This is a genomic window from Flavivirga aquimarina (assembly GCF_030540835.1).
GTDB classification, from domain to species: Bacteria; Bacteroidota; Bacteroidia; order Flavobacteriales; family Flavobacteriaceae; genus Flavivirga; species Flavivirga aquimarina.
This window is the reverse complement of record NZ_JAUOEK010000173.1, coordinates 1-41867: the sequence shown is the minus strand read 5'-3', so window position 1 is coordinate 41867 and position 41867 is coordinate 1. Positions and strand designations below refer to the sequence as shown.

General features: G+C 32.3%; 43 protein-coding genes and 1 other RNA gene. 27 read left to right on the top strand and 17 right to left on the bottom strand.

Translation table 11 applies throughout. From position 1 onward, the window contains the following. Window positions 1–176 precede the first annotated feature (176 nt). Entirely contained in the window at window positions 177–674 is a 498-nt protein-coding gene (locus Q4Q35_RS18770) for an outer membrane beta-barrel protein (protein ID WP_303279563.1), read from the bottom strand. 273 nt (window positions 675–947) lie between these two features. Here Q4Q35_RS18770 and xerD point away from each other — a divergent pair, with 273 nt between their 5' ends. Next, a complete protein-coding gene (gene xerD / locus Q4Q35_RS18765; RefSeq protein ID WP_303279562.1) occupies window positions 948–1844 on the top strand; it encodes a site-specific tyrosine recombinase XerD in 897 nt (298 codons plus the stop codon). A 233-nt stretch (window positions 1845–2077) separates the two neighbouring features. On the opposite strand, the gene rny is transcribed toward xerD, so the two are convergent. The 4 genes from rny to Q4Q35_RS18745 all read right to left on the bottom strand — a co-directional run bounded on the left by rny (window position 2078) and on the right by Q4Q35_RS18745 (window position 4490). Continuing rightward, window positions 2078–3652, bottom strand: coding sequence for a ribonuclease Y (rny, locus tag Q4Q35_RS18760; RefSeq protein ID WP_303279561.1), 1575 nt, complete (start codon window positions 3650–3652; stop codon window positions 2078–2080). Between the two features lie 56 nt (window positions 3653–3708). Beyond that, window positions 3709–3836, bottom strand: a non-coding RNA gene (gene ssrS / locus Q4Q35_RS18755) — 6S RNA. A 55-nt stretch (window positions 3837–3891) separates the two neighbouring features. After that, window positions 3892–4185, bottom strand: coding sequence for a cell division protein ZapA (locus tag Q4Q35_RS18750; protein ID WP_303279560.1), 294 nt, complete (start codon window positions 4183–4185; stop codon window positions 3892–3894). Window positions 4186–4199: 14 nt separating this feature from the next. Further along, window positions 4200–4490: a coiled-coil domain-containing protein gene (locus tag Q4Q35_RS18745; RefSeq protein WP_303279559.1), complete on the bottom strand. Its 291-nt coding sequence runs from the start codon at window positions 4488–4490 to the stop codon at window positions 4200–4202. A 185-nt stretch (window positions 4491–4675) separates the two neighbouring features. On the opposite strand from Q4Q35_RS18745, the gene Q4Q35_RS18740 reads away from it, so the two are divergent. Together Q4Q35_RS18740 and Q4Q35_RS18735 are read left to right on the top strand one after the other, a co-directional pair. After that, on the top strand, window positions 4676–6361 hold the full coding sequence (locus Q4Q35_RS18740) for a M23 family metallopeptidase (protein ID WP_303279558.1): 1686 nt from the start codon (window positions 4676–4678) through the stop codon (window positions 6359–6361). A gap of 13 nt (window positions 6362–6374) precedes the next feature. Then, window positions 6375–8837, top strand: a complete 2463-nt coding sequence (locus Q4Q35_RS18735; protein ID WP_303279557.1) for a TonB-dependent receptor — start codon at window positions 6375–6377, stop codon at window positions 8835–8837. A gap of 13 nt (window positions 8838–8850) precedes the next feature. Here the strand turns inward: Q4Q35_RS18735 and Q4Q35_RS18730 are convergent, their stop codons facing one another. After that, window positions 8851–9993, bottom strand: coding sequence for a cysteine desulfurase family protein (locus Q4Q35_RS18730; protein ID WP_303279556.1), 1143 nt, complete (start codon window positions 9991–9993; stop codon window positions 8851–8853). 139 nt (window positions 9994–10132) lie between these two features. Here Q4Q35_RS18730 and Q4Q35_RS18725 point away from each other — a divergent pair, with 139 nt between their 5' ends. Further along, window positions 10133–11062, top strand: a complete 930-nt coding sequence (locus Q4Q35_RS18725) for a hypothetical protein (RefSeq protein WP_303279555.1) — start codon at window positions 10133–10135, stop codon at window positions 11060–11062. Between the two features lie 59 nt (window positions 11063–11121). Here the strand turns inward: Q4Q35_RS18725 and Q4Q35_RS18720 are convergent, their stop codons facing one another. Together Q4Q35_RS18720 and Q4Q35_RS18715 are read right to left on the bottom strand one after the other, a co-directional pair. After that, window positions 11122–11685: a DUF8465 domain-containing protein gene (locus tag Q4Q35_RS18720; protein ID WP_303279554.1), complete on the bottom strand. Its 564-nt coding sequence runs from the start codon at window positions 11683–11685 to the stop codon at window positions 11122–11124. A 3-nt stretch (window positions 11686–11688) separates the two neighbouring features. Beyond that, window positions 11689–11883 carry a hypothetical protein gene (locus tag Q4Q35_RS18715; protein WP_303279553.1) on the bottom strand — a complete coding sequence of 65 codons (195 nt, stop codon included), beginning with the start codon at window positions 11881–11883 and terminating at the stop codon, window positions 11689–11691. 180 nt (window positions 11884–12063) lie between these two features. On the opposite strand from Q4Q35_RS18715, the gene Q4Q35_RS18710 reads away from it, so the two are divergent. Further along, window positions 12064–13833 (top strand): T9SS type A sorting domain-containing protein, encoded by a 1770-nt coding sequence (locus Q4Q35_RS18710; protein ID WP_303279552.1) that lies wholly within the window; start codon window positions 12064–12066, stop codon window positions 13831–13833. 273 nt (window positions 13834–14106) lie between these two features. Here the strand turns inward: Q4Q35_RS18710 and tnpA are convergent, their stop codons facing one another. After that, on the bottom strand, window positions 14107–14511 hold the full coding sequence (gene tnpA / locus Q4Q35_RS18705; protein WP_303279551.1) for an IS200/IS605 family transposase: 405 nt from the start codon (window positions 14509–14511) through the stop codon (window positions 14107–14109). Between the two features lie 378 nt (window positions 14512–14889). On the opposite strand from tnpA, the gene Q4Q35_RS18700 reads away from it, so the two are divergent. The 4 genes from Q4Q35_RS18700 to Q4Q35_RS18690 are packed head-to-tail and all read left to right on the top strand — an operon-like array spanning window position 14890 to window position 16201. Then, window positions 14890–15162 carry a CD225/dispanin family protein gene (locus Q4Q35_RS18700; protein WP_303279550.1) on the top strand — a complete coding sequence of 91 codons (273 nt, stop codon included), beginning with the start codon at window positions 14890–14892 and terminating at the stop codon, window positions 15160–15162. Next, entirely contained in the window at window positions 15140–15559 is a 420-nt protein-coding gene (locus Q4Q35_RS22435; protein WP_367892758.1) for a DUF2752 domain-containing protein, read from the top strand. Before Q4Q35_RS18700 ends, Q4Q35_RS22435 begins: the two co-directional genes overlap by 23 nt. 15 nt (window positions 15560–15574) lie before the next feature. Further along, entirely contained in the window at window positions 15575–15859 is a 285-nt protein-coding gene (locus Q4Q35_RS18695; protein WP_303279549.1) for a DUF2752 domain-containing protein, read from the top strand. Between the two features lie 12 nt (window positions 15860–15871). Next, window positions 15872–16201 (top strand): CCC motif membrane protein, encoded by a 330-nt coding sequence (locus tag Q4Q35_RS18690; protein ID WP_303279548.1) that lies wholly within the window; start codon window positions 15872–15874, stop codon window positions 16199–16201. An 82-nt stretch (window positions 16202–16283) separates the two neighbouring features. Here Q4Q35_RS18690 and rocD read toward each other — a convergent pair whose 3' ends face one another. From rocD to Q4Q35_RS18675, 3 genes are all read right to left on the bottom strand, one after another. Continuing rightward, complete coding sequence (gene rocD / locus Q4Q35_RS18685; RefSeq protein WP_303279547.1) at window positions 16284–17528, bottom strand: ornithine--oxo-acid transaminase; 1245 nt, start codon at window positions 17526–17528, stop codon at window positions 16284–16286. Window positions 17529–17667: 139 nt separating this feature from the next. Continuing rightward, window positions 17668–18054, bottom strand: a complete 387-nt coding sequence (locus tag Q4Q35_RS18680) for a DUF6768 family protein (RefSeq protein ID WP_303279546.1) — start codon at window positions 18052–18054, stop codon at window positions 17668–17670. After that, a complete protein-coding gene (locus Q4Q35_RS18675) occupies window positions 18044–18598 on the bottom strand; it encodes an RNA polymerase sigma factor (protein WP_303279545.1) in 555 nt (184 codons plus the stop codon). The genes Q4Q35_RS18680 and Q4Q35_RS18675 overlap by 11 nt, the downstream gene beginning before the upstream one ends. A gap of 158 nt (window positions 18599–18756) precedes the next feature. On the opposite strand from Q4Q35_RS18675, the gene rlmD reads away from it, so the two are divergent. The 3 genes from rlmD (at window position 18757) to Q4Q35_RS18660 (ending at window position 21619) form a co-directional block, all read left to right on the top strand. Beyond that, window positions 18757–20169 carry a 23S rRNA (uracil(1939)-C(5))-methyltransferase RlmD gene (gene rlmD / locus Q4Q35_RS18670; protein WP_303279544.1) on the top strand — a complete coding sequence of 471 codons (1413 nt, stop codon included), beginning with the start codon at window positions 18757–18759 and terminating at the stop codon, window positions 20167–20169. Between the two features lie 165 nt (window positions 20170–20334). After that, window positions 20335–20907, top strand: coding sequence for a DUF6452 family protein (locus Q4Q35_RS18665; protein ID WP_303279543.1), 573 nt, complete (start codon window positions 20335–20337; stop codon window positions 20905–20907). Continuing rightward, complete coding sequence (locus tag Q4Q35_RS18660) at window positions 20873–21619, top strand: DUF6048 family protein (protein WP_303279542.1); 747 nt, start codon at window positions 20873–20875, stop codon at window positions 21617–21619. The genes Q4Q35_RS18665 and Q4Q35_RS18660 overlap by 35 nt, the downstream gene beginning before the upstream one ends. Before the next feature lie 29 nt (window positions 21620–21648). On the opposite strand, the gene Q4Q35_RS18655 is transcribed toward Q4Q35_RS18660, so the two are convergent. Next, on the bottom strand, window positions 21649–22656 hold the full coding sequence (locus Q4Q35_RS18655) for a ThuA domain-containing protein (RefSeq protein WP_303279541.1): 1008 nt from the start codon (window positions 22654–22656) through the stop codon (window positions 21649–21651). 169 nt (window positions 22657–22825) lie between these two features. On the opposite strand from Q4Q35_RS18655, the gene Q4Q35_RS18650 reads away from it, so the two are divergent. Continuing rightward, on the top strand, window positions 22826–22969 hold the full coding sequence (locus Q4Q35_RS18650) for a hypothetical protein (RefSeq protein ID WP_303279540.1): 144 nt from the start codon (window positions 22826–22828) through the stop codon (window positions 22967–22969). A gap of 48 nt (window positions 22970–23017) precedes the next feature. Beyond that, window positions 23018–24421, top strand: a complete 1404-nt coding sequence (locus Q4Q35_RS18645; protein WP_303279539.1) for an AraC family transcriptional regulator — start codon at window positions 23018–23020, stop codon at window positions 24419–24421. A gap of 11 nt (window positions 24422–24432) precedes the next feature. On the opposite strand, the gene Q4Q35_RS18640 is transcribed toward Q4Q35_RS18645, so the two are convergent. Then, a complete protein-coding gene (locus Q4Q35_RS18640; RefSeq protein ID WP_303279538.1) occupies window positions 24433–25590 on the bottom strand; it encodes a THUMP domain-containing class I SAM-dependent RNA methyltransferase in 1158 nt (385 codons plus the stop codon). A gap of 217 nt (window positions 25591–25807) precedes the next feature. Here Q4Q35_RS18640 and Q4Q35_RS18635 point away from each other — a divergent pair, with 217 nt between their 5' ends. Genes Q4Q35_RS18635 through Q4Q35_RS18625 form a run of 3 tightly spaced genes read left to right on the top strand, consistent with a single transcriptional unit; the run spans window position 25808 to window position 27686 of the window. Then, on the top strand, window positions 25808–26539 hold the full coding sequence (locus Q4Q35_RS18635) for a class I SAM-dependent methyltransferase (RefSeq protein ID WP_303279537.1): 732 nt from the start codon (window positions 25808–25810) through the stop codon (window positions 26537–26539). A gap of 44 nt (window positions 26540–26583) precedes the next feature. Then, window positions 26584–27258: a ZIP family metal transporter gene (locus Q4Q35_RS18630; RefSeq protein WP_303279536.1), complete on the top strand. Its 675-nt coding sequence runs from the start codon at window positions 26584–26586 to the stop codon at window positions 27256–27258. Continuing rightward, the gene (locus Q4Q35_RS18625) at window positions 27258–27686 is read left to right on the top strand and encodes a DUF4268 domain-containing protein (RefSeq protein ID WP_303279535.1); all 429 of its coding nucleotides are present in this window, start codon (window positions 27258–27260) and stop codon (window positions 27684–27686) included. The genes Q4Q35_RS18630 and Q4Q35_RS18625 overlap by 1 nt, the downstream gene beginning before the upstream one ends. Here Q4Q35_RS18625 and Q4Q35_RS18620 read toward each other — a convergent pair whose 3' ends face one another. After that, the gene (locus Q4Q35_RS18620; protein ID WP_303279534.1) at window positions 27687–28178 is read right to left on the bottom strand and encodes a GNAT family N-acetyltransferase; all 492 of its coding nucleotides are present in this window, start codon (window positions 28176–28178) and stop codon (window positions 27687–27689) included. Window positions 28179–28353: 175 nt separating this feature from the next. Here Q4Q35_RS18620 and Q4Q35_RS18615 point away from each other — a divergent pair, with 175 nt between their 5' ends. Genes Q4Q35_RS18615 through Q4Q35_RS18605 form a run of 3 tightly spaced genes read left to right on the top strand, consistent with a single transcriptional unit; the run spans window position 28354 to window position 32332 of the window. After that, on the top strand, window positions 28354–30159 hold the full coding sequence (locus Q4Q35_RS18615; protein WP_303279533.1) for a DUF1800 domain-containing protein: 1806 nt from the start codon (window positions 28354–28356) through the stop codon (window positions 30157–30159). A 5-nt stretch (window positions 30160–30164) separates the two neighbouring features. Next, entirely contained in the window at window positions 30165–31580 is a 1416-nt protein-coding gene (locus tag Q4Q35_RS18610; protein WP_303279532.1) for a DUF1501 domain-containing protein, read from the top strand. Beyond that, on the top strand, window positions 31577–32332 hold the full coding sequence (locus Q4Q35_RS18605) for a T9SS type A sorting domain-containing protein (protein ID WP_303279531.1): 756 nt from the start codon (window positions 31577–31579) through the stop codon (window positions 32330–32332). The genes Q4Q35_RS18610 and Q4Q35_RS18605 overlap by 4 nt, the downstream gene beginning before the upstream one ends. Window positions 32333–32718: 386 nt before the next feature. On the opposite strand, the gene trhA is transcribed toward Q4Q35_RS18605, so the two are convergent. Then, complete coding sequence (trhA, locus tag Q4Q35_RS18600; protein WP_303279530.1) at window positions 32719–33345, bottom strand: PAQR family membrane homeostasis protein TrhA; 627 nt, start codon at window positions 33343–33345, stop codon at window positions 32719–32721. Continuing rightward, window positions 33346–34026, bottom strand: a complete 681-nt coding sequence (locus tag Q4Q35_RS18595) for a DUF4294 domain-containing protein (protein ID WP_303279529.1) — start codon at window positions 34024–34026, stop codon at window positions 33346–33348. Between the two features lie 106 nt (window positions 34027–34132). Between Q4Q35_RS18595 and Q4Q35_RS18590 the strand changes: the two genes are divergently transcribed. The 7 genes from Q4Q35_RS18590 to Q4Q35_RS18560 all read left to right on the top strand — a co-directional run bounded on the left by Q4Q35_RS18590 (window position 34133) and on the right by Q4Q35_RS18560 (window position 41654). Then, window positions 34133–35221 carry a M42 family metallopeptidase gene (locus tag Q4Q35_RS18590; protein WP_303279528.1) on the top strand — a complete coding sequence of 363 codons (1089 nt, stop codon included), beginning with the start codon at window positions 34133–34135 and terminating at the stop codon, window positions 35219–35221. 171 nt (window positions 35222–35392) lie between these two features. Beyond that, the gene (locus tag Q4Q35_RS18585) at window positions 35393–36550 is read left to right on the top strand and encodes an aminotransferase class V-fold PLP-dependent enzyme (RefSeq protein WP_303279527.1); all 1158 of its coding nucleotides are present in this window, start codon (window positions 35393–35395) and stop codon (window positions 36548–36550) included. An 11-nt stretch (window positions 36551–36561) separates the two neighbouring features. Next, entirely contained in the window at window positions 36562–37116 is a 555-nt protein-coding gene (locus Q4Q35_RS18580) for an NUDIX hydrolase (RefSeq protein WP_303279526.1), read from the top strand. 27 nt (window positions 37117–37143) lie between these two features. Beyond that, window positions 37144–37818, top strand: a complete 675-nt coding sequence (locus tag Q4Q35_RS18575; protein WP_303279525.1) for a PrsW family intramembrane metalloprotease — start codon at window positions 37144–37146, stop codon at window positions 37816–37818. Window positions 37819–37965: 147 nt separating this feature from the next. Then, window positions 37966–38457 carry an acyl-CoA carboxylase biotin carboxyl carrier protein subunit gene (locus Q4Q35_RS18570; RefSeq protein WP_367892757.1) on the top strand — a complete coding sequence of 164 codons (492 nt, stop codon included), beginning with the start codon at window positions 37966–37968 and terminating at the stop codon, window positions 38455–38457. Between the two features lie 101 nt (window positions 38458–38558). After that, a complete protein-coding gene (accC, locus tag Q4Q35_RS18565; protein ID WP_303279524.1) occupies window positions 38559–39995 on the top strand; it encodes an acetyl-CoA carboxylase biotin carboxylase subunit in 1437 nt (478 codons plus the stop codon). 108 nt (window positions 39996–40103) lie between these two features. After that, on the top strand, window positions 40104–41654 hold the full coding sequence (locus tag Q4Q35_RS18560) for an acyl-CoA carboxylase subunit beta (RefSeq protein ID WP_303279523.1): 1551 nt from the start codon (window positions 40104–40106) through the stop codon (window positions 41652–41654). The last annotated feature ends 213 nt before the right edge of the window (window positions 41655–41867 follow it).

Below are 41867 nucleotides of genomic sequence, written 5' to 3'. Positions count from 1 at the left end.
TGAAGCATTTTTTAACTTCATATATAAGCCCATATCAAAAAATTACACAAAACATAAAAGCGATTAAGAAATATTACCTTTTTCTTAATCGCTTTTAAAATTACATTTGAAAAAGAACTACCTTTTTCAGTGGCCTCTTTTTCAAGCAGTCTCTCTTTTTTAATTTATTCAATTTCTTAAAAACCAAATTCAACGCCTAAGGTTAATGCATCAAAACTACCGCCTTCTACACTTATACTTCTATAAGCTAATACAATATCTATCAGCTCAGAAACACCATATTGAGCTTTTGGTGCATAATAAAAGCCGCCATCATTATCATCATTAATACCAACTGCATAGCCTATATCTGCTCCAAGCTTAAACTTATCTGAAAGGTTAAATCTTCCAGCAGCAGCTATAGGTAAAAATTGTTGATCATCGTAATCAATAGATGTTGTAACTATATTAATAGAATCTCCAAAATAATGTGAATAACCAGTAGCTACACCAATACCAACACTATCTGAAAGACCCCAAAGATAATTTGCATCTAAAGTAATATTAAATGTTGTAAAATCTCCCGCATCTCCAATAGGTAAACCAAGGCTGGCTCCTGCATTAAAACCTCCTTGAGCATTAACATTTGTAAGTCCGAATACTGCAATAGCAGCACATAGTAATAATTTTTTCATAAATAGATTTGTTTGTTTTTATTAATAGGCACAAATAAAAATTATTCATTTACAAGTACAAAACAAAAACTGACAAAAAGTATATTTTAACAAATAAATATGCTTTTAATCGGGCTTTTAAAGACCAGATTATATACAAAAAACACAAAGAAAAAACTCACAATTTAAACAAAACATATTCATGTTATTGATTTTCAATTACATAAATTCACAATAACCTAAAAAGGGGGCTGTCTGCCAAAAATCCAAAGATTTGCTTTATTTTTACATAACATGAAATGGCAAAATGCACTTAAAGATTATCAATTATATTTAAAGATAGAACGTGGTTTATCCGAAAATTCTATTGACAATTATTCGAGAGATGTTAAAAAACTTATTTCTTATTTAGAGAATCACAACATCAGTGCCTCTCCAGACACAATTACTACAGAAATAATTCAAGGATTTATATACGATGTTGCTAAAAGCGTAAACGCCCGTTCACAATCACGTTTAATTTCTGGTTTGCGTAGTTTTTTTAGTTATTTAGTATTTGAAGATTATAGAAGTTCAAATCCTTTAGAACTCATTGAATCACCAAAAATTGGCAGAAAGTTACCAGATACACTAAGCGAAGAAGAAATTGACACCATTATAAACGCCATAGATTTAAGTAAACCAGAAGGCGAACGTAATCGCGCTATGTTAGAAACGCTTTATGGTTGTGGATTGCGAGTTAGCGAGCTCACTAACCTTAAAATTTCTGATCTGTTTTTTGATGAAGGCTTTATAAAGGTTACAGGAAAAGGTGATAAACAACGGTTTGTACCTATTATTGATATTACTCAAAAATATATTAACATTTATAGAAAAGAAATTCGAAATCATTTAAACATTCAAGCCGGTTTCGAGGACACTCTTTTTTTAAATAGACGAGGAAAACAATTAACCAGAGCTATGGTTTTCACTATCATTAAGCAATTAGCAGAAAAAATCGGACTCAAGAAAAACATCTCTCCACATACTTTTAGACACTCGTTCGCTACTCACTTACTACAAAATGAAGCCGATTTGAGGTCTATACAACTAATGCTTGGTCACGAAAGCATTACTACAACCGAAATTTATGTACACTTAGATAAGAGTCATTTAACCAAAGTTGTAGAAAAATACCATCCCAGGAAATAGTTGACAATTAAATCCAACTGGCATCTTCAACACATATAATGGATAATAAAAGTTAGACACGAATTACACGAATTTTCACCAATTGACCTTTATACAGATTGATTTCAATACTATATAGGCTTCTTGATTCGTTTATTTAGCTCATACTACGTGACCTAAATAACATATAGATTCGTGTAATTCGTGTCTTTTTTTAATTCAATTCAGAAGATTCCTGCCTTCGCAGGAATTCATTACTTAGCAATATTAACAGCTCTCGTTTCTCTAATTACTGTTACTTTAACTTGACCCGGATATGTCATATCGGTTTGTACTTTTTGAGATATGCTAAATGATAAATCTGCTGCTTTTTGATCATCCACTTTTTCGCTTTCAACTATCACCCTTAGTTCTCTACCTGCTTGAATAGCATAAGCTTTCTTAACACCTGTAAAACCAAAAGCAATATCTTCCAAGTCCTTTAAACGCTGTATATAGCTATCAAGAACTTGACGACGAGCTCCTGGACGTGCTCCAGAAATTGCATCACAAACTTGTACAATTGGAGCTAGTAACGATTTCATTTCAACTTCATCGTGATGCGCACCAATAGCATTGCATACATCTGCTTTTTCGTCATATTTTTCAGCCCATTGCATTCCAAGAATAGCGTGAGGTGTTTCCATATCTGCTTCTGCATCTGGCACTTTACCTATATCATGTAATAAACCAGCTCGTTTAGCAAGTTTTGGGTTAAGTCCTAATTCCGCAGCCATAACACCACAAAGTTTTGCTACTTCGCGTGAGTGTTGTAGAAGGTTTTGTCCGTATGAAGAACGATACTTCATACGCCCCACCATTTTAATAAGTTCTGGGTTTAAGTTATGTATTCCAAGATCAATTACAGTACGTTTTCCAACTTCAATAATCTCTTGTTCAATTTGCTTTTTTGTTTTCCTTACAATTTCTTCAATACGTGCCGGATGAATTCTACCGTCTGTTACTAATTTATGTAATGATAAACGTGCAATTTCTCTTCTTACAGAATCAAAACAAGATAATATAATAGCTTCTGGTGTATCGTCTACTATTATTTCAACGCCTGTTGCTGCCTCAATGGCACGAATATTTCTACCTTCTCTACCAATAATACGCCCTTTAACATCATCCGATTCAATATTAAATACAGACACACAGTTATCTACAGCTTCTTCTGTCCCGATACGTTGTATTGTATTTATAATAACTTTTTTGGCATCTTGCTCTGCTGTTAGCTTAGCTTCTTCTAAAGCACTTTGAATGTATGCCATTGCATCATTTTTAGCCTCTCCTTTTAAAGATTCTACTAATTGCTCCTTGGCTTCTTCTGCAGAAAGACTGGAAATCACCTCTAATTGCTGTACTTGGTTTTTATGGAGTTTATCTATTGCCTCTTGCTTCTTATCAAGAACATCCAGCCTATGATTGTAATCTTTTATTTTATTTTCTATACTTTCATTAAGCTTTTTGTTTTTTGAAAGTTCATTTGATATTTGTGATTCTTTATCGCGTGTACGCTTTTCGGCTTCAGCCATTTTCTTATCTCTCGACAAGATTACTTTTTCATGTTCTGACTTTAGTTCTATAAATTTTTCTTTAGCTTGAAGAATTTTATCTTTTTTAAGTCTTTCTCCTTCTCCTTTCGCTTCTTTAAAAATTAAATCGGCATTCTTTTTCGCTTCCTTTACCAGTTTAGAGGCATTATTCTTTTCAACTCTTTTTGCTATAATAAAGCCTATTATAAGCCCTAAAACAGCACCTACTACTGCGTATATAATTGAGTTATCCATCGTAATTAATTAGTTAGTATATATAAAAAAGCCTACACCAGTATAAAGTTTTGTATAAACTCCTTAAAAACAAGTTTAGGGCTAACAAACTGATCAAGGGTCTGCTCAAGTATTGAAATAAATCAATACTAGCAGCATGCTTTTACAGCTTAAACTCACCCTTTTTAAAGAATTAACGTTGAGTTTATCAAAAAAAATAACCAATGTAGGCAGTAACTTTTATTTTATTTTAAAGAACGTTAAGAGATTAAATGCGAATGTAATAAGTCATTAAGCTCTATTAGCTTTTCCGCTACATGTTCATTTACATTCTCTTTATCAATAGACTTCTGCTCTACTTGAGATGCAAATTGCAATGCGCACATGGCTAAAACATCTTGTTTATCTCGAACAGAATAACTTTGCTCAAACTGTTTAATCATAACCTCAATATTCTTAGCAGCTCTACGCAATCCTTCTTCTTGATTTGCTTCAATAGTTAAAGGATATACTCTATTAGCTATAGAGAGCTTTATTTTAAGCTTTTCTGACATTGAATTATGTTACATTAATCTGAGAGTTGTGTAATACAATGATCTATCTCTCTTATTAGTGCATTTATTTTAAGCTTCGTTTCTCTTTTATTATCGTCACTACCAAGTATTGTATTTGCTACTTTTAAAGCTTCGTACTTTTCTTCCAAACTCACATTAAGTGATTTTTGGTTTTGAATTTCTTGTTTCGAAACTTCTAATTCTTCTTTTAATTTAGAATTAGCATTTTTTAAAAGCTCTAATTTGTGTAATACTTTGCTAATCTTGTTTTCTAAAGAATCTACAATATCTTCAATATTACTCATTTACAAATTTCAATACTTATCTCACAAAGTTAACATACCTGTTTATAAATTACAATTGTTTTTTCATAAAATTTCAAATCTTTCATTATCACCCATTTTCAACAAATAGTTTGATTATGGTCTGATTATTGTTTTATTCTTTGCATATCCATTTCAAATTAATATTTTAGCCGTAATACTTTTCTATGCGATTTACACTATTTCTTTTTATTGCATTTTCATTTTTTTTAAATGCTCAAAACAATTATCCTCAGGATTATTTTAATAGCCCGCTAGAGGTTCCTTTAATATTGTCCGGTACATTTGCCGAATTGCGTTCTAATCATTTTCATTCTGGTTTAGATATAAAAACACAACAGCGCACTGGTTTAAAAATAAAAGCTTCGGCCAGCGGGTTTGTAAGCCGAATAAAAGTATCTCATTACGGTTACGGAAAAGCATTGTATATAACGCACCCAAATGGCTACACTACGGTTTATGCACATTTACAGAAATTTGCTCCGGATATTGAAGCTTATATTAAAAAGCATCAATACGAAAAAGAATCGTTTGAAATCGAGTTATTTCCCAATGCAGAAACCTTACCAGTTATAAAAAACAGTATTGTAGGTTATAGTGGAAATACAGGAGGCTCTGGAGGGCCACATTTACATTTCGAAATTCGCGATAAAGAGGAACGCCCTATAAACCCAATGCTTTTTGGCATGGATGTAAAAGATTCTACAAATCCCATCATAAAATCGATTTATGCGTACCCTTTAGATGAAAAATCTTTTGTAAACAAAGCTAGTACCAAACAAAAGTTACAATTAATTCCACTAAAAAATGGTGATTATACTATTAAAAATATAGAAGCCTACGGAAACATTGGTTTTGGTATTGAAACTATAGATAGACAGGATTTAGCAGCAAATTCTAATGGTGTTTACAACATTCGGACCTTTTTTAATGGCAGGCAAAATTTCGAATTAGATTTTAGAACGTTCTCGTTTAGCGAAACCAAGCACATCAACCAACTTATCGATTACGAGCATTTCACTACGAAAAAACAACGCATTCAGAAATTATTCAAAAAAAACAATCCGTTAAGTATCTATAAATCTGTAACAAATAATGGCTATTTATCTATACAGGATAGCACATATTCGGTATATAAAGTTAGAGTTACCGATTATAAAAATAATGAGTCATGGGTAACCATACATATAAAAGGCACAAAAGACTGTATCTCCGAGCCACAAAAAAAAGTTATAACACCTTATCATATAGAAGCTAATAAAGCAATCCATTTAAAGAAAGGAAACGTTTCTGTTGATTTATATAAGAATACGTTTTATGATGATTTTTACATTGATTTTGAAGTAAAAAACGATACACTTTTTTTGCATAAAAATGTTGTAGCTGCTAAGAAAAAATTCAATATTACATATGATGTAAGTGCATATACAGATAAAGATATCTCTAAATTATACATCGCGCGTTTATCAAATTACAACAAATTTCCAATTTATACATCTACTAAAAGAAAAGGAAAGCTTTTAATAGCGAGTACAAAAACGTTAGGGACATTTACTTTAGCTACAGATAGTATAAAACCTATAATTACGGCCAAAAATTTTAAAGACGGGCAGTGGTTAAGTAAATATCGTTACTTAAAAATTAAAATTGATGACAAGCTTTCCGGAATTTCCAAATATAGAGCTACAGTAAACGGTAAATGGATTTTAATGGAATACGATTATAAAACAAAAACACTTACTCACGATTTTAATGATGGCATCATTACGGATACTAAAAATAATTTAAAGGTAATAGTTACAGATAATCTTGGAAATAATTCTACTTTTGAAACGTTATTTTATCGAAAATAAATTTTGTACGCTTTTGAAAACAAAACTATTATTAACTTCTTTTATATTTTTTTTCATAATTACTGTTAGTTATTCGCAAACAGCAACAATTAAAGGTGTTATATTAGATGAAAATAACCAGCCTGTTGAAAAAGTAAATATCAAAACAGGAAACCGTGGAACTGTAACTAATACAAATGGCTTTTATATTTTTGAAATTGAAGCTAATCGAGATGTTGTAGTTGAATTTACGCATCTTTCACACAAAAAAATTGTTAGTACCTTTCATTTAAAAAGCGGAGAGGAATACGAGTTCAACCCAGTAATGAGTACTTCTATTGAACAAATTGCTACCGTTGTTGTAACAAATAACAGACGCAAAGACGTTGAAGGTATTATTACTTTAAAACCCGAAACCATTAGAAAAATCCCTGGTGCCAATGCCGGAGTAGAAAATTTATTGTTAACACTTCCAGGAGTAAGCAACAACAATGAATTAAGCACACAATACTCGGTACGTGGTGGTAATTACGACGAAAACTTAGTTTACGTTAATGGTATTGAAGTGTATCGCCCATTTTTAATACGTTCTGGGCAGCAAGAAGGTTTAAGTTTTGTAAATACAAATTTAGTACAAAACGTCGATTTTTCTGCTGGTGGATTTCAAGCCAAATATGGAGACAAGCTATCATCTGTACTGGATATTACATACAAAACGCCATATCAATTTGAAATAAATGCTGATTTAAGTCTGCTGGGAGGAAGTCTTTCTGTTGAGACCATAAGTGAGGACTCAAAATTCACCTCAATTACAGGCATTCGCTATCGTGATAATAGTTTACTAGTAAACGCCAAAGAAACCGAAACTAACTTCAATCCTACATTTGCAGACGCTCAAGCATTTTTCACTTATAAATTCACAAATAAATTTCATTTAAGTTTTTTAGGAAATGCCTCAATAAACAAGTACAATTATGAGCCACAAACCAGACAAACCAATTTTGGTACACTAAGCGATCCTATTGCGCTATTAGTATTTTATGAAGGGCAGGAAAAAGACCAATATCAAACATATTTTGGTGCTTTTAAAGGCACTTATTATGCTAATGATAATTTAACGCTCAAACTTATAACTTCTACTTATCACACCACCGAAGAAGAGCATTTTGATATTTTGGCACAATACAGATTAGGAGAAGTAAATACAAATATTGGTGACGAAAATTTAGGAGAAGTTGAATTTAGTGAAGGTATTGGTAGTCAACTTAATCATGGCCGGAATGATTTAGACGCTCTAATAACTAACATAGAACATAAAGGTGATTTAAATATTGAGGATCATAGAATTGAATGGTCTGTAAAATATACCAATGAAGATATTCGTGATCGTTTAATTGAATGGGAAGTTATTGATTCTGCAGGATTCTCAATTAGACCGCCAAGAACCATACCTGTAAATGAACAACCTTATGTTCCTTACAACGGTCCATTAGAAGCATTCCAAAATGTAAGAACAACTAATAACACGCAAATAAACAGATTACAAGCCTATGTGCAATGGAGTAAACGTACTACGTTAGGAACAAGTGATGTCTGGTATAATGCGGGTGTTAGAGCACATAATTGGGGGGTTAAAGGAACAGGCATTACATCAACAAATCAAACCGTATTTAGTCCCAGAGCACAATTTACTATTAAACCTGATTGGGAAAAAGACATGCTTTTTAGAGTTGCTACAGGCTTGTATTACCAACCTCCTTTTTACAGAGAACTTCGTGATGCTACTGGTACTGTGCTACCAAACGTAAAAGCACAACGATCATTTCATGTCGTATTGGGAAATGATTATAGTTTTAAAATGTGGGATCGTCCTTTTAAGCTAACTACTGAGGCTTATTATAAAGATCTGACTAATGTAAATCCATATACTATAGAAAATGTACGTATCCGTTATCGGGCAAATAATAATGCCAAAGCCTATGCCTATGGATTGGATATGCGATTAAATGGTGAATTTGTTCCGGGTACCGAATCATGGTTTAGTTTTGGATATCTAAAAACCGAAGAAAATATAGATAACAGGGGCTATATAGCCAGGCCTACTGACCAACGTTTAAAAATAGCTGCTCTGTTTCAAGACTATGTGCCAAATGTACCAAGCATGAAAATATACTTGAATTTGGTTTATAATACCGGAGTGCCAGGAGGCTCTCCCAGTTACGCTGATCCTTACGAGTACCAAAACAGGTTACCAGATTACAAACGTGCCGATTTAGGTTTACAGTATGTACTTGTAGATAATAAAAAACAATTTAATAGGGGTTGGAAAAAACCTTTTAAAGAGCTGTCTTTCGGGTTTGAAATTTATAATATGTTTGATGCACAAAATTCTATAACAAATACTTGGGTAAGAGACGTCTATAGTAAACGCCAATACGCTATCCCTAATTATTTAACACCAAGAGTTTTTAATGTAAGAACTACTATGAAGTTTTAAAAAGCTATACCAATTATTCAATAAACTCTTTTAAAACATTAACGACATAATCGACTTCTTCTTTTGTATTATAAATACTAAATGAAAAACGAATAGAAGGTTTCTGTAAATCGGCATCGCTTAAAATTTCTGTTAAAACATGCGAATTTTGAGAACTACCACTTTGGCAAGCACTCCCTTTAGAACATGCTATTCCTTTTAAATCTAGTTGAAATAATAACATAGCAGCCTTTTTAGGAGGTATAGGCAAGCAAATATTAACAAGTGTATAAGTGCTTTTATTTAAATCATCGGAATTACCATTAAAAGTTACTTTAGGGATATTATTTATAATCTCATCGATAAAATATCGTTTTAAGTCTTTAATGTACTCAACCTCTTTATTTAAATGATAGTAGGCACTTTTTAGAGCAGCCTCAATTCCTATAATATTATGCACGCTTTCGGTTCCAGCTCTAAACCCGCGTTCTTGTTCACCTCCAAAAATTAATGGTAGTAAACCTGAGTTTTTTCGAACAAAAGCAAACCCTACTCCTTTAGGCCCATGAAATTTATGCGCACTCGCTGCTAAAAAATCAACCTGTATCTCTTGTAAGTCCATGTTATAATGCCCTATAGATTGTACAGCATCACTATGAAACAAAGCATTGTTTGCTTTACATAGGTTGGCTACATGTTGTATGTCTAAAATATTGCCTATTTCATTATTTATATGCATCAAACTTACTAGAGCTTTACCTTTTGCTTGCAATAACGTTTCTAAATGTAAATAATCAATATCTCCTTTAGTTCCAAGCCTAACATAACTAATCGTTATATCATATTCTTTTTTAAGCTGTTCAATAGTATGCAAAACAGCATGATGCTCTATTTTTGATGTAATTATATGTGTAATTCCTAAATCTCTAACAGCACTTCTCAGTACTAAATTATCAGCTTCAGTGCCGCCAGATGTAAACACAATTTCTCCGGCAGATACATTTAAACACTGCGCGATGGTTTTTCTTGATTGCTCTATTAATACCTTAGAAGACCTTCCAAAACTATGAGACGATGAAGGATTACCATAGTTCTCTCTCATAACTTCTGTAATAGAAGTTATAACCTCTTCTCTCATTTGAGTAGTCGCAGCATTATCAAAATACACATTCTTCATAAAAGGTAGTTTTCACCTACATTAATAAGTCTAATTAAATAAAACTTTTAAAGCTCAAAAATACTTGAAATAAAATTATTATCAATAAGCTACGTTATAAATAACAATTACTTTATTTTTGCTTTAAAACCCAAAATCAATGCGTAGTAAATTATTTTTAGTTCTAATATCGACATGTTTATTAAGTATATACTCTTGTGATGATGGTGATGTCATTACAGTAGAGTTAGATTTTGAAGAAACTTTTTATGCTTGTGGAGAAACAGATTTAGTATTTTATAAAACTAAAGATGATCCGTCTGAATCTTTATCTTTAAAAGTTGTTGGTCTTACTATCGCTGACATTCTTGAGGTTGGAGATGATAATACTTATGAAGAAACTATTACCATAAGTTCAACCAACCCTTTTAATTATAGAACTTATAGCAATACTGAATTACCAAGTAATTTGTTTTGTAATGATATTCCACTTTCAGACATCGTAATTACTCAGGATATAGAAAGCACAGATGGGACTGCTGTACTTAAAACTGTTTTAACAGAAGACGATGATGATGGTATTCCTGCCGAATTAGAAGATCGAAATAATAATGGAAATTTAGAAGATGATGATACGGATGGTGATACCATACCTAATTATCTTGATGCCGACGATGATGGTGATAACGTTTTAACAAAAGATGAAAATCCAGATCCGGATGAAGATGGTGATTTAAGCGATGCTCAAGATACGGATGGTGACGGTACTCCTGATTATTTAGATAGCGATGATGATAATGATGATGTTCCTACTCGTGACGAAGAAAATGACTCTCAAGACCAAAACCCTGCTAACGATATCACCAACAGTGAAATAGGTGCCGATTATTTAAATCCGGATATAGCTAATACAGTAACAGCGACCGAATATAGAAGTCATACTATTTCTTTAACCTATACAGTAACACTTACGATTTCTAATATAGATTTAACATTAATTTCTTTAGACATATATGATTTTGGTGTTTTGGATAGCAGCATAATACCTACTGAAAATCAAACAAGAACAGAAACACCTGATATTAATTGAAAAAAATCTCCGAAACATACATCGAGACTCGTTAATTCTAAAATACTTCTTTACTCAATTTAATCCGGTTTCGCACTCTGGTAAATATATACTTCGGTTGCTCCTAAGCCGTATTTTTGATAATTAGCTTCGTAGAATTTTATATTATCATAGCGTCCAAATAAATATTCCAATTCTACTTTTAAAATACCTTCACCAACACCGTGAATGAATACCATTTTTTGAATACGCTTAGCAATAGCAAAATCTAATTGACGCCTAGCAGTATCTAATTGTAGAGTCTGTATATCGTATTTAGACATCCCTTTTGAAGACTTAACTAATTTATTAATATGCAAATCAATCTCCATGGTTGGTTCATACCTATCTTTTGCTTTTGTTTTAATCTGCCTCCTTTTCGAAGGTTGTTCTTTTTCAGAAACTATGTCTTTAATAGTTGCCTTCGAAAACAAATCTTTTGTAAAAGCATAGCCGGTTTTATTTGCAATCAACTCATCACTCTTAAAATCCAATAAAAAACCATCTGCTGTTTCAATAGTCATAGTATTTCCTGAAATTTGTTTTATTACTCCGGACAAATCGTCATCAATAACCAATACCGAGTCTCCTAATTTGAAAGACATAATCTAATCGTTTTCAAAATTATCAACATCTTCTTCCCTATCATGTTTGCTAGGTACATTTCTAGATACTCTATAAACACCGATCATGAGTATAATAATGCCTCCTATCAAAACAAATTCATTTTGTTCCTTTTCAGATTTTGCATATACAGCAACAACAGCCCCTAAAACGATTAAAATATAGTTTAAATACTTCATTTAGTTATATGTCTTTTTATGACTTGCAAATTACATTAAAAATTAGATTTTAAATAATGATTTTCATCGTGATTTTTTCAATTATTTTCCGTTTAAATACGCTTTTCATCGATTAAAAAATGGTATTTGTAAAAAAAAATATATATTTGTTATCCCTAATATACTTAACCTACTAAAGCCATGTTTAATAAATATACCCTTTTTTTACTATTTATAGGCAACCTCGCATTCTCTCAATTATCAGTAAGAAATGATGCCTACCTTTTTGTAAACGATGAAATTGTTTTTGTTGAAGATGATATAAATCTAAACGAAGCAAATAGTAGCATTTATCTGCGTAATGAAGCTCAAATCATACAAGGTACAGGTACTACAGGAAATTCTGGTGTTGGTGAACTTAGCGTTTATCAAGAAGGAAATGTGGGTGAATATGAATATAATTATTGGTGTTCTCCTATAGGTAGTACAACCAGTAGCTCTGTAAACAATCCTTTTGGAATTACGTTTCTTAATGATATTACTGGCCTTATAACCTCAACTACCGCAGGTACGGTCCATGATCCTAATTATAATGGCACATCAAGTCCCTTAAATATTGAACCTTATTGGATTTGGAAATTTATTGCTTCTGATGAATATTCAGATTGGGTTCATATACAGAACTCAACCAGTATAAACGCTGGAGAGGGTTTTTCTATGAAAGGTACAGCAGGGTCTGGTGATGCCCAACAATATGACTTTAAAGGTAAACCTAATAATGGGACTATAAGCGTTAGCGTAGCAAACAATAACCTCACTTTAGTTGGTAACCCGTACCCGTCTGCTTTAGATGCATTAGAATATATACATGATACAGAAAATGCAGGAGTAATTACCGGTACTTTACTGTTTTGGGAGCAAGATCCTACTGTAGATTCACATAAAATAGCAGACTATAATGGCGGATATGCCACTTATACTATTAATGCAACGGGTACAGTAGAGACTGCTATACCAGCTGTATTTAACACTTATAATAATGACGGTACAATTAATACTACTGCAACCGGTACTGGTACTAAAACCCCTAAACAATATATCCCGATAGGACAAGGGTTTATGGTTGAAGGTACTGCAACAGGAACCGTTAAAGCAAAAAATAGCCATAGAGTATATATAAAAGAAACAAATGTTGAAAGTGAGTTTTTCAAAACTTCAAATACAAAAAGTAAAGTTTCTAATAGTACAAATGATTTTTCTATAATACCTAGTGATTATAAGCGTTTTAGATTAAATATTGATTTTAATGACTCCTATACAAGACAACTGATAGAAACATTTCATAGCTCTGCTACTAAAGGTTTCGATTATGGCTTGGAATCTAAAATGCACGAAATCTTTGCAATGGCCTCTGATGCATATTGGTTGGTCGATGAGAAGTTATATTTAGCTGAAGCTTTACCTTTTGATACTAATTTAAGCATCCCTTTAGCTATTAAATTAAATAGCGAATTTCAAATTAGAATTAGAATTACCGACATTCAAAACTTTGAAAGTGATCAACCTATTTATGTACATGATACAGAAAACAATACATTTACCGATTTAAGAACTCAAGATTTTAATATTAGCCTTGATGCCAATAATTACACCGATCGGTTTAAAATTGTTTTTACTGATGATGAAAATAGAAGTTTAAATACGACAGAAGTCAGCTTAAACGATTTAAAAGTATTTCAAAATAATGACATCTCAGAATTAAAAATTTTGAATCCGAATACTTTAAACATAAAAGCATTTAGTTTATTTGATGTTTCTGGTAAAGAAGTCATAAACAAAAAAGTTTACGATTCAAAAAATGCATATACGTACTCTACAAAATCACTTAGTGACGGTGTATATATTATTAAAATAAGTTTAGATAATAATCAAGAACTTAGCAAAAAGATTATAATAGCTAATAAAAACTAAGCCGCTGTGGACTGGAAGTTCATAGGTTCATTTTGACAGACCGAAAGTCTGCTTCGAGAAATACCAAACAAAAAAGAATAAACATTGTAAAACTGAATTCTTGTGAATTCGTGAAACCTGCTTACCGATAGACTGGTTCGTATCATTTTTTTTTAGAAACTGAAAGAGAAATGCACTAAAGCACATAATTTTAACTACAGTTTAGACCAGTAAACAACCTCCGTTAAAAACGGAGGCTTTGATTTTCAGATTAGCCCCATAGGGGCAATAGGTTCATTCATGATGTTCTTGATATTTCACATATCGCTTTATCATATCCTCATCTAAACCAACTGTACTAACAAAATAGCCTCTCGACCAAAAGTGATTGCCCCAATAAGGCTTTTGCCTTAAACTGGGATACGTCTTGAATAATTTGATTGCCATTTTTCCCTTAAGAATACCCATGAACTCTGATACAGATATCTTTGGGGGAATTGAACAAACCAAATGAATGTGGTCTTTTTGTACATTCATTTCTTGAATAACCACATCCTTCCAAGTACTGATTACTTGCAAATCATGTTCTATCAATGACTTTACCATACCTTCAAGAACTCGAAAGCGACACTTAGGGGTGAAAACAATGTGATAGTCACATTTGTAGTACACATGTGTTAATTTTCTATATTTACTCATCTTAAAAAAGTTTTAGATGGTAAACCTAAAAAATGGCAAAGCCTTTAAAACATGACCACCGTCTTAGACGGTGGTTTTTTAGACTGAAATAAATAATTCTTATTTACTTAACTTATTATTGAAATCATCTTGACTTTTTGTTTTTAACCGAAAATGAGGTAAAATTTGTTCAGATGAGATACTTTTTGAAAAGCATAGCATCGCTAAGCATAAAAAAAGTAACGAAATATGGGCGAATTTTAGCCGTTCCTGCCTGCCGGCAGGTTTTAGGAAATAGAAAAAGTCAAGATGGGTTCATCACCTCATATAGAGCCATTTATGCTTCTATCTTGATCATTTTTCATATATTTAAAATTATTTTACAAATTTTTAAATTTTATGGAAAACAAACCACCTAGACCCAGCAGTTATTTAGCCCTAGCCATTATAAGTACCATTTTATGTTGTTTACCTACAGGAATAGTTAGTATTATTTATGCTACAAAAGTAAATAGCATGTATGAAGATGGAAAATACGATGAAGCCAACAAAGCATCAAAAAATGCAAAAATATGGGGGTTAGTCTCTGTTGGAATTGCTCTTTTTGGGTGGGTAATCTATTTACTTATTTTCGGAGTAGCATTTTTAGGTGCGATTGGAAGTGCTCAATAAAATAAAACCTTTTGTTATTATATTAGTTGTAATAACATTTATTTTTATTTCATATTTATACTATCATTACAATCCTTCGGAATCTTGGTTTTTTCCTAAGTGCCCTTTTTATTCTTTAACTGGAATATATTGTCCGGGTTGTGGTAGTCAAAGAGCGACACATCAATTGCTTCAAGGACATTTTTTTGAAGGCCTTAAGCACAATTTTTTAATTATTCTATTAGCATTGGTTATGCTATACGATGCTTTAATTAAACTATTTGGAATAGTTTTTAAAAGAACTTATAAGAACCTTTTACATAAATCGAAAACGACTTATACTATATTAATTGTAGTCATTTTATTTTGGATATTAAGAAATATCAATTTATATCCTTTTACTATTTTAGCACCATAAAACCATTTATTATTCATGCAAACTGTAGACGATTATATGTTACCATGCCTAAACAAAAAACTTTTAGGTATAGAATGCATGGGTTGTGGTTTGCAAAGATCTATTGTTCTAATCTTTAAAGGCCAATTTGCAGATGCTTTTTATATGTACCCTGCCGTTTATAGCTTAATTATACTCTTTGTCTGCATAGGAATAAATATTTTCTTTAAATTTAAACACTCCAATAGAATTATTGGGGCATTAGCTATAATAACCATAGCAATAATTATAATAAGTTATATTATAAAAATAATCAATTAAACCACCTTACACATGGAACAACAAAAACTCAACCCAACAATCGTTTACGTACTTGCTATTTTAGGATTATTATGCTGCTGTATTGGTGGGTTAGGATTTATTTTTGCGGGCATTGCACTTATAATCGCAATCAACAAATTAAAAGAGGCAAAGCTTAATCCGGAAAACTATGATGCCAACAGTATCAAAGCTATGGATACAGCTAAAATTGTAGCTTTGGTAATATTAATAATAAACCTTCTGTATTTAATAAAGACCATATATACAATATCTACTGTAGGCTGGGATGAGCTTATGCAAAAGATTCAGGAGATTATGGAACAAATACAACAAAATCAATAATATTATATATCCAGAATATAAAAAAGCGCCTATTGGGCGCTTTTTCTTTAATATCTTCTTTTGTTATTTCATTATCAAAAATCTATTTCTCAAATTGTTTAAGCGTTTTTATAATAATGTTAACACAATCCAATAATTGTTCTTCATTCATTACTAATGGTGGCGCAAAACGTATAATATTTCCATGTGTAGGCTTTGCCAGCAATCCATGATCTCTTAATGCCAAACAAATATTCCATGCCGTTTCACTTTCTTCATCATCATTTATAAGAATGGCATTAAGCAAACCTTTTCCCCTAACTAAGTTCACTATATTACTGGTTTCAATATATTTATTTAATTCTTCTCTAAATATATTTCCTAATATTTCGGCATTTTCGGCTAAACCTTCATCTCTAACAACTTCGAGAGCAGCTATAGCTACTGCTGCCGCTATAGGGTTTCCTCCAAAAGTACTTCCATGATTACCGGGCTTAATAACGTTCATAATCGCATTATTAGCTAAGACGGCAGATACCGGATACACACCACCGCTCATGGCTTTACCTAAAATTAAAATGTCTGGTATTACATTTTCATAGTTAACGGCTAATAATTTGCCTGTTCTGGCAATGCCAGTCTGTACCTCATCTGCAATAAATAAAACATTATATTGCTCACAAAGTGATTTTGCTTTTGTTAAATACCCTTCACTAGGAACATAAACGCCAGCTTCTCCCTGTATAGGTTCTACTAAAAAGCCAGCAACATTTGGGTTATTTTGTAAAGTAGACTCTAATGCATTAAGATTATCGTATTCTATTTTAATAAACCCATTAGTAAAGGGACCAAAATTTTGACGGGCAACAGGATCATTAGAAAATGAAATAATAGTTGTAGTACGACCGTGAAAATTGTTTTCGCACACAATAATCTCAGCTTTATTTTCGTCAATGCCTTTTACTTCATAAGCCCATTTTCTACATAATTTTAAAGCAGTCTCAACTGCTTCTGCTCCCGTATTCATTGGTAATAACTTATCGAACCCAAAAAACTCGCAAGCAAATTTCTCATATTTGCCAAGCATATCATTATGAAATGCTCTTGACGTTAAGGTTAATGTTTGTGCCTGTTGCATCATAGCATTAACAATTTTTGGATGACAATGTCCTTGGTTAACCGCCGAATAAGCCGAAAGAAAATCATAATATTGCTTTCCATCTACGTCCCATACATAGACGCCTTCTCCCCTACTTAATACTACAGGTAAAGGATGGTAATTATGCGCTCCATACCTGTTTTCCAATTCAATTAATTGTTGTGATGTTTGTTGATCTAAAATTGCCATTTTAAAAAAATTAAGTATAAAAAATATGCAATTCCTACTGTACCTTTATTCTTTCGAAGACACGAAAATTCAGCGTGGGAGAGAAATCATCCCTGGATAGAAGTACAAAGTTAACAAATATCAACTGTATTATAAAACCTTATTCAGACATTCTGCTGGAAAGTGATGAAACCTGCAATTCTAATCTTTTAATTTCTCTAATAATTGCATTTTTATCCATTTGCATCCAGGCAAAAACCTTTAACATGCTCACTCCCAACAAAAATACGACACTTCCCAATCCCCATTTAATCATTTCATTTGTAATATCTGTATTAAAAAACTGAACAGTACAATACACAAAAAAAGAAAATAAGATTAAAGTCATGATATTCATTAAATACATAATCCATTTATTTCTTCCTTGAAATAACCCACCTACCATTTGAAACACATTTTGTTCATCCAATTTATCATAAAACTTAGCTTCTTCTTCTGTTAAAGTTTCTTTAATTAATTTATCTATATCTTCCATTTTATTTTTCATAATTTTTGTTTTTTAATATTAATTTTAATTTTTCTCTGGCGTTGAAAAGTCTTGATTTTGCAGTTCCTACAGATATATTTAAAATATCACTTATTTCTTTTAATGAATAATCCTCAACATAAAATAACTTGATTACTGTGTGCTGATTTTGAGGAAGTTCTTTAATCGCTTTTAAAAGCATCATTTTTAATTGTTCTCTATTTTCCTCTTCGACATCTGTTAAACCTTGTTCTTCTTTATAACTTTCCAGTACATTTCTGCTTCTGTTTTTTGCTTTAATGGTATCCAAAGACTTAGTATACACAATACGCATGCCCCAGCTTCCAAAACTCTCAGGATTCTTTAAATCACATATTTTATCCATGATAACATTCCAACAATCTTGAGTAACATCCTTAGCGGTATCTGCATCCTTTAAAATATAAAATGCTTTCTCGCAAAATAATTTATGCCACCGTTTTACTAAAAACACAAGGGCTTTTTTATTACCAGATTGGTACTCTAAAACCAGTTGTTTGTCTATTTTTCGTTGTTTACTATCCATTCTTGCCAGGCAACTTATACTTTAAAGACTGTAATAGAACAAAAAGGTTCATTTTTATTTATATATATCCAATCGTTCCAAATAAACTTTCGCTAAAATCTCCTAAAGTTAATGGAAATAAAACCATATTTATTTGTTGCTATTATTATTTTTGCAGCATGTCTAGAAGAAAAGCAAAAAAACAAGTTTTTGAGCAAATTGAAGTTATTGATGCCGGTGCCAAAGGTAAAACGATAGCAAAAGCCCCAGATGGTAAAGTGATCTTTTTGTCAAATGCAGTGCCTGGTGATATAATTGATGTACAAACCTATAAAAAACGAAAAGCTTATTACGAAGGCAAAGCCACAGTGTTTCATAAATTATCAGATAAAAGAACAAAACCTGAGTGTGAGCATTTTGGAACTTGTGGAGGCTGTAAATGGCAAAACATGGCTTACGAGCATCAATTGTTTTACAAACAAAAAGAAGTCACTAATAACTTAACACGTATTGGGCATATCGAACTTCCTGAAGTCACCCCTATTCTAGGGTCTTCAAATCAATATTTCTATAGAAATAAAATGGAATTTTCTTTTAGTGACAGTCGTTGGTTAACCATAGAAGAAGTACAATCTGATGATGATTTGGGCGATAGAAATGCTCTAGGCTTTCATATTCCGGGCATGTGGGATAAAATTCTGGATATAAAAAAGTGTCATTTACAAACAGATCCTTCTAACACCATTAGAAATGCTGTTAAGCGATTTGCTATCGAAAATGAATTTGAATTTTTCAACACGCGAAATCAAACAGGCCTGTTAAGAACTATGATGGTTCGCACATCCAGTACGGGAGATATCATGGTAGTCATTCAGTTTTTTAAAGAAGACAAAACTAAACGTGAATTATTACTGGATTATATAGCTGACACATTTCCACAAATAACCTCATTACAATATGTTGTTAACGGAAAAGCAAATGATACTATTTACGACCAAGAAGTCATTTGCTACAAAGGTGCAGATCATATTTTTGAAGAAATGGAAGGTTTGAAATTTAAAATCAATGCCAAATCATTTTATCAAACTAATTCCGACCAAGCTTTTGAGTTATATCAAATCACAAGAGATTTTGCAGAATTAACTGGAGATGAGCTTGTTTACGATTTATACACTGGTACCGGAACCATAGCTCAGTTCGTTGCAAAAAAAGCCAGCAAAGTTATAGGTGTAGAATCTGTTCCGGATGCCATAACGGCTGCAAAAGAAAATGCACAATTAAATAATATAAATAACGTTGAATTCTATGTTGGTGACATGAAACAGGTTTTCAACGATGCCTTTATTCAAACACACGGACAACCGGATATTATTATAACCGATCCGCCACGTGATGGTATGCATAAAGATGTCGTGCAACAAATATTGAACATTGCTCCTAAAAAAGTAGTATATGTAAGTTGCAATAGTGCTACCCAGGCTAGGGATTTAGCTTTAATGGATACCACTTATAAAGTAACAAAAACCCAAGCAGTAGACATGTTTCCACAAACGTTTCATGTAGAAAATGTAGTGCTACTTGAAAAGCGATAAATAATATTGTTAAATCAATTAATAATTTTAAAAAGAATTGGATCTCATTTCTAAAAATGATTATATATTAGTCAGAAATAAAATTGAAAGAACAACAGGTATGTTAAGTTCTTTAAGGATCCTAACTTTAATTGATAAATAAGCAAACACATAGAAAAAGGATTGATGAGAAAAAGAAGCCTAATACTAATCGCCATAATAATATGCTATTTTAGTTGTGAACGCGACGATATTTGTCCTGAAAGTACACCTACTACTCCAAGGCTAATTATTGATCTTTATGATGCTAGTAGCCCTGATGACATAAAATTTGTTTTTGATGTGGTTGTTATAGGAATTGACGAGGAATTTAATTTACCTGACCCACTAGATGCCTACAATGAATTTATTTTATCTGATTATAATTTTGATGATACAGATGAGTTTATTCTACCATTAAAAACAGATGAAAACACCACACAATACACCCTTATTAAAGATGCTACAATAAACGATAATGATACACCTGATGATTTAACCGATGATTATATTGAAGGTAATTACGATACAATTACTATCAATTACAGTCGTGAAGAAGTTTATGTATCGAGAGCTTGCGGCTATAAAACTATTTTTAAAAACGTGACACTTAACCTAGATACAAGTGACACAGACCCATGGATACTGTCCAGACAACCCGTAAACGATAACCAATCTGTAGAAGATGAAACAGCAGCGCACTTTACCATATCTCATTAGTAGTTTTACTTGTATACTCCTTTTGTGTATATCTGTAAATGCGCAAAACGATAGTATAGCTAGTACTCCAAAAGACTCCATAAAAGTAAAATTAAAGTATGGCCTTCGAGTAGGTGGCGATATAGGTAAACTAATTCGTTCGTTTTTAGACGATGAGTATAGTGGATTTGAAATTACAGCAGATTACAGGCTAAAACAACGCCTGTATATCGCCGGTGAAATTGGTTTTGAGGAAAAAAATACTGTTAATGAGTATTTAGATATTACAACTTTAGATATTACAACTAAAGGATCTTATATTAAAGCTGGTATAGATTATAACATGTATCAAAACTGGTTAAATATGGATAACATGATTTATTCCGGTTTTCGCGTTGGAGCAAGCTCCTTTAGCCACGATTTAAACAGCTTTACTGTTTATAGTACGGATCAATACTGGGAACCTCAATTTTCTTCAAATGACAAACAGGAGTTTAGTAGTTTAACAGCTTTTTGGGCAGAACTCATTTTAGGTTTAAAAGCAGAATTATTCAATAATTTATATATTGGTTTAAATGTACAGCTTAAAATAATGGCCAGTGAAACCATTCCCGATAATTTTGAAAACGTTTATGTTCCGGGGTTTCAAAAAACTTATGACAGTAGCGGTATTGGTGTTGGATATAGCTATGCTTTATCTTATCGCATTCCGCTTTATAAGAAAGACAAATAACTATTCTTTTAGAACAATTAGTACAAAACCTATTTCATAAATTTTCTAATGCTTATTGCATTTTCAGTAGGAAAATCTTCAGGAACACTTTGAGTTACTTTACCTGTCGCCGCCCATTCTGCACCACGTTGAAGTGTTGTTATAAACCCTACACATTCCATAGAATAATCCATATGACCAAGCGTCGTGTGAAACGTTCTACCTTGTCCGTAATTTATAGCCATTAAAAGAGGCTCATGTCTATTATCTTCTCTCCCAAGTCCTGTAGCTAAAATAGTAACGTTTTCAGCTGGGCCTCTTAACTTTTCATACAATTCATCTTTAGCGTGCATCCAAGATTTTGGTAAACCTTTCATAACAGGATGTTCAGGTTCACGAATGTCAATAACAAATTCTTTTTGTGCGCCATGTGAGCCTCCTTTACCAGCAGTCGTATCTCGTTTTACAGAACCTGTGCCATCATAATAAATATAAGGACCGCTATTCTCGTCTCTACCTCCCCAACCGCCAATTCCGGTCATAGTATTAAATGCTTTCCAAGTACCCCAAGAATTATCAGCAGCATGAACAACTACTAATCCACCACCATTTTTCATATAAGCTTCAAAATTGGTTTTGGTAGCCTCATTCCAATCTGATGCTTTCCAGCCAAAATTAGAAATCACCACATCATAAGCTTCAAAATTAGGGCTGTAATTTTCATCTGGTTTTGGGGTATCAACCGCTATATGTTGTTTAGCAGATTCAATTGGATATAAATCTAAAAGCTCTTTTATGTCATCAACCCCTAAAGTTTTATTATAATGTGGTCCCTGCCAAGTATAAGTAGTACGCGCAACATCGACTTCAAACAACCCAGTTTCTTCTAAATAACTTTTCATCATCACCGTCGTTTTTGGCCATACACCATGACTATTTTCACCATCAATAATTAATGCTTTTAGTTTTGGTTTTTGAGGCGCTTCACACCCTGACAAACTTGATACAAACATTAAAGCAATAGCACAAAGCACGAAAGGTTTTTGAATTTTGAACATAAAACAATGATTAATTATAAATTTTGACTAAATATACAATTCTTAAATAAAAACACCATTAAGAATTTAAAAGAAGAAAAGCCACAAAAATATTTCTGCCCTTTACAAAATATAAAGTTTTTAACTTATGTTTGAAAATAAGTCTTAAATGTTATTTCATATTTATATTATGAACTCGTTTAAACTTTTTGGATTTAAGCGAAAATTAGAAGTTTTTAGTTCTGTTGAAGGCTTTTTTGAGTTGCATAGCAGAGTTACGGAAGGAAAAAAAGACAAAAACAGAGTTGAAAACAACAATTTTTTAGCAAATTGAAAAAGTTTAAATGAGTTCTATATCTAATTTATTAGCAATAAATGGAAAATGAATAATAATACAAAGAAAACATATATAAAAAGAATTAATATAGCTATTGATTATATTGAAAATAATTTAGATAAAGAATTATCGCTTGAGCTATTATCAAAAAAAGCTTGTTATTCTCCCTTCCATTTTCATAGACTTTTCTCATTTATAACCGGCGAAACTGTTAACTCATTTCTTAACAGAAAAAGAATAGAAAGAGTTGCAGCTATTTTGCTAGTTGGGACTACTAAATCTATATCCGAACTAGCCTTTAAATATGGTTTTAGTAGTGGTAATTCCTTTTCAAGAGCATTTAAAAAATTTTATGGTATAAGCCCCATGGAGTTTAAACATAAAGGTGAAATTAGCAAGATTGGTGTAGACATAACATCGGTTGAGAAATATATTTGTCAAATTGATAATACCTTAAATTGGATTAAAATGAATGGACAAATAGAAATAAAAGAACTTCCAGAAATGAAGTTAATCGGGATGACCCATATTGGTGAATTTGATAAAGTTGGTAGTACTTATGAGAAACTGTTAAAATGGATGACATCAAAAAATCTTATAAATTCGAAAAACCTAAAAGCAGTAACCGTTTATCATGACAACCCCAAAGTTACTAATGAAGACAAAGTACGATTAAGTACTTGCTTTACAACAAATGAAGATGTTAAAGTAGAAGGAGACGTAAAGCAAGTTCGTATTCAAAAAGGTTTTTATGTTGTAGGTTCGTTTGAAATAGCTCCAGAATCTTTTTCAAAAGCCTGGAATAGTATATGTGTTTGGATAGCAGAAAATGGATATGAATTTGAAGACGGTCATTATTTCGAACTATATCACAATGACAATAGAACGCACCCTGAACACAAGTTTATAGTAGATATCTGTATTCCTATTAAAAAACCTAATAACTATCTTAAAAACACAAAACAAGTCAATAATGGTAACTTAACACATTATAGAAAACAAATCAAAAAAGGAGATATACAAAAAGATTATAAAAAATTACTAACATATATAAAAAGGTTAAGAACGCACTTTATAAAAACATACCCTATCGATTATAAAATAGGAAGTGTTTATCAAGGAAATATGGATTTTTCATTCTTTCCTTTTACTCCAATCGCGTTGAAAAACCAAAAGTTAAAAATCGTTATTATTTTTAATCATGCAAAAATGCAATTCGAGATTTGTTTAGCAGGACGAAACAGGCAAATTCAAAAAAAGTACTGGGATATATTTAGAGACAGTGATTGGAATAAATATCATATCCCCGACACTATGGAAGGATTTTCGATTGTTGATCATATAATAATGAAAAACCCTGATTTCAATAATTTTGATGCGTTAAGTCAACATATCGAAACGGAAACCATGAAATTCATCAGAGATATTGTAGATGTTCTCGACGTTTAAAAATTAACGCCTTATTTCATATATTTCCCCTTCTTACTGCCTTCGTACATAACATATTTAACCAAACGAGATTCTAGCTTAGCATTAAACAACTGTATTTTTCGAGAAGGTCGTAAGCCCACATGTTTAAGCGCATCAAGATTAGAGGTAATAAACCAAGCCTCCGTTCCTGGATAGTTTCGTTTTAAAGTATCACCAATATCTTTATAAAACTGCTGCATATCAATATTTAAACGCTCACCATAAGGCGGATTAAATACCATATGTAGCTTTTCTTCGCCTCCCTTTTGGGTTTTAAAGAAATCTTCGTGTTTAACACTTATAAAATCTTCTAATTGGGCATTCTTTATATTGTCCTTGGTTTTTGCAACGGCACTAGGCGCCTTATCATACCCAATGATCTTATAATGAAAATCGCGCGTTTTTTTAAGAAGCGATTCCTCTATTTTTTCAAATAAATCTACATCCCAATCCTGCCAACGCTCAAAAGCAAATTCTTTACGCATCAAATTAGGTGGAATATTACAAGCTATCATAGCAGCTTCAATTAACATGGTACCACTGCCACACATCGGATCCATAAAATCGGTTTGTCCATCCCAACCCGATAACATAATCAACCCAGCCGCCAATACCTCATTAATTGGCGCTATGTTAGTAGCTGTTTTATAACCCCGTTTATGTAAGGAATCTCCCGAAGAATCTAGAGAAATAGTACATTGGCGTCTATCAATATGTACATTAATTTTTAAATCAGGAAATTTTAAATCAACATTTGGTCGCTGTCCTGCAGTATCACGAAACTTATCTACAATAGCATCTTTTGTTTTTTGAGCAATATATAACGAGTGAGAAAACAAATCGGAATGAATAGTAGCATCAATTGCCAAAGTTCCAGTAGGTTTTAAATAAGCGTCCCAATCCATAGCATAGATTTTATTATATAAATCTTTTTCGCTATTTACAATAAATGAATGAATAGGTTTTAAGATTTTAACAGCCGTACGTAAACCTAAATTAGCTTTGTACATAAAACCTTTATCACCAGAAAAACTAACGTTCCGAACACCTTTTTTAACATCTTGAGCTCCAAGTTTAGTAAGTTCGTTTGCTAATAATTCTTCAAAACCAAATAATGTTTTGGCTACCATTTTGAAATTTTCTTCCATTTTTTCCTACTACTTACTATATAAGCTTTATTAGCTTGCAAAAATAGCGTAATTTTGTGTTAAATTTATGTTAATAAGAATTAGATTAAGGAGACAGTTATACCTTTTTTAAAGAGAAAAGGTATAGCCATTTTTTATATTTATGAGTTTACTATTTACTAAAGAATAAAACAGTGTCTTGTATTATTTAAAGTACAAGAAACCACTAACAAATAATATGATAACAAATACAACAAATTGGTATACTTCTTGGTTTGACACACCATTTTACCATATTTTATATAAAGATAGGGATAACACCGAAGCACAAGCTTTTATGGATACCCTAACACATTATTTAAATATTCCTGAGTCTGGAACTATTTTAGATTTAGCTTGTGGAAAAGGAAGACATGCAGTTTACTTAAATACTTTAGGATATCATGTAACAGGTGTAGATTTAAGTGAGAATAGTATTAAATACGCCAAGCAATTTGAAAACGACACTTTACAATTTAAGGTTCATGACATGTGTAAGCCTTACAATGAGCAATTTGATGCTGTCTTTAATTTATTCACCAGTTTTGGGTATTTTGATGAAGATGAAGGCAACTTAAACACTATTAAAGCCATAAAAGCTAATTTGAATGAATTTGGTTTTGGAGTAATTGATTTTATGAATAGTGAATTTGTAATTGATAATTTAGTACCAGAAGAATTTAAAACAGTAGACGGTATCAATTTTAACTTAAAACGATACGTAGAAGGTGGTTATATTGTAAAAGATATTTCGTTTACAATAGATGATGAAAATTATAATTTTCAAGAACGAGTAAGAGCATTTACCTTAGATGATTTTAAAAAACTATTTAAAAAAGCAGACGTACATTTGTTAGATGTTTTTGGAGATTATAAATTGCGCAAGTTTAATGCTAAAACATCAGAGCGTTTAGTAATGATTTTTAAATAGCTAACAATTGCTATTAAAACCACTTTTTTGAGTATTTAATATACATGAATAATTATCTTTTTCCTTTTTACGCTGTTATTTTGGGTGTGCTTATAGCAAGTTTTACCAAAACAAAAAAATCTTGGAACACCAAACTCCTTCTTTCTTTTAGTGGTGCTTTTTTACTAGCCTTAACACTTTTTGAACTATTGCCCGAAGTTTATAATCATTTAGACACTAAGCTTACCGGGCTTTATATTATGTGCGGTATTTTACTCCAAATTGTTTTAGAGTTATTTTCTAAAGGTGCAGAACATGGCCATGTACATATACACAAAAACGAAACAGCTTTCCCTTGGTTACTATTTATTAGTTTATGCATACATAGTTTTTTAGAAGGCTTTGCTATACACGAACACAACGATATGGTTTATGGTGTATTAATACATAAAATACCCATTGCAACTATAATTAGTATGTTTTTATTCCAATCAAATTACAATAAAATACAGATAAGTATATTTCTACTTATTTTTGCATGTATGACACCTTTAGGAACTGTTATTTCACACACTTCTGAAATGGTTACTCACTATGCACATAGTATTAATGCCATTGTTATTGGTATCTTTTTCCACATCTCTACTACAATCTTATTTGAAAGCGGCGATGGACATAAATTCAATTTATCTAAATTTATTGCCATTATTCTGGGTATCGTTGTGGCTTATTTAATATAATGTTTTCTAAAGAAGAATCTCGACAGTTACGGCAAGAATTTTGGACTAGTTTCGGAAAATCATTTCCGCGAAAATGGATTTTATACGATACTAAATTAAAAGGTTTTAGCTTTAAGTTTCATTTCGACAACAAAAATGCTTTGGTGGCTCTAGACTTAGAAGACCATCTTGAAAACCGAATTAAATACTGGGAAAAACTTCAAGCTTTAAAATCTATCCTTTTAGATGACTTCTTGCCTGATGCTATTTTCGAAGAAACTTATTTTCTGGATAACGAAAAAGAAATTTCCAGAATTTATGTGCGCTTAGAACAAAAAGTATCTATCCATAACAAAAACACCTGGCAAGATGTTATGGTTTTTTTCAATAAAAACATGAATCTATTTGAAGCTTTTTTTGAAGCATATAAAGATGTTATTGAGTACTAATTAAACCGTTTTTACCATTTCATAATCATCCATCACAAAACCACTGCCAATATCTGTAACTAAAGGACCAACATTAACAAACCCAAATGCCTCATATGCTTTAATAGCTTTTACATTATTTATATTTACCGTAAGTCTGATATTTTTTAATTGATACTCCGCTGCTTTTCTTTCTACAAATAACATAGCAGCTTTACCTATCTTTTTGCCTCTATAACTACTTAAAACATAAATTTTACTTAAAAATAATGAAGTCACTTCCTTTTTCATTGAAATATAACCAATAGGCTTATTCTCATAAGTCACTAAAAAATATTCAAATCCATTTAGTACCTGTTCTTCAATTGCAATTGCAGATTGATATTTATTAAGCATATAGTCTACCTGAGGCTTTCCAACTATAGAAATATAATGTTCTCGCCAAATAACATCTGCCAATTTTGCGACTTGCGAATAATATTCTTTTGTGTTAACAACAATAAAATCAATCATATAAAGTTAAATAATAGTCAAATTAAACGATAAAAACGAAATCAATTACATATAAATACACTTTAAACATACCGTTCGTCGAAAAATTGTTTATTTCTTCTGTATTTATAGATATAATCGAAGTCCAGCTTAAAAAAAATCTCGTACTTGAAAAGTAAAAGCCAAAAATCTCACAATGAAAAGACATCTACTTTCCTTTTTTCTATGCTTTCCTATTTGCTTTTTTTCCCAAGAGCATTACGATTATTTGGGTGCTGGACATAGCAATGGTATCACTGTTACTTCCAGTAGCGAACAAAATCGTACAGATTGGACAGAAACTGCCAAAGCAGAAAACACTATTAACGGACATGGCCTAGACGCACGATTATTAGAAACAAGCCGGTTCTTAGCACAAGCAACTTTTGGAACTAATTTAGATTATATTAAAACGGTTTCTGAAAACCCATATGAAGATTGGATTGATACGCAATTTGATATCGATTCTCCTCCAATGGGGCAACTTGTTAATGATATTTACAATCAGGCTCTTGGTATTTTTGTTGCTAATGGAGGGGATCCTGATGATTATAACGGACCATATTGGCCTCATTTTCAATATGCATGGTGGCAGTCTAATATTGGAAATGAAGATTTATTAAGGCAACGAATAACCTTAGCATTGAGTGAAATTTTTGTAATCTCATGGGATTCCAACTTAAGTAGCTATGGTGTAGGTCTGGGAGATTATTACGATGTTTTAAAAAATAATGCCTTTGGAAATTTTAAAGACTTATTACAGGAAATAACGATGCACCCAATGATGGGGGCTTATTTAAGTCATTACAATAATCCTAAAAGTGATCCTGAAAGAAACATTCATCCCGATGAAAATTTTGCAAGAGAGATTATGCAATTATTCACAATTGGTTTATACGAACTTAATCAGGATGGCAGCTATGAATTAGATATAAATGGGGACAGAATTCCAACCTACGATAACGATGATATAAAAGAGTTTGCTAAAATATTTACAGGACTTGGAACCCCTGAAGTTGAAGAAAACGAATATGGCATTACCCCAGATTTTGGCGTAGGTATTTATTTTGCTAAAAAAGACATGCCTATGGTCATGTATGATGAATGGCATGAACCTGGAGAAAAAAGGTTATTGAACGGGGTTGTAGTACCTGCTGGACAATCTGGCATGCAAGATATTGATGCAACCATAGACCACCTGTTTAAACACAAAAACACAGGACCTTTTATTGCTTTGCGTTTAATTCAGCAACTGGTAAAATCGAACCCATCACCGGCTTATATATCTAGAGTTAGTAGTGTTTTTAATGACACCAAAGGGGTACGTGGCGATATGAAAGCTGTCATTAAAGCCATTTTATTAGATGAAGAAGCAAGAAGTTGCAGCTGGGTTGAGAACCCAACTAGCGGTAAATTAATCGAACCCATGATTAGATACTTTAATGCTGCTAGACAAATTGATTTAGATAACATAAATGGTGTTAACTGGAATATAGGTTATACTTTTTTTAACGATACAGGCCAAGCACCTTTAGGGTCTCCAAGCGTTTTCAATTTTTTCCTTCCAGAGTATGTTCCAAATTCTGAATTTTCAAGTGCTAATTTAAAGGCTCCAGAATTTGAAATACATACTTCTGCTACAAGCATTGCTTATTTAAATCGAGTAGACTATTGGACCAATCCCAGATATTCCTCTATGTTACGTACCTGGAATTTAGATCTTGAAAACACACCTTTAAATTTTGAGAAATTAAAATATTATGCAAAGGATGGTGAAGTATTAGTAAATATGTTAGATAAATTATTTACACGCGGACAACTTTCAGACGAAACAAAACAAATAATAGTTGATGCTGTAGAACCTATAGCGGGAAATAATCAAAACACCGATTATATGTATAATCGTGTAAAAACGGCACTTTACTTAATATTAGTAAGTCCGGATTATGTTATACTAAAATAATACAAATGACAAAACATAAAAATAATATATCAAGACGAAAATTTTTAGAGCAATCATGCGCTGCACTTGGTTATACAACGATATTCTCATCACTAATTAACTTAAAAGCCATGGCGGCAACAGCTATGAATAATTCGTCTGTTTTTTCACTGTGCGGCGACTATAAAGCTTTAGTTTGTGTAATGCTGGGTGGTGGTAACGATTCTTTTAATATGCTCATGCCAAGGGGAAATAACGAGTATAACGAATATGCTACAACACGATCGAATCTGTCCATACCACAAAATCAGATCCTACCAATTAATCCAAATACCAGTGATGGCAGAACTTTTGGGTTACATCCCTCAATGCCGGATATGCAACAATTATTCGAAAACAATAATCTGGCATTTCTTTCTAACGTAGGAACGCTTATAGAGCCTTCAACAAAAACAGATATAAAAAATGACATTGTTAAAACTCCTTTGGGCTTATTTTCACATTCAGATCAAGTTCAACAATGGCAAACAGGCAGACCCCATGAAAGGACTAATATAGGATGGGGTGGTCGAATAGCAGATTTAGTTCAATCAATGAACTCCAATCAAAACATCTCTATGAATGTATCATTAAAAGGGGGCAATACATTTCAGCGAGGGAATCAAATAATACCTTATGCTATAAAAAATAGCGGTAGTATAGGCATTAATGGCTACGACGGACAGGGTTCTTTAAATCAATTAAGAACAGAAGCTTTAAATTCCATGCTAGAACGAGATTATCAAGATATATTTAAAAATGCCTATAAAAACACTATAAAATCTTCTAACGATTCAAGTTTAGAATTTCAAACTGCTGTCGATGGCATCCCGGAATTTAGCACTATACTACCCGAGGATAATAATTTGGCCGAACAATTAAGAATGGTTGCTAAAACTATAGCAAGTAGAGATACCCTAGGTTTTTCCAGACAAACATTTTTTGTTCAAATTGGAGGTTGGGATCATCATGATGAACTTCTAATAAACCAAGCAGACAAATTAGCAGAAGTAAACGACGCTTTAAAATATTTTAATGGCGTTATGAATGAATTAAACACAAATGATTGTGTGACACTATTTAGTGTATCCGATTTTGCAAGAACACTTACATCAAACGGTAATGGTACAGACCACGCATGGGGAGGTAATGCCTTTATGATGGGCGGTGCAGTTCAAGGTAAAGAAATATATGGTGATTATCCTGTTTTAGCATTAGATAGCGATGTCGATCTTAGAAATGGTGTTATGATACCAACCACTCCCGCAGATCTATATATGGCAGAATTAGCATTATGGTTTGGAGTTCCCGCTTCAGACCTTACAACCATTTTCCCAAATTTATCTAATTTTTACGATACAAATTCAAGTACACCGCCAATAGGCTTTATGAATATGATATGATGAAAAAACAACACATATATATACTACTTATTTTTTTAGTTATTACACCAGTAATAAACGCACAATGCTATCCAGACAGGCATAGCACAAGTTGGTTCGATAACTGGGTATCTTGTGATGTATCACAAAACCCTAATTCCGCATACGGCGAAACACATTGGATCATGTATGATCTTGGATACGAATATGAATTAAAGGAAACCAAATTCTGGAATATTAACGAGCCAAAAAATCTTAATTATGGAATAAATGATTTCAATTTAGATTATTCATTAGATGGCATAACGTGGACAAATTTAGGAAGCTTTGAAATGAATCAAGCATCTGGATTATCCACATATGAAGGTGATGAAGGCCCCGATTTTGACGCTACAACGGCCAGGTACGTATTAATCACTCCTACATCTAATTTTGGTGGTGATTGCTATGGGTTAAGTGAAATGAAAATCAATATTACAGACCCTTTTATTATCGTTAAAGAAGAAGACGGATTTAATGCTTTAGTTTATCCAAACCCTTTTGTAAACAATATTAATCTTAGAATTGTATCTCTTGACGAAAATAGTCCCATAAACTATACGATATACGATATATTAGGAAGAGCTATAACCTCTAATACTGTAGATTTTATCGAAGACACAGAAACTTACGAGTTACCTCTAAATAGTAGCACACTTACAGCTGGAATTTATATTATAAATATTGAACAAAATAATAAAAAACGCTCTTTTAAAATTATAAAAAGACAATAAATAGGTTTAGTAACTTATACAGACCTGCCTGGTTTTAAAAACATAAGTGTTCGGAAGACAAAATGATATTAAACAATAATATTAAAACACCTCTTTCTTCCAATTTTTTAATGAAAAATTGAAATTCATTCTCCTCTTAAATTTAAGAGGAGAGCTGAAAAAACAAAAATTAGTGTTATATGTTGAAGTTTATACCCAAAAATATGAATTGGACTTGTTCCTCCCTTTCTAGAAGGGAGGACAATTTCGATTTATCGAAATTAGGAGGGTTAAAATATATTATAATGATGGCTATAAAAAAGTCTTCCGAACTGTAATGTTTTTAAAACCTGGCAGGTCTATACTATATATCACTAAACCTGTTTTTTTTTACGTACTTAGGGGTGCTAAATCACATAAAAGAAGATCATAAAAAAATGAAAAATAGCACCCGCTAAAACAAATAAGTGCCAAATAACATGATTAAATGGTATTTTTTCAATAGCATAAAATACGATTCCTACTGTATAGGCCACCCCTCCTCCAAATAAGAATAATAAGCCTTTACTGCCAATAGTAACAGATAAATTTGAAAAATCGAATACAATTAGCCATCCCATAACCAAATAAAGAAGTACAGAAAAAACCTCAAAACGTCCTGTAAAAAATAGTTTTAAAATAACTCCAAACACAGCAATACCCCAAACAACGTAGAAGAGCGGCCATCCTAAACTCTCATATAACGCAATTAACAAAACAGGCGTATAAGTTCCCGCTATAAGCAGATATATACTAATGTGATCTACAATCCTAAAATAGTGCTTCCACTTTGCCCCTTTAACAATATGATACGATGTAGAAGCCGTAAATAATACAATAATAGAAATACCATAAACAATAATACTAAAGAGACTCCAATTGTTTTTTTGGTTGTTAAAAGTAATAAGAAGTATTAATGCTAAAACACCAAATAATACTCCTATAGCATGTATCCCAGCATTTAGTTTTTCTTCAAAAGGACTTTGAATGCGCATTTAAGGCGACTTAGTCTTCGTAGCTAGCCATTTATTAGATAAATCGAAAAAGTCAAATTCGATAGCAGATTTTTGACGTTCTAAAAGACCACTTTGAAAGCTTCGAAGTAAAATATCTTCAATTAAATAATCTTCCTCCTCATTTATAGGGTCAAATTCCCGTTTTAATGAAATATCGAACATGCTCGCAGTCGTATTATACCAAAATGCCCGCCAACCACTACGTAGCTCTTTTACCAAATCAAATGCTGTAGTACCTGTTTGCCTGTGAATCAACTTAACTAATATTTGCCCCTCTGTACGAGTCATTTTTTTTAGCTCTTCAGAAAATTCACCCTCAATATATTTTTGAATACGTTTTGTATAACGTTTTTTTTCACGAGTTCTTTTAAGTGTTGATAAATGTCGACTCATTGAATCTAACCGCTCAGCAGCCATTTTTGCATACGGATATACCTTTAATGTCTTTCTTCTAAGGACTATATATCTAATACGCTCTTTTTTATTACCAAATCTAAGCTTATGTAAAAGTTTAACCTCTCTTAAATCTATAGATGTTCTTGGAACAGAATCACCTTTAATAATGAGATATTTTACAGCAACTGAATCCTGTGTAATATCATTTTCCTGCGCAAAAAGCAAAAAAGGAAACAGTAAGAATATGTATTTAAAAGAGTTCATCGATAAAAACAATAGCAACTTTAATATTCCAAATTTACTAATTTACACTTTCTAAAACATTTTTTTTCTATTTATATTATTATTTTAGTGCAAAATTATTTTATAAATGACTAAAAAACGCATTTTCAACAAAAAGTCGATGGACTTTTTAGAAAAATATTTAAATAATGCCTCACCTACAGGTTACGAATGGACCGGGCAAAAATTATGGATGGATTACCTAAAGCCGTATGTAGATGAATTTATAACAGACACTTACGGTACAGCAGTAGGCGTTATAAATCCCAAAGCAAAATACAAAGTTGTTATTGAAGGACATGCAGACGAAATTTCATGGTATGTAAATTATATTTCAGATAACGGATTAATTTATGTGATTAGAAATGGTGGTAGTGATCATCAAATTGCACCAAGTAAAATAGTTAATATCCACACCAAAAAAGGTATCGTAAAAGGTGTTTTTGGATGGCCAGCGATACACACGCGTAACAGAGTTAAAGAAGAAGCTCCAAAGCCAGATAACATAACCATTGATATTGGAGCAAAAGATAAAGAAGAAGTTGAGAAAATGGGAGTTCACGTAGGATGTGTTATCACCTACCCTGATGAATTTCATATTTTAAATGGCGATAAATTCGTGTGTCGTGCTTTAGATAATAGAATGGGTGGTTTTATGATTGCCGAAGTAGCTCGTTTATTAAAAGAAAATAAACAAGAGCTTCCTTTTGGTCTTTATATTACAAATGCGGTACAAGAAGAAATCGGGTTACGTGGTGCAGAAATGATTACACATACTATAAAACCAGATGTTGCAATTGTTACAGATGTCACCCACGACACGACTACACCCATGATAGAAAAGAAAAAAGAAGGACATCTTGAGATTGGTAAAGGTCCAGTAGTAGCCTACGCACCAGCAGTACAACAAAAATTACGTGATTTAATTACTGAGACTGCCGAGGATAAAAAAATACCTTTTCAGCGTTCTGCCTTATCTCGCGCAACGGGAACAGATACAGATGCTTTTGCTTATAGCAATGGTGGCGTCGCTTCAGCTTTAATTTCGTTACCGCTTCGTTATATGCATACCACTGTAGAAATGGTACATAAAGACGATGTAGAAAATGTGATTAGGTTAATTTATGAAACATTGCTTAATATAAAAGACGGTGAAACGTTTAGTTATTTTGAATAAACAATATTTCACCTAATAAATACATTAAAGTTATCCTTTCGGATAACTTTTTTATTTTAAGACCATTTTGTACTTTAAAGATGGATAAACAATCGTTTTATTATGTGTATTTCTTTCTACCAATTTTCAATAAACTTTAGTAACTTTAACCATTAAATAATTAAGCCTCTTATGCCATTACAAAACCAAAAACATTTATTTGATATCCCTCCGGAAATCACTTATTTAAACATAGCAAGTCAATCGCCTTCTTTTAAAGCCATTTATCAAGCTGGTTTAGAAGGATTAAAACAGAAAAACCTTCCTTATACAATTAAAATTTCTGACTATTTTGAACCTGTTTCTGAGCTTAAAAAATTATTTGCTCAACTTATAGAAGCAGAAGATTACAACCGTATAACTACAATTCCTTCTGCCTCTTACGGTATAGCAACAGTTGCCAATAATATTAAACTAAAACCAGGAGACGAAATTCTAATTATAGATGAGCAATTTCCAAGCAACGTATATTCATGGCAAAAATTAGCAAAAAAATATGATGCTACGTTAAAAACGGTTCACACTCCAAAGTCAAAAACCAATCGAGCTGTATTATGGAATGAAGCTATTTTAAATGCCATAAACAGTAAAACTGCCGTAGTAGCGATGGGTAATATACATTGGTCTAATGGTGCTTTATTTGATTTAAAGTCTATTAGAGAAAAAACAAAATCACAAAATGCACTTTTAATTGTAGATGGCTCTCAATCAATCGGAGCATTACCTTTTTCTGTCAAAGAACTTCAACCAGACGCACTTATTTGCGCTGGCTATAAATGGCTTTTCGGACCTTATGGCTGTGCTTATGCATATTATGGTTCTTATTTCGATAACGGCTCACCTATAGAAGAAAGTTGGATGAATAGATTGCATAGTGAAGATTTTGCAGGTTTAACTAATTATGAGTCGCAATACAAACCCTTGGCAAATCGATATTCAGTAGGAGAAAGCGGGAATTTTATTTATGTAAAAATGCAAATTGCAGCTTTAAAACAAGTTTTAGAATGGACACCAAAAGCCATACAAGACTACTGTGAATCTATTTCTTTTGAAGCCGTTAAAAAGCTAGAAAAACTGGGATGTTATATTGAAGACGCTAATTCTAGAACACATCACTTATTCGGAATTGAATTACCAAACGAATTAGACCTTCAAGCATTACAAAAAGATTTATTGAGCAAAAATATTTACGTATCTTTTAGAGGAAATTTTATTAGAATTTCTTGTCATCTGTTCAATACATCTAAAGATTTCGAGCCTCTTATGGCATGTCTGTCTAAACACTTATAAAGTTTCTAACAATGGATGAATATATAGATATCGTTACAAAAGAAGGTAAACCCACAGGTAAATCCGAATTAAAAACTATTATACACCAAAAAGGCCTCTATCATAACACGGCACATATCTGGTTTTATACTAAAAATGGTGAGATTCTACTCTCGCAACGCGCCGCAAAAAAAACAATTTGTCCGTTAATGTGGGATATATCAGTAGCCGGTCATGTAGATACAGGTGAAACTATAAAACAAGCAGCTGTAAGAGAAACCAAAGAAGAAATTGGCTTATCAATTTCTGAAAATGATTTAAAAAAAATAGGTGTTTTTGAATGTTTTCAAACTTATTCCCATGATATTATTGATAACGAATTCCATAACACATTTATTTGTGAGTTAAAAGTTACCATATCGCAACTAACCCCACAAGAGGAAGAAGTTGAAGCACTTAAATTAGTTTCTTTTGCTAATTTTAAAGAACTCATTAAAAACATTGGAAACAATGGAAATCACTTTATACCTTCCAACAAGTCATACTACGAATTGGTTTTACAAAAGATACAAGAAATTGTAAACTAAACTTTTTATTTTAAACATCATTTAAAAATGAACTTATTACTACTTGCTATTGCCCCAATATTTATAATTATTATATATATCTATTTTAAAGACAAATATGAAAAAGAACCCAAACGGTTACTTTTTTACAACGTCCTTCTAGGTGCTTTTATAAGCATTGCAATTACATCCATTTTATATTATGCATCCGATTTTATCATACCACTTCCTAACGAAACAAGTATCTTTCAACAATTCATTAAAGCATTTTTTGTTGTTGGTTTAATTGAAGAGTTTAGTAAATATGTCATTGTTCGCTATTATGCACAAAGGCATAAAGAATTTGATGAACCTTTTGATGGCATTATTTATGCCGTAATGGTATCTATGGGTTTTGCTGCCACCGAAAATATTCTTTATGTATTACATGGAGGATATCAAACAGCTTTAATAAGGGCTTTTACAGCAGTTCCTGCACATGCCACATTTGGTGTTTTAATGGGTTATTTTATGGGTAAAGCCAAGTTTTCTAATAACAAAATTAGTTTAAACCTTATTGGTCTATTAGCTGCTACCATGTTTCATGGAGCTTACGATTTTTTCTTGTTTATTGATTTTGTGCCAGGTATATGGATAGGGGCTTTTATATCACTTTTTATTGGAATCTTTTTTTCTCAAAAAGCCATCAAACACCATCAAAAAAATTCAAATTTTAATGTTTAATTCCTTATTTAGAAATGATGATTAATATCATATATTATGTAATCCCTTTTTAATATTTTTAACTGTCTCAACATCAGTTATTATCTTTACACAAAAAGAAAATGATGTGCAAAAATTCTTATATTTACTGCTAATTTATTCAAGATAATGATGAGCAAAACTTTTAAAGCATCTGTTAATAATACTTTTAATTTTGAAATTAAAAATGGTGATATTTCAAATCTTGACGCTTTGAAAATTTCAGAATCGGAATATCATATTATTGAGCAAAACAAATCGTATAAAGCTGAAATTACAAGAGCAGATTTTAATAAAAAATCGTACGACATAAAGGTTAATAATAACACTTATCATATAAATATTCTAAACGATTTAGACACTTTAATAAAAGACATGGGATTTGCCATTGGATCTGCTAAACATATAGAATCTGTAGAAGCACCAATGCCCGGCCTTATTTTGGAAATTAATGTAAAGACCAATCAAGATGTGAAAGAAGGCGACCCGCTTTTAATTCTGGAAGCCATGAAAATGGAAAATATCATTACATCTCCAAGAGACGGAATTATCAAATCCATTTCTGTAAACAAAGGAGATGCCGTTGAAAAAAAACAGCTACTAATCGAATTTGAAGCATAATACGCATTTATTAATAACTGCATATTAAAAATTATAAAACATAGTTTTTATACATATAAGTACATTAAACATATGAGTATTCATAGCCTATTTTATTTATTATGAAAAAAATACTAATAGCAAATAGAGGTGAAATTGCCATAAGAGTTATGAAAACGGCCCAAAAGATGGGTATAAAAACAGTTGCCGTATATTCTACCGCCGATAGAAATGCACCCCATGTAAAATTTGCAGATGAAGCCGTATGCATTGGCGAACCACCATCTAACCAATCTTATCTTAAAAGTGATAAAATTATTGAGGTCGCTAAAAAACTCAATGTAGACGGTGTACATCCTGGGTATGGTTTTTTAAGTGAAAATGCCGATTTTGCAGAGTTATGCGAAAAAAATAACATCATTTTCATTGGTCCGCGGTCTAAAGCCATTAAAATCATGGGAAGTAAATTAGCTGCAAAAGAAGCTGTTAAACACTATAAAATTACTATGGTTCCCGGAATTGATGAGGCAATTACCGATGTTACCAAAGCTAAAATCATTGCAAAAAAAATAGGATTTCCAATACTTATTAAAGCTTCGGCAGGTGGTGGTGGAAAAGGTATGCGAATTGTAGAAAAAGAAACCGATTTGGAATCTCAAATGAATCGGGCTATTAGCGAAGCAACTTCTGCTTTTGGCGATGGCTCAGTTTTTATTGAAAAATATGTGACCTCGCCACGCCATATAGAAATTCAAATAATGGCAGATAGTCATGGTAATATATTACATTTTTTCGAACGAGAATGTAGTATACAACGTCGTCATCAAAAAGTAGTTGAAGAAGCACCATCATCCGTTTTAACCCCAGCATTGAGAAAAAAAATGGGGGAAGCTGCTATTAAAGTTGCCAAATCCTGTGATTATTTAGGTGCAGGAACTGTTGAGTTTTTATTAGATGCAGATCATAACTTCTATTTCTTGGAAATGAATACCAGATTACAAGTAGAACACCCCGTTTCTGAATTAATTTCTGGTGTCGATTTGGTAGAACTTCAAATACTTATAGCCCGCGGTGAAGCCCTCAATATAAAACAAGAAGATTTAAAAATTAATGGACATGCACTTGAATTACGTGTGTATGCCGAAGATCCTTTAAACGATTTTTTACCAAGTGTCGGACATTTAGATGTTTATACACTTCCAACAGGTGATGGCATTCGTGTTGATAATGGTTTTGAACAAGGTATGGACATTCCTATTTATTACGACCCTATGCTTTCTAAATTGATTACCTATGGAAAAACGAGAGAGGAAGCCATTCAACTTATGATAAAAGCCATTGAAAACTATCATGTAGAAGGCGTACAAACAACTTTGCCTTTCGGGAAATATGTTTGTGAGCATGAAGCTTTTCGTTCTGGAAATTTTGACACGCATTTTGTTAAAAATTATTATTCCCCAGAAGCTCTTAAGAAACAAACAGAAAAAGAAGCAAAAATTGCTGCTTTAATTGCAGTTAAACAATATATTGAAGATCAAAAATTATTAAGAATACCCTAAAAGTTTGCAGTATTCAGTAGCAGTTTGCAGTTAGTTTAATTGAAAAGCAGGTTAAAAATTCAGAATTAATAAAACTTCGCATTTTTGCGACTTAGCTAGAAGAAAGACATGGACTCAAAAGAAGACAAAATAAACAAACTAAACAAACGTATTGCTTTAGCCCATTTAGGCGGTGGACAAAAACGCATTGATAAACAACATGCAAAAAAGAAACTCACAGCAAGAGAACGTGTCAACTATTTAATGGATGAAGGTTCTTTTGAAGAGATTGGGGTTTTAGTAACTCATAGAACCACAGATTTTGGTATGGAAAACGAAATCTATTATGGTGATGGTGTAATTACTGGTTACGGAACTGTAAATGGTAGATTGGTTTACGTATATGCTCAGGATTTCACAGTTTTTGGCGGTGCTTTATCAGAAACCCATGCCGAAAAAATATGCAAAACCATGGACTTAGCTGTTAAAGTTGGAGCACCAATTATTGGATTAAACGATTCAGGTGGAGCACGCATTCAAGAAGGAGTCCGGTCACTTGGTGGTTACGCAGATATATTTTACAGAAACGTGCAATCTTCTGGAGTTATACCACAAATCTCTGCCATAATGGGCCCCTGTGCTGGTGGAGCTGTCTATTCGCCTGCTATGACCGATTTTACCCTAATGGTAGAAAACACCAGCTATATGTTTGTAACAGGTCCTAATGTTGTTAAAACAGTTACCAACGAAGAAGTAACTAGCGAAGAATTGGGTGGTGCCTATACACATGCCTCAAAATCTGGTGTTGCACATAAAACGTCGACAAATGATATTTCATGCTTAGAAGACATCAAAACACTCTTAAGTTACTTGCCTCAAAATAATACAGAAACGACTCAAAAACTAGATTTTGAGTTGAAAGATGAAGTAAGGGATATTTTATCAGATATTGTACCAGACAATCCTAATAAACCATACGATATGCATGCTGTAATAGCAGGTATTATTGATGAAGACTCTTTTTATGAAATTCACAAAGATTATGCAGAAAATATTATTGTTGGTTTCGCAAGACTTGGCGGACGAAGCATTGGTATTATTGCCAACCAACCTATGTTTTTGGCTGGTGTGTTAGGAGTAAAAAGTTCAAAAAAGGCGGCTCGTTTTACACGATTCTGTGATTGTTTTAATATTCCTCTATTGGTATTGGTTGATGTGCCCGGCTTTTTACCGGGAACCGATCAAGAGTGGAATGGCATTATTGTTCATGGTGCAAAGCTACTATACGCTTTAAGTGAAGCTACTGTACCTCGCGTAACTGTTATTACAAGAAAAGCTTATGGGGGTGCTTATGACGTTATGAATTCTAAACACATTGGAGCCGATTTAAATTATGCATGGCCAGGGGCAGAAATTGCCGTTATGGGAGCAAAAGGTGCCAGTGAAATTATTTTTAAAAGAGATATTGCAGCAGCAGATAATCCTGCTGAAAAATTAGCAGAAAAAGAGGCCGAATATGCAGATAAATTTGCTAATCCGTATAGAGCTGCAAGACGTGGATTTATTGATGAAGTTATTTTACCTAAAAACACACGAAGAAAACTTATTAAAGCATTTTCTATGTTAGAAAACAAGCAGGTTGATACGCCTAAAAGAAAACACGGAAATATACCTTTATAAATAAAAATTTCTTAAAATCAACTAACAATACCTGTTTTCCAATAGGCAGTCCACAGAAATGACAATATTCTAAGGCACATTCATAAATAAGAAAACCCTTGTAAATATGAGGGTTTTGTTGTAAATTAAGGAAACCAAAAACCCCGAAATCAGCTATGACGAGCCAAAAACGGGGTTTTCTTTTTTCCTTGACTATGAAATTACAAAGATTTT

Excerpts from the sequence above, each read along its gene's own strand:
- Q4Q35_RS18740 (WP_303279558.1), top strand. The coding sequence starts at position 4,676 with ATGCGATTTACACTATTTCTTTTTATTGCATTTTCATTTTTTTTAAAT.
- Q4Q35_RS18610 (WP_303279532.1), top strand. The coding sequence starts at position 30,165 with ATGACAAAACATAAAAATAATATATCAAGACGAAAATTTTTAGAGCAA.
- Q4Q35_RS18650 (WP_303279540.1), top strand. The coding sequence starts at position 22,826 with ATGAACTCGTTTAAACTTTTTGGATTTAAGCGAAAATTAGAAGTTTTT.
- Q4Q35_RS18655 (WP_303279541.1), bottom strand. The coding sequence starts at position 22,656 with ATGTTCAAAATTCAAAAACCTTTCGTGCTTTGTGCTATTGCTTTAATG.
- Q4Q35_RS18580 (WP_303279526.1), top strand. The coding sequence starts at position 36,562 with ATGGATGAATATATAGATATCGTTACAAAAGAAGGTAAACCCACAGGT.
- Q4Q35_RS18750 (WP_303279560.1), bottom strand. The coding sequence starts at position 4,185 with ATGTCAGAAAAGCTTAAAATAAAGCTCTCTATAGCTAATAGAGTATAT.
- rlmD (WP_303279544.1), top strand. The coding sequence starts at position 18,757 with ATGTCTAGAAGAAAAGCAAAAAAACAAGTTTTTGAGCAAATTGAAGTT.
- tnpA (WP_303279551.1), bottom strand. The coding sequence starts at position 14,511 with ATGAGTAAATATAGAAAATTAACACATGTGTACTACAAATGTGACTAT.
- Q4Q35_RS18590 (WP_303279528.1), top strand. The coding sequence starts at position 34,133 with ATGACTAAAAAACGCATTTTCAACAAAAAGTCGATGGACTTTTTAGAA.
- Q4Q35_RS18625 (WP_303279535.1), top strand. The coding sequence starts at position 27,258 with ATGTTTTCTAAAGAAGAATCTCGACAGTTACGGCAAGAATTTTGGACT.
- rny (WP_303279561.1), bottom strand. The coding sequence starts at position 3,652 with ATGGATAACTCAATTATATACGCAGTAGTAGGTGCTGTTTTAGGGCTT.
- Q4Q35_RS18585 (WP_303279527.1), top strand. The coding sequence starts at position 35,393 with ATGCCATTACAAAACCAAAAACATTTATTTGATATCCCTCCGGAAATC.
- xerD (WP_303279562.1), top strand. The coding sequence starts at position 948 with ATGAAATGGCAAAATGCACTTAAAGATTATCAATTATATTTAAAGATA.
- Q4Q35_RS18770 (WP_303279563.1), bottom strand. The coding sequence starts at position 674 with ATGAAAAAATTATTACTATGTGCTGCTATTGCAGTATTCGGACTTACA.
- Q4Q35_RS18680 (WP_303279546.1), bottom strand. The coding sequence starts at position 18,054 with ATGAAAAATAAAATGGAAGATATAGATAAATTAATTAAAGAAACTTTA.
- trhA (WP_303279530.1), bottom strand. The coding sequence starts at position 33,345 with ATGCGCATTCAAAGTCCTTTTGAAGAAAAACTAAATGCTGGGATACAT.
- Q4Q35_RS18725 (WP_303279555.1), top strand. The coding sequence starts at position 10,133 with ATGCGTAGTAAATTATTTTTAGTTCTAATATCGACATGTTTATTAAGT.
- Q4Q35_RS18730 (WP_303279556.1), bottom strand. The coding sequence starts at position 9,993 with ATGAAGAATGTGTATTTTGATAATGCTGCGACTACTCAAATGAGAGAA.
- Q4Q35_RS18595 (WP_303279529.1), bottom strand. The coding sequence starts at position 34,026 with ATGAACTCTTTTAAATACATATTCTTACTGTTTCCTTTTTTGCTTTTT.
- Q4Q35_RS18665 (WP_303279543.1), top strand. The coding sequence starts at position 20,335 with ATGAGAAAAAGAAGCCTAATACTAATCGCCATAATAATATGCTATTTT.
- Q4Q35_RS18620 (WP_303279534.1), bottom strand. The coding sequence starts at position 28,178 with ATGATTGATTTTATTGTTGTTAACACAAAAGAATATTATTCGCAAGTC.
- Q4Q35_RS18710 (WP_303279552.1), top strand. The coding sequence starts at position 12,064 with ATGTTTAATAAATATACCCTTTTTTTACTATTTATAGGCAACCTCGCA.
- Q4Q35_RS18690 (WP_303279548.1), top strand. The coding sequence starts at position 15,872 with ATGGAACAACAAAAACTCAACCCAACAATCGTTTACGTACTTGCTATT.
- Q4Q35_RS18645 (WP_303279539.1), top strand. The coding sequence starts at position 23,018 with ATGAATAATAATACAAAGAAAACATATATAAAAAGAATTAATATAGCT.
- Q4Q35_RS18700 (WP_303279550.1), top strand. The coding sequence starts at position 14,890 with ATGGAAAACAAACCACCTAGACCCAGCAGTTATTTAGCCCTAGCCATT.
- Q4Q35_RS18570 (WP_367892757.1), top strand. The coding sequence starts at position 37,966 with ATGATGAGCAAAACTTTTAAAGCATCTGTTAATAATACTTTTAATTTT.
- Q4Q35_RS18560 (WP_303279523.1), top strand. The coding sequence starts at position 40,104 with ATGGACTCAAAAGAAGACAAAATAAACAAACTAAACAAACGTATTGCT.
- Q4Q35_RS18605 (WP_303279531.1), top strand. The coding sequence starts at position 31,577 with ATGATGAAAAAACAACACATATATATACTACTTATTTTTTTAGTTATT.
- accC (WP_303279524.1), top strand. The coding sequence starts at position 38,559 with ATGAAAAAAATACTAATAGCAAATAGAGGTGAAATTGCCATAAGAGTT.
- Q4Q35_RS18615 (WP_303279533.1), top strand. The coding sequence starts at position 28,354 with ATGAAAAGACATCTACTTTCCTTTTTTCTATGCTTTCCTATTTGCTTT.
- Q4Q35_RS18745 (WP_303279559.1), bottom strand. The coding sequence starts at position 4,490 with ATGAGTAATATTGAAGATATTGTAGATTCTTTAGAAAACAAGATTAGC.
- Q4Q35_RS18695 (WP_303279549.1), top strand. The coding sequence starts at position 15,575 with ATGCAAACTGTAGACGATTATATGTTACCATGCCTAAACAAAAAACTT.
- Q4Q35_RS18635 (WP_303279537.1), top strand. The coding sequence starts at position 25,808 with ATGATAACAAATACAACAAATTGGTATACTTCTTGGTTTGACACACCA.
- Q4Q35_RS18640 (WP_303279538.1), bottom strand. The coding sequence starts at position 25,590 with ATGGAAGAAAATTTCAAAATGGTAGCCAAAACATTATTTGGTTTTGAA.
- Q4Q35_RS18630 (WP_303279536.1), top strand. The coding sequence starts at position 26,584 with ATGAATAATTATCTTTTTCCTTTTTACGCTGTTATTTTGGGTGTGCTT.
- Q4Q35_RS18660 (WP_303279542.1), top strand. The coding sequence starts at position 20,873 with ATGAAACAGCAGCGCACTTTACCATATCTCATTAGTAGTTTTACTTGT.
- Q4Q35_RS18675 (WP_303279545.1), bottom strand. The coding sequence starts at position 18,598 with ATGGATAGTAAACAACGAAAAATAGACAAACAACTGGTTTTAGAGTAC.
- Q4Q35_RS18575 (WP_303279525.1), top strand. The coding sequence starts at position 37,144 with ATGAACTTATTACTACTTGCTATTGCCCCAATATTTATAATTATTATA.
- Q4Q35_RS18720 (WP_303279554.1), bottom strand. The coding sequence starts at position 11,685 with ATGTCTTTCAAATTAGGAGACTCGGTATTGGTTATTGATGACGATTTG.
- rocD (WP_303279547.1), bottom strand. The coding sequence starts at position 17,528 with ATGGCAATTTTAGATCAACAAACATCACAACAATTAATTGAATTGGAA.
- Q4Q35_RS18715 (WP_303279553.1), bottom strand. The coding sequence starts at position 11,883 with ATGAAGTATTTAAACTATATTTTAATCGTTTTAGGGGCTGTTGTTGCT.